The sequence below is a fragment of the Rhizobacter koreensis genome (assembly GCF_013366375.1).
GTDB classification, from domain to species: domain Bacteria; phylum Pseudomonadota; class Gammaproteobacteria; order Burkholderiales; family Burkholderiaceae_C; genus Schlegelella_A; species Schlegelella_A koreensis.
In genome coordinates, this window is record NZ_JABWMJ010000007.1 from 1 (window position 1) to 57671 (window position 57671).

At 69.7% G+C, this 57671-nt stretch carries 47 protein-coding genes, 1 other RNA gene and 1 pseudogene (1 of these 49 running past the window's edge); 26 read left to right on the top strand and 23 right to left on the bottom strand.

Annotated features, from left to right (window positions below; genetic code table 11):
- Positions 1 to 936: 936 nt before the first annotated feature.
- The 5 genes from HQN59_RS14970 to HQN59_RS14990 all read right to left on the bottom strand — a co-directional run bounded on the left by HQN59_RS14970 (position 937) and on the right by HQN59_RS14990 (position 4820).
- Entirely contained in the window at positions 937 to 1095 is a 159-nt protein-coding gene (locus tag HQN59_RS14970; RefSeq protein WP_176069931.1) for a hypothetical protein, read from the bottom strand.
- Positions 1096 to 1459: 364 nt separating this feature from the next.
- A complete protein-coding gene (locus HQN59_RS14975; RefSeq protein ID WP_176069932.1) occupies positions 1460 to 2002 on the bottom strand; it encodes a hypothetical protein in 543 nt (180 codons plus the stop codon).
- Between the two features lie 113 nt (positions 2003 to 2115).
- Complete coding sequence (locus HQN59_RS14980) at positions 2116 to 2568, bottom strand: hypothetical protein (protein WP_176069933.1); 453 nt, start codon at positions 2566 to 2568, stop codon at positions 2116 to 2118.
- Between the two features lie 114 nt (positions 2569 to 2682).
- Positions 2683 to 3906, bottom strand: a complete 1224-nt coding sequence (locus tag HQN59_RS14985; protein ID WP_176069934.1) for a DUF4145 domain-containing protein — start codon at positions 3904 to 3906, stop codon at positions 2683 to 2685.
- Positions 3907 to 4124: 218 nt separating this feature from the next.
- Positions 4125 to 4820, bottom strand: coding sequence for a hypothetical protein (locus HQN59_RS14990; RefSeq protein WP_176069935.1), 696 nt, complete (start codon positions 4818 to 4820; stop codon positions 4125 to 4127).
- Positions 4821 to 5131: 311 nt separating this feature from the next.
- On the opposite strand from HQN59_RS14990, the gene HQN59_RS14995 reads away from it, so the two are divergent.
- Positions 5132 to 6337, top strand: coding sequence for a lipocalin-like domain-containing protein (locus HQN59_RS14995; protein ID WP_246294940.1), 1206 nt, complete (start codon positions 5132 to 5134; stop codon positions 6335 to 6337).
- A 169-nt stretch (positions 6338 to 6506) separates the two neighbouring features.
- Here HQN59_RS14995 and HQN59_RS15000 read toward each other — a convergent pair whose 3' ends face one another.
- From HQN59_RS15000 to HQN59_RS15015, 4 genes are read right to left on the bottom strand one after another with little or no spacing between them, the layout of a single operon-like run.
- Positions 6507 to 8123 (bottom strand): DHA2 family efflux MFS transporter permease subunit, encoded by a 1617-nt coding sequence (locus tag HQN59_RS15000; RefSeq protein WP_176069936.1) that lies wholly within the window; start codon positions 8121 to 8123, stop codon positions 6507 to 6509.
- Positions 8124 to 8132: 9 nt separating this feature from the next.
- Complete coding sequence (locus tag HQN59_RS15005; RefSeq protein WP_176069937.1) at positions 8133 to 9554, bottom strand: HlyD/EmrA/EmrK family protein; 1422 nt, start codon at positions 9552 to 9554, stop codon at positions 8133 to 8135.
- Positions 9551 to 11125 (bottom strand): efflux transporter outer membrane subunit, encoded by a 1575-nt coding sequence (locus HQN59_RS15010; protein WP_176069938.1) that lies wholly within the window; start codon positions 11123 to 11125, stop codon positions 9551 to 9553. The genes HQN59_RS15005 and HQN59_RS15010 overlap by 4 nt, the downstream gene beginning before the upstream one ends.
- Positions 11122 to 11604: a MarR family winged helix-turn-helix transcriptional regulator gene (locus tag HQN59_RS15015; protein ID WP_176069939.1), complete on the bottom strand. Its 483-nt coding sequence runs from the start codon at positions 11602 to 11604 to the stop codon at positions 11122 to 11124. The genes HQN59_RS15010 and HQN59_RS15015 overlap by 4 nt, the downstream gene beginning before the upstream one ends.
- Before the next feature lie 64 nt (positions 11605 to 11668).
- On the opposite strand from HQN59_RS15015, the gene HQN59_RS15020 reads away from it, so the two are divergent.
- Together HQN59_RS15020 and HQN59_RS15025 are read left to right on the top strand one after the other, a co-directional pair.
- A complete protein-coding gene (locus HQN59_RS15020) occupies positions 11669 to 13486 on the top strand; it encodes an ABC transporter transmembrane domain-containing protein (RefSeq protein ID WP_176069940.1) in 1818 nt (605 codons plus the stop codon).
- A 71-nt stretch (positions 13487 to 13557) separates the two neighbouring features.
- Entirely contained in the window at positions 13558 to 14400 is an 843-nt protein-coding gene (locus HQN59_RS15025) for a thymidylate synthase (RefSeq protein WP_176069941.1), read from the top strand.
- 132 nt (positions 14401 to 14532) lie between these two features.
- Here HQN59_RS15025 and HQN59_RS15030 read toward each other — a convergent pair whose 3' ends face one another.
- The 6 genes from HQN59_RS15030 to HQN59_RS15055 form a co-directional block, all read right to left on the bottom strand.
- Positions 14533 to 15177: a PEP-CTERM sorting domain-containing protein gene (locus HQN59_RS15030; RefSeq protein WP_176069942.1), complete on the bottom strand. Its 645-nt coding sequence runs from the start codon at positions 15175 to 15177 to the stop codon at positions 14533 to 14535.
- Positions 15178 to 15294: 117 nt separating this feature from the next.
- Positions 15295 to 16566, bottom strand: coding sequence for a GDSL-type esterase/lipase family protein (locus tag HQN59_RS15035; RefSeq protein WP_176069943.1), 1272 nt, complete (start codon positions 16564 to 16566; stop codon positions 15295 to 15297).
- An 85-nt stretch (positions 16567 to 16651) separates the two neighbouring features.
- On the bottom strand, positions 16652 to 17926 hold the full coding sequence (locus HQN59_RS15040) for an SGNH/GDSL hydrolase family protein (protein WP_176069944.1): 1275 nt from the start codon (positions 17924 to 17926) through the stop codon (positions 16652 to 16654).
- A 179-nt stretch (positions 17927 to 18105) separates the two neighbouring features.
- Complete coding sequence (locus tag HQN59_RS15045; protein WP_176069945.1) at positions 18106 to 19374, bottom strand: GDSL-type esterase/lipase family protein; 1269 nt, start codon at positions 19372 to 19374, stop codon at positions 18106 to 18108.
- 86 nt (positions 19375 to 19460) lie between these two features.
- Positions 19461 to 20750, bottom strand: a complete 1290-nt coding sequence (locus tag HQN59_RS15050) for an SGNH/GDSL hydrolase family protein (RefSeq protein WP_176069946.1) — start codon at positions 20748 to 20750, stop codon at positions 19461 to 19463.
- Between the two features lie 115 nt (positions 20751 to 20865).
- On the bottom strand, positions 20866 to 22518 hold the full coding sequence (locus HQN59_RS15055) for an MFS transporter (protein WP_176069369.1): 1653 nt from the start codon (positions 22516 to 22518) through the stop codon (positions 20866 to 20868).
- Between the two features lie 469 nt (positions 22519 to 22987).
- On the opposite strand from HQN59_RS15055, the gene HQN59_RS15060 reads away from it, so the two are divergent.
- The 5 genes from HQN59_RS15060 (at position 22988) to HQN59_RS15080 (ending at position 29449) form a co-directional block, all read left to right on the top strand.
- Entirely contained in the window at positions 22988 to 24619 is a 1632-nt protein-coding gene (locus HQN59_RS15060; protein ID WP_176069947.1) for a helix-turn-helix domain-containing protein, read from the top strand.
- 37 nt (positions 24620 to 24656) lie between these two features.
- Positions 24657 to 25025, top strand: coding sequence for a response regulator transcription factor (locus HQN59_RS15065; protein WP_176069948.1), 369 nt, complete (start codon positions 24657 to 24659; stop codon positions 25023 to 25025).
- Position 25026: 1 nt separating this feature from the next.
- A complete protein-coding gene (locus HQN59_RS15070; protein WP_176069949.1) occupies positions 25027 to 25290 on the top strand; it encodes a hypothetical protein in 264 nt (87 codons plus the stop codon).
- On the top strand, positions 25290 to 27992 hold the full coding sequence (locus HQN59_RS15075) for a sensor histidine kinase (RefSeq protein WP_176069950.1): 2703 nt from the start codon (positions 25290 to 25292) through the stop codon (positions 27990 to 27992). Before HQN59_RS15070 ends, HQN59_RS15075 begins: the two co-directional genes overlap by 1 nt.
- A gap of 446 nt (positions 27993 to 28438) precedes the next feature.
- Positions 28439 to 29449 (top strand): hypothetical protein, encoded by a 1011-nt coding sequence (locus HQN59_RS15080; protein WP_176069951.1) that lies wholly within the window; start codon positions 28439 to 28441, stop codon positions 29447 to 29449.
- 102 nt (positions 29450 to 29551) lie between these two features.
- Here HQN59_RS15080 and ssrA read toward each other — a convergent pair.
- From ssrA to ompA, 4 genes are all read right to left on the bottom strand, one after another.
- Positions 29552 to 29922: a transfer-messenger RNA gene (ssrA, locus tag HQN59_RS15085) on the bottom strand.
- A gap of 32 nt (positions 29923 to 29954) precedes the next feature.
- A complete protein-coding gene (gene gph, locus HQN59_RS15090) occupies positions 29955 to 30620 on the bottom strand; it encodes a phosphoglycolate phosphatase (protein WP_176069952.1) in 666 nt (221 codons plus the stop codon).
- On the bottom strand, positions 30617 to 31318 hold the full coding sequence (ubiG, locus tag HQN59_RS15095; RefSeq protein ID WP_176069953.1) for a bifunctional 2-polyprenyl-6-hydroxyphenol methylase/3-demethylubiquinol 3-O-methyltransferase UbiG: 702 nt from the start codon (positions 31316 to 31318) through the stop codon (positions 30617 to 30619). The genes gph and ubiG overlap by 4 nt, the downstream gene beginning before the upstream one ends.
- 99 nt (positions 31319 to 31417) lie before the next feature.
- Positions 31418 to 32083 carry an outer membrane protein OmpA gene (gene ompA, locus HQN59_RS15100; protein WP_176070211.1) on the bottom strand — a complete coding sequence of 222 codons (666 nt, stop codon included), beginning with the start codon at positions 32081 to 32083 and terminating at the stop codon, positions 31418 to 31420.
- A gap of 261 nt (positions 32084 to 32344) precedes the next feature.
- On the opposite strand from ompA, the gene gyrA reads away from it, so the two are divergent.
- The 12 genes from gyrA (at position 32345) to HQN59_RS15160 (ending at position 46455) form a co-directional block, all read left to right on the top strand.
- Positions 32345 to 34996, top strand: coding sequence for a DNA gyrase subunit A (gene gyrA / locus HQN59_RS15105; RefSeq protein ID WP_176069954.1), 2652 nt, complete (start codon positions 32345 to 32347; stop codon positions 34994 to 34996).
- Positions 34993 to 35616 (top strand): DUF2059 domain-containing protein, encoded by a 624-nt coding sequence (locus HQN59_RS15110; RefSeq protein WP_176069955.1) that lies wholly within the window; start codon positions 34993 to 34995, stop codon positions 35614 to 35616. Before gyrA ends, HQN59_RS15110 begins: the two co-directional genes overlap by 4 nt.
- A 48-nt stretch (positions 35617 to 35664) precedes the next feature.
- Positions 35665 to 36774, top strand: coding sequence for a prephenate dehydratase (pheA, locus tag HQN59_RS15115; RefSeq protein WP_176069956.1), 1110 nt, complete (start codon positions 35665 to 35667; stop codon positions 36772 to 36774).
- A gap of 63 nt (positions 36775 to 36837) precedes the next feature.
- Positions 36838 to 37722 (top strand): prephenate dehydrogenase, encoded by an 885-nt coding sequence (locus HQN59_RS15120; protein ID WP_176069957.1) that lies wholly within the window; start codon positions 36838 to 36840, stop codon positions 37720 to 37722.
- 71 nt (positions 37723 to 37793) lie between these two features.
- Entirely contained in the window at positions 37794 to 39809 is a 2016-nt protein-coding gene (locus HQN59_RS15125; protein ID WP_176069958.1) for a bifunctional 3-phosphoshikimate 1-carboxyvinyltransferase/cytidylate kinase, read from the top strand.
- A gap of 132 nt (positions 39810 to 39941) precedes the next feature.
- Positions 39942 to 41660, top strand: a complete 1719-nt coding sequence (rpsA, locus tag HQN59_RS15130) for a 30S ribosomal protein S1 (RefSeq protein ID WP_425342732.1) — start codon at positions 39942 to 39944, stop codon at positions 41658 to 41660.
- Positions 41661 to 41737: 77 nt separating this feature from the next.
- Entirely contained in the window at positions 41738 to 42076 is a 339-nt protein-coding gene (locus HQN59_RS15135) for an integration host factor subunit beta (RefSeq protein WP_246294941.1), read from the top strand.
- Positions 42077 to 42446: 370 nt separating this feature from the next.
- Positions 42447 to 42758 carry a LapA family protein gene (locus HQN59_RS15140; protein WP_176069960.1) on the top strand — a complete coding sequence of 104 codons (312 nt, stop codon included), beginning with the start codon at positions 42447 to 42449 and terminating at the stop codon, positions 42756 to 42758.
- A complete protein-coding gene (gene lapB / locus HQN59_RS15145; RefSeq protein ID WP_176069961.1) occupies positions 42748 to 43923 on the top strand; it encodes a lipopolysaccharide assembly protein LapB in 1176 nt (391 codons plus the stop codon). Before HQN59_RS15140 ends, lapB begins: the two co-directional genes overlap by 11 nt.
- Positions 43920 to 44855, top strand: a complete 936-nt coding sequence (gene rfaE1, locus HQN59_RS15150; protein ID WP_176069962.1) for a D-glycero-beta-D-manno-heptose-7-phosphate kinase — start codon at positions 43920 to 43922, stop codon at positions 44853 to 44855. The genes lapB and rfaE1 overlap by 4 nt, the downstream gene beginning before the upstream one ends.
- Positions 44856 to 44870: 15 nt before the next feature.
- Positions 44871 to 45869: an ADP-glyceromanno-heptose 6-epimerase gene (gene rfaD / locus HQN59_RS15155; protein WP_176069963.1), complete on the top strand. Its 999-nt coding sequence runs from the start codon at positions 44871 to 44873 to the stop codon at positions 45867 to 45869.
- 73 nt (positions 45870 to 45942) lie between these two features.
- A complete protein-coding gene (locus HQN59_RS15160; protein ID WP_176069964.1) occupies positions 45943 to 46455 on the top strand; it encodes a ComEA family DNA-binding protein in 513 nt (170 codons plus the stop codon).
- A gap of 57 nt (positions 46456 to 46512) precedes the next feature.
- On the opposite strand, the gene dnaE is transcribed toward HQN59_RS15160, so the two are convergent.
- Entirely contained in the window at positions 46513 to 50013 is a 3501-nt protein-coding gene (gene dnaE, locus HQN59_RS15165) for a DNA polymerase III subunit alpha (protein WP_176069965.1), read from the bottom strand.
- Between the two features lie 41 nt (positions 50014 to 50054).
- Here dnaE and HQN59_RS15170 point away from each other — a divergent pair, with 41 nt between their 5' ends.
- Together HQN59_RS15170 and egtB are read left to right on the top strand one after the other, a co-directional pair.
- Positions 50055 to 50843, top strand: coding sequence for a sulfurtransferase (locus tag HQN59_RS15170; protein WP_176069966.1), 789 nt, complete (start codon positions 50055 to 50057; stop codon positions 50841 to 50843).
- The gene (egtB, locus tag HQN59_RS15175) at positions 50794 to 52137 is read left to right on the top strand and encodes an ergothioneine biosynthesis protein EgtB (RefSeq protein ID WP_176069967.1); all 1344 of its coding nucleotides are present in this window, start codon (positions 50794 to 50796) and stop codon (positions 52135 to 52137) included. Before HQN59_RS15170 ends, egtB begins: the two co-directional genes overlap by 50 nt.
- A gap of 73 nt (positions 52138 to 52210) precedes the next feature.
- Here egtB and HQN59_RS15180 read toward each other — a convergent pair whose 3' ends face one another.
- On the bottom strand, positions 52211 to 52678 hold the full coding sequence (locus tag HQN59_RS15180) for a DoxX family protein (protein ID WP_246294942.1): 468 nt from the start codon (positions 52676 to 52678) through the stop codon (positions 52211 to 52213).
- Between the two features lie 113 nt (positions 52679 to 52791).
- Positions 52792 to 53507 (bottom strand): annotated as a pseudogene (locus tag HQN59_RS15185) (pirin family protein).
- A 110-nt stretch (positions 53508 to 53617) separates the two neighbouring features.
- Here HQN59_RS15185 and HQN59_RS15190 point away from each other — a divergent pair.
- The 4 genes from HQN59_RS15190 to HQN59_RS26835 all read left to right on the top strand — a co-directional run bounded on the left by HQN59_RS15190 (position 53618) and on the right by HQN59_RS26835 (position 56934).
- Positions 53618 to 54634, top strand: a complete 1017-nt coding sequence (locus HQN59_RS15190; RefSeq protein ID WP_176069968.1) for a LysR family transcriptional regulator — start codon at positions 53618 to 53620, stop codon at positions 54632 to 54634.
- A gap of 73 nt (positions 54635 to 54707) precedes the next feature.
- Positions 54708 to 55622, top strand: coding sequence for a tRNA glutamyl-Q(34) synthetase GluQRS (gene gluQRS / locus HQN59_RS15195; protein ID WP_176069969.1), 915 nt, complete (start codon positions 54708 to 54710; stop codon positions 55620 to 55622).
- Positions 55623 to 55697: 75 nt separating this feature from the next.
- Positions 55698 to 56045, top strand: coding sequence for an FKBP-type peptidyl-prolyl cis-trans isomerase (locus tag HQN59_RS15200; protein WP_176069970.1), 348 nt, complete (start codon positions 55698 to 55700; stop codon positions 56043 to 56045).
- A 7-nt stretch (positions 56046 to 56052) separates the two neighbouring features.
- Positions 56053 to 56934: a transglutaminase domain-containing protein gene (locus tag HQN59_RS26835; RefSeq protein ID WP_176069971.1), complete on the top strand. Its 882-nt coding sequence runs from the start codon at positions 56053 to 56055 to the stop codon at positions 56932 to 56934.
- Between the two features lie 147 nt (positions 56935 to 57081).
- Here HQN59_RS26835 and HQN59_RS15210 read toward each other — a convergent pair whose 3' ends face one another.
- Positions 57082 to 57671, bottom strand: the 3' end of a protein-coding gene (locus HQN59_RS15210) for a DEAD/DEAH box helicase (RefSeq protein ID WP_176069972.1). Its footprint extends 853 nt past the window's final position; only the last 590 of its 1443 coding nucleotides appear in the window; its start codon lies beyond the right edge, outside the window; the stop codon is at positions 57082 to 57084.

Here is a 57671-nt window from a genome sequence, read left to right on the forward strand (position 1 = left end):
GCTTGCGCGTCTTCTTGGTCGAGAGATTCAGGCCGAGTCCGAGCTGCTTCATGCTCGCCATCGTCGCGCCGGCGCCGACCTCATGCAAGACGGGTCAGCACGGGGTTATGCAGACCTTCCCTAATGCTCGCCGTAAACACACCTGCAATTAGTGCGCCAGCAAGAGCCGCCGAGATCTGTGGATGGAGACTCCCCACGGCGATAGAGCAAGCCGCAGCCTCTGCTGCGGCTTGTGCTATCGCAGGATGCGCCGTAGAGGCACATACGAAGCCAAGTGCAGTCAGGCGTTTCATCCCGGCAGTATCCATGTGAAGACATCTAACGTTCGACATGAGCGGCGGCCCAAAGGGCGTGAAGCGGCCTTTGCGCCGTCCGCTCGATGGAGGGGTTAGGCCCCGCCCCTTGAAAGCTTAGGTTCATATCGGAAGGACAGTCCGACGCTGCAGGATTGAAACCGCATTACCGAGGTTCGAGTGCAGACTGAAAGTATCTGTTATCGGTTCAATGAGTCTGAACTGGAACCAGCCAAGCAGACGGGGATGCGCGGGCCGTTCTTGCCGATGAAACTCGGGCCCAGCCTTATGAAAGAACAGCATTGCGTATCGACCATCCGGCGGCTCGACGCATGCGACGCAGCTTTGCGGAAGGATGTAGTGTGCTAGGACTCCGAGGCGCCAATCGGGTGGAACCAGGCCTTCGATAAGCGAGCAGCTGTCGAGCTCTCCGACAGTCACAGCGGGCGCCGAACTAAGGGCACCGATCCATGGCGGCCGCGGCGGAGCCGCATGCTCGAATTTCGTGGGTAGAGGGGCGTAGATCATCCATTCGCGTGTGTCAGCCTGCTGCGTCATCGTGAGGCCTATCGTTCGACATGAGCGGCGGCCGCAGGCGGGCGAAGCCTGCCGGAGGACGTCCGGTCGATGGAGTGGTTTGGCGTCATGCGCCCATAACGGCGCCGGCCGCGAAGAGGCCAAGCCATACTGGCAGCAGCGAGCTGCGGAATGCGTGCTCGATGAGGTAGCCGACGTACTTGTTGAACAGCAACCACTGCGGACCGCCAGCGAAAGGTCCGACGAGCGCGAAAGCTACAACCACGGCCAGGAAAGGTAGCGCGATGGCAAGCGCCCAAGCGCCTGCAAAGAGCACCCCGGCCGCTACAGGTCGAGCACGCGAGGGCGCGCGAGCGCGAGCTACCCGGCCGGCGAACGCTTGAGCAACGAACGCACTGACCACAAGGTAGAGAGCAGCGAGCCACGTGTGTGGTGCCGAAAAGGCATACGAGGTTGAGCTCAACGGGGCCATTCCAGGCGTCACGAAAGCTGATGAGGCTGCGAGGACGGAAGCTACTGAGACTACGCGGGCGTGCTCCATGGTGCCTAACGTTCGACATGAGCGGCGGCCGTAGGCAGGCGAAGCCTGCCGGAGGGCGTCCGCTCGATGGAGGGGTTAGGCCACACAGTCAGTCCACCTGTTCATACGGTACGAGGCGCCACAGACGCGGAGGCATGGCAACCATAGGCGGAAGCTCAACTGGCCCATACGATGAGAGAAGTGGCAGGCGCTGGTTCCAAGAGTGCATGTAAAAGGCGACCCGATATTGATTCTCGGTAGGCAGTTCGTTGAAGCTGAAGTCTCCCAGCAAATGCTCGCCGTCTGCGGTGAGAAACTTCTCGCACCAAGCGACTTGCCACCGACCTTCCGGCACCTGTGGATTCGGCTGGATGAATTCGCCTACGCTAAACGAAGCGTCTGGTTGCTCAACAAGTACTTCAACTAGTGCTGCAGACGATAGCTCTTGCTCAAAGTATGCACGCCGCTCGGCAAGTTCATCTTCCGATAGCGCCACGATCTCCGCCTCGCGACCTACCCGCTTCAGGAATGCCTTAGTCTCCGCGGAGAAGTTGATCGGGTTCTGCGACTCGATTTCCCGCTGCACGAACTCCGCGTACTCGACTTCGTTCGCCTTCGGCGAGTAGACGCCAATGACTTGGAGCGAAGGCATATGGGGCCTAACGTCGGAGTTGACCGGCACGCACCGGCAAGGCGGCGCGAGACGTATGCCCCCGCGCACGGCTCGCGGCGCCTTGCCGGTGCGTGTCCGCGTCGAACGACCTGTTAGGCATCAGCGGCACGGGTCGCCTCACTAGTATTTGCGGCCGACGGCTTGGGTGTACGCCGATGTACGGCCGCTTTGTACTTCCGGACTCGGCTTGCCAGTTCGTTCACCAGAGCTGCCCCCTCAGGCGCCATGCGCGCGAGCTTGTCATTGATGCTCTTGAAGTCGGGAGTGTCAGTGATCTCGTGCATCAGATCGTTGCGCTTGTCCTTCCAGCGCTTGATTCGTCCAAGGAGCTCTTTGTGGACGTTCTTGAGACAGTCCTCATCTCGCGGGTGAATCTTCTCCGAGATGTGCTCGAGCTTACGATCCAGGCCGCGAAGGGTCTTCAGAAATGCCTCACCTTGGGTGGGGTACGCGTGGCGGATCACGGAGTTGAACCGATCTTCGACAATCGCGTACTGAATCCAGCACGCCTCCATGTAGTAGCCCGCGGCGTCGGCCTTCTTCATTCGCGCGAGAAGGTCTTTGTACAGATTTGTCTTGGTCATTGGGGTATGTGGTTCTGCTTCAGAGCGCACTGCTACACGATCATGGGCTCGTTCGGACCGCAGCGCACACCGCAATCATGGCGCACCAGCCTTCGAGCTTTCGGGTCGCGGCTTTGCGCGCGCGGCCTTCGCTGCATAGGCCGGGTCGAAAGAAGCAATCGGCTCCAGCCCCAGATCGAACGGCTTGTATCTACCCTTGAACTGGGGCTCACCGGGTAGACGAGCGATATCTCTCCAATAGGCGGGCTCAAGCTTGCCGCCCTCGTCTGTTCGCGGTCTCCTGATGCATCGGGCTACTACTTGCTCACATACACCGTCGAGGAGCGATGTGTTCTTATATCCGCTCGCACAAGCAGAAAGTAAATGGAATAGCGCCGTGAGCGCCGCGGTTGCCTCGTCCAGTTCCGGCTGGGCACCGCGATGGATGAATTCGTTCCGGGCCTTCCGCGCTCGGTTGAGAGCGCGATACGTTTCAGTCTGAATGAGACCTTTTTGAAAGAGAACCTCAATGCGGGCGGAAGTGGTCCAAACCCGATAGTCCTTAAGAAATCCACTACGGTTCGGGATGGCGTCTGCCTGAACCTTAGCCTCGATCTCCATCCGCCACATCCGGCTGATCGCCTGCTCGATCGAAGTCCACAAGCATGTTAGCGCCTCTGCCAGCGATCCGGCGACGTAGTGCGTTACTCCAGCCAGAGCAATCTCAGGGCTTAGAGGTTCACAATGACTCAAGACTGAGCGACCTCTGATGACTGCCTTCTGCAAAGCTGCCAGCGTGATCGTTTTTCGATCGAGAAGAATGATGTTGTCGCTGATGCTGGCGCTTCGGTCCCGGAGAGCTGAGTGCAAGGACGTGTTGCGACTAGCTCCGCTCAACATTCGTATGTATCCGGTCTTGAACAGCCATCCCCTGCAAATGTCTGCGGGTGCCGCCCCTTCCGTGTACACGCCGCCTAGAAGCATCTCTAGAAACACGCGATTGAATATCTTCAGGGCGACTTCCGGCGCGGAGAATTCAGGAAGTGCTGGCATGGCGAGGCTTCCATCGAAGCCTACTAGCATCATGTACGGCGCTACGTTGCCATCAATAAATCCACTCGCGCGATTGAGCTTAAGGTAGTCGTACGTGGAGCGATTGATGTCTTCGAGCGAAGGTCTCCAGTGATCACGTTGGTCCTTCGCAATAAGCTTCAGCGGCGCGCTTACTGCCATGACGAGGGGCATTCCTTCGGGCATTTCCGGATCGACAGACGCTGTCATTGCTTCGTTCCCTGTCCTGTGCACACGGGGCTTGTTCATGGATCGCTCGGGGTGGTCTGATCTTCACCCGAGCACTGGCGGCACGGAAAGGAGAGTTCTTGCTGGGATAGCACGGAGGGGTAAGGATCGCAGTCTTCATGGGGCCTAACATGATCTAGAGCGCAATCGCGCCCCGTAAACAGGTTATCTGGCAGAAGCGATTGCGTATCCATTTACGCCACCGGCTTCTGCACAGACTCAACCGACCCTACGCTGTGTCAATTCGCCGCAAAGCAGTAAAGCAGCCCCGCCCCACCCGTCCCCTTCAGCGCATCCTGGCTGCACCCGCCGCGCGACAAGTGCGACGAGTTCCACGACTTCGCCGGCGCGCTGTCGTCGAGGCCCATGCGGTCGTGGTGGCCGACCATGGCGGCGCCGTCGGGGCCGCTGTGGGTCCAGTTGCGGCAGGTGGAGTCGACGTTGCCGGAGATGAAGGTGCCGTCGGGCTGCGAGCCGGTCAGCACGTCGTGCATGTTGGGCGTGTCGCCGCGGCCGTTGACGGTGGCGCCCTTCTCGGTGAGCGCGGTCTGCTTGTTGATGTTGTTCCCGGCGCCGTGCAGCGCGGCGACGTCGCTGGCGATCAGCTGGCCCTTGGCGTTGTGCCAGGGGCCGCGGCCGATGCGGTCGCGGGCGTTGACGCCGGCGGTGCCGCCCGCGGGTTGCGCGCTGAGATACGCGCGCCAGGTGCGCGAGCCGGCCCCGGCCGAGGCGGCGAGCGTCTGGCAGATGCGGTCGGCGCCGGCCAGGCCGCCGAGGTCGGCACCCTTGCCCGAGCCGGCGCTGGTCACGAAGAACGACATGCCGGGGCCGGAGCCCTGCCCCGGCTGGCTGGGCGTATTGCCACAGGCGGCGATGCCGGCGACGGCGACGACGGCGGCAGCGATGAGGGTCTGGCGCTTGAGGGTGGCTCGCATGAGGGTCTCCTGGGGTCGTGCCGCCGGGCGGCGGCGATGAAGGACGCTGGAGCATAGGCAAAGCCGCCTCGTTGCGCACCGGTGGTCGGCCCTGTGCGGCAGCCGGGCAACGCTGGGTCGATCGCGTTCGAGCGAGGTGAGGCTTCGACGCACGCGAGGCCGGCACGATGGGCGAGCGGCTTGGCAGGCGTACTGGGCGCCGGGCGCGCCCTCGCTGTCCTCGATTTCCATGGCCGTGGGGAAGGCACCCGAGACGGTCGTCCCATGGCCGCCATACCGCAAGCTCGCTCCACCCGTGCGAAGCTCGCGCGATGCATCGCCGACACCTGCTCCGCTCGCTGCTCGCGCTGGCCGGCGTTTCCCCGGCCGCTTCCGCCCTGGAGCCGCGTTCGCTTGTCTTTCCGCGCGACTTCGGGTCGCACCCCGAGACGCGCATCGAGTGGTGGTACATGACCGGCGAGTTGCGCGTGCGTTCGGCCGGCAGCAGCGCCTCCGCTCGCGACACGGGCCGCACGACGGACCGCGGCGACGACGTCACGCGGGCAGCGAACCGAGCGTCAGAGGCCGCACGCCCGTCGGCGGCGCCCGCCAACACGGCATCGGGCCCCGCCGACACCTTCGGCTTCCAGGTCACCTTCTTCCGCTCGGCGACCGGCCTCGCCGCCGCCTCGCCGAGCCGCTTCGCTGCGCGCCAGCTCGTCTTCGCTCACGCCGCGCTCAGCGACCTCGCCGGCCGGCGCCTGCGCCACGACCAGCGCATCGCGCGTGCCGGGTTCGGCGTCGCGAGCGCGGCGGAAGCCGACACGGCGCTGGTGCTCGACGGCTGGCGGCTCAGCCGCGAAGCGGCAGCCCCGGTTGGGCACTACCGGACTCAGCTCCAGAGCGACCTCGCCGGCTTCGCCTTCGACTTCACCGTCACGCCGACGCAGCCGGTGCTGCTGCAGGGCAACGCCGGCTGGTCGCGCAAGGGCGGCCGCGCCGAGCAGGCGAGCTTCTACTACAGCGAGCCGCAGCTCGCGGTCGCCGGCCGCCTGCGCGTCGACGGCCGCACGCTCGACGTCGACGGCCGCGCCTGGCTCGACCACGAGTGGAGCGACTCGCTGCTCGAGGCCGGCGCGGTAGGCTGGGACTGGATCGGCATGAACCTCGACGACGGCAGCGCGCTCACCGCGTTCCGCATCCGCGACGCGCAAGGCGGCACGCGCTGGGCGGGCGGCAGCTTCCGCCGTGCCGGCGGGTCGGTGCAGGACTTCGCGTCGGGCGACGTGCGCTTCGAGCCCGTGCGGCGCTGGACCAGCGCGGCAACGCGCGCGACCTACCCGGTCGAGTGGACCGTCGACACGCCCGCCGGGCGCTTCGCGGTGAAGGCGTTGCTCGACGACCAGGAGCTCGACAGCCGGTCGAGCACCGGCTCGGTCTACTGGGAAGGCCTCAGCGACCTGCTGGACGCGAGCGGCCGGCGCGTCGGGCGCGGCTATCTGGAGATGACGGGGTACGCGGCGCCGCTGGCGCTTTGAGCAGGCGCGACTCGGCGCGATCTCGTGTCGGCACCCCGCTCGCGTTGCCGAGCCCGGCGGCTCTCTCTCGCCAACCACAAGAAAAAAGCCGGCCGGAACAACGCCCCGCCGGCTTCTTCATCTGCAGCGCAACCAGCGGCGCCGAAACACCGCTGCGGTCACGGGGGCGTCAATGCGCTCCGCCCACGTCCCCGCCGCCGCCGAGCGTCGGCTTCGTCATCCACACCAGTCCGAGCAGCACCACGAACAGCCCCGCCGACAGCATGAAGAGGTCGGTCGCGGCCATCGTGAACGCCTGCTGGTCGACGAGGCGGTTGATGGTGCCGAGCGCCTGATCGGTGCTCATGCCGCCCGCGCGCAGCTGGTCGAGCGTCGCCATCGCGGCGGCGTTGCCGCGGTTCACCGACTCGGCAAGCTGCGCGTGGTGCAGCACCGCGCGGTCCTCCCACGCGGTGGTGAAGAGCGAGGTGCCCATCGCGCCGGCGGTGATGCGAACGAAGTTGCTGAGTCCGGCCGCTGCGGGCATCTTTTCCGGGCCGAGGCCCGAGAAGATCACGGCCTGCAGCGGGATGAAGAAGAACGCCATCGCCGCACCCTGCATCAGTGTGGGGATCAGCACGGTGCGGAAGTCGGCCTGCACGTTGAAGCGCGACCGCATCCACAGCACCAGCGCGAAGCCCAGGAACGCCACGGTCGCCAGGCGCCGCGGGTCGATCTTCGAGACGTTCTTGCCGACCCACGGCGAGAGCACGATCGCCAGCAGGCCGACCGGCGCCATCGCCAAGCCCGCCCAGGTGGCGGTGTAGCCCATGTACTGCTGCAGCCAGAGCGGCAGCAGCACCACGTTGCCGAAGAACAGGCCATACGCGACCGAGAGCGCCAGCGTGCCGGCCATGAAGTTGCGACGCCCGAAGAGGCGCAGGTCGACGATGGGGTTCTTCTCGGTGAGCTCCCAGGCCAGGAAGAACAGGAAGCCGACCACCGCGACAACCGCGAGCACGACGATCTGCGTGGAGCCGAACCAGTCGAGCTCCTTGCCCTTGTCGATCATGATCTGCAGCGCGCCGACCCAGAGCACCAGAAGCCCCAGGCCGACGAAATCGAGCGGCAGCTTCTTCGGGCCGGGGTCGCGCTCGCGGTAGATCGACCACGTGATCGCGGCCGCGATCATCCCGACCGGGATGTTGATGTAGAAGATCCACGGCCACGACATGTTGTCGGTGATCCAGCCGCCGAGCAGCGGCCCCATCACCGGCGCCACCAGCACGGTAATCGCCCACATCGCCATCGCACTGCCCGCCTTGGCGCGCGGGTAGCTCGACAGCAGCAGCGTCTGCGAGAGCGGGATCATCGGCCCGGCGACCAGGCCCTGCAGCACGCGGAACGCGATCAGCAGGCCGATGTTGGGCGCCAGGCCGCACAGCCACGACGCCAGCACGAACAGCAGGATGCTCGCGACGAACAGGCGCACCGGTCCGAAGCGCTGGGTCAGCCAGCCGGTGAGCGGCACCGAGATCGCGTTGGCGACCCCGAACGAGGTGATGACCCAGGTGCCCTGCGCAGGGCTCACGCCCATGTCGCCGGCGATCGCCGGAATCGACACGTTCGCGATCGACGAGTCGAGCACGTTCATGAACGTCGCGAGCGACAGCGCGATGGTGCCGAGCACCAGCTGGCTGCCGTGCAGCGGCGGGTACTCGACATGACGCGGCGGCGCGGCGGGCGCCGCAGCGGCCGGCCCCGAACCCTCGCGCGGATCGCCCGCAGCGACAGCAGTCGACGACATGGCGATGGCTTAGCGGTTGGACGCCGGCACGCGCGCCGCGGCGGTCTGCGTGTGGGCAGCAGCCGGGGCGCGGCTGGCGTGCGACGCCGGGTCGGCGTGCGTGGCCCCCTGGTCGCCGGCCGGGCCGCCGTGCGTGGCTGCGTTCGACGGCGCAGCCGTCGCGGGCCGGGCGGCGCGGCCGAGGTTGGCCGCAATGATGCGTTGCACCTCGGCGTCTGCACCGGCGTTGACCTGGTCGAACACCTGCGTGGCCGCCCGCGTGGGCTGGCGCGTCGCGTCCGAGAGGATCGGCCCCTGCACGTTGCTGACGTCGACCTTGGCTTCCATCGAGAGGCCCACGCGCAGCGGGTGCTCGGCGAGCTCCTTCGGGTCGAGCGCGATGCGCACCGGCACGCGCTGCACCACCTTGATCCAGTTGCCGGTGGCGTTCTGCGCCGGCAGCAGCGCAAACGCCGAGCCGGTGCCGGCCCCCAGGCCTTCGATCGTGCCGTGGTAGACCACGCGCTTGCCGTACACGTCGGCTTCGAGCGTCACCGGCTGGCCGATGCGCACGCTGCGCAGCTGGCTTTCCTTGAAGTTGGCGTCGACCCAAAGGTCGCCGAGCGACACCACCGACATCAGCGGCACCCCCGGCTGCACGCGCTGGCCGAGCTGCACGCTGCGCTTGGCGATGTGGCCGTCGACCGGCGCGATCAGGTCGACGCGCGCCAGCGCGAGGTAGGCCTCGCGGACGCGGGCGGCGGCGCGCAGCACGTTCGGGTGATCCTCGACCGCAACGCCTTGCGTGAGCGACTGGTTCGACGCGAGCTGCTCGCGCGCGGCGGTCGCGCCGGCTTCGGCGGCGGCGAGCGCGGTGCGCGCGGCGGCGAGCTGGGCGTTCGCGTGGTTGAACTCCTCGGCACCGACCGCGCCGCTCGCCACCAGCGGGGCGCGACGGTTGACGTCGTCCTGCGCGCGGGCGACGTCGCTGCGGGCCCGCGCCACGTCGGCGACGCGCGCCGAGATCTGCGCGTTGTAGGTGTTGTTGTTCACGTAGAGGATGCGCGCCTCGCGCACCGCCTGGGCCAGCTGCGCCTCGGCCTGCTCAAGCGCGACGTGGGCGTCGGCCGGGTCGAGCTTGACCAGCGTGGTGCCGGCCTTCACGAAGTCGGTCTCGTCGGCGTTGATCGCGACCACCGTGCCGCCGACCTGCGGCGTCAGCTGCACCACGTTGCCCTGCACGTAGGCGTTGTCGGTGCTCTCGTAGTGGTCGAGCACCAGGAGGTAGTAGATGCCGTAGGCGATGCCGGCCAGCAGCACCAGCGCGGTGACGCCGAGCAGCGCTTTCTTCCGCGCCGGGTTGCCGGTGCGCGCCGGGACCGCCGTCGCGGCGGGTGTCGCCGGTGCGTTCGCGGCGCCGGCAGTCGGGGTGGCGTTGTCGTTGGACTTCATCGGGAGACTCCGGCAAGCGTGGTGTTCGGGGTGGCGCTGGCGGTGGCGGGCGCAGCGCGGTCGGCGCGGGCGGTCGCCGGCGCGGGGGCGCGGAAGCCGCCGCCGAGGGCGCGGATCAGCAGCACCTGCGCATCGAGCGCACGCGCATCGAGGTCGGCGCCCTGGCGGCGCTGGTTCAGCACGTTGGTTTCGGCGTTGAGCACGGTGAGATAGGTCGTGAGGCCGGCGCGGAAGCGCTGCGTCGCCGCCGCGTAGGCCGCCTCGGCGGCCGCGGCCGCAGCCGCCTGCTCGCGCTGCTGGCGTTCGATGGCACGCAGCGAGCCGATCTGGTCGGCGACCTCGCGCACCGCATCGACGATCGCGCCGTTGTAGCTCTCGATCGCCGCGTCGACGTCGGCGGCGCGGCCGGCCAGGTTGGCGCGCAGGCGGCGCCCGTCGAAGATCGGCAGGCGGATCGCGGGGCCGGCGCCGTACTGCTCGCTGCCCGAACGCACCAGGCGGTCGAGCCCGAGGCTCGACAGGCCCACGAACGCGGTGAGGTTGACGTTCGGATAGAACTGCGCGCGCGCCGCGGCGACCTCGCGGGTCGACGCCTCCACGCGCCAGCGCGCGGCGGCGATGTCGGCGCGCTGGCCGAGCAGGTCGGCCGGCACCTCGGTCGGGAGCGGGCGCGCGTGCAGCCCGGCAAGGCGCGGCGTCAGGCCGGCAAGCGCCTTCGGCGGCTGCAGCGTCAGCGCGGCGAGCGCGTTGCGCGCCAGGGTGATCTGCTCCTCGACCGCCTCCGCCTGCTGGCGCGTCTCGGGGATCGCGCCTTCGCCGACGCGCAGCTCGACCACGGTGTCGAGGCCCGCCTGGACGCGCTGGCGGATGAGCCCCAGCGTCTGCTCGCGCTGGCCGATCGAGCGCGCGAGCACCTCGCGCTGCTCGAGCATGCGGGCGAGCTGCACGTAGCTGCGCGCGACGTTGGTGGCGAGCAGGTTGCGCGCGGCCTGCGCGTCGGCTTCGGCCGCGCGCTGGCTGCCGAGGGCGGCCTCGAGCGCGGCGCGATGGCGGCCGAAGAAGTCGAGCTCCCACGAGCCGGCGAGCTGCGCGTTGGCGGTCGTCATCATCGAGCCGGCCACCGGCGGCGGGATCATGCCGTTGGCGGTGAAGCGCTGGCGCGTCGCGTCGGCGGTGATCTGGCCCTGCGGGCCCTCCGCCGCTTCGGCACCGGCGACGCCGGCCGCGGCGCGCGCGATGCGCGCTTCGGCCACGCGCAGGTTGGGGCTGCCGGCGAGCGCGCGCTCGATCAGGCTGCTCAGCTGCGGGTCGTCGAACTCACGCCACCAGTCGGCGGCGAGCGGAGCCGCGAGCGGCGCGCCGGTGACGCCGACCTGCGCCGGCTCGATCGCCTGCGCCTTGGGCGCGATGCCGCCGGTGCTGGCGCAGCCGCCGAGCGTCAGCACGACGCTCGACGCGATCGCCACCACCAGCGCCGTCACGGTCGGCGGCGGGGTCCATCTGCGGATCTTGTCGTTGATGTTCACGGTGTTCTCGGGATGCGTCGCGACGACGCGGTTCGGGTCGGTCATGCCGCCGCCTTCAGCGCTTCCGCGTTGGCCAGCATGCGGCGCAGCAGGTTCTTGAGGGTCTGGAACTCGGCCTCGCTGAAGCCCGCCAGGTGCTCGTTGAGCACGCTCGACAGCGCGACCGGCACCTTGTCGGCGGCGGCCTCGCCTTCGGGCGTGAGCACGATGCGGACCACCCGGCGATCGTCGGTCGAGCGCTCGCGGCGGCACAGGCCCTTGGCCTCGAGCCGGTCGAGGAGGCGCGTCATCGCGCCCGGATCGGTCTGCATCTCGCGGGCGAGCTCGGCGACGGTCGACGCCTTCTCGCGGCGCAGCAGGAAGAGCGGGCCCCACTGCGCGTGCGTGAGTCCGCACGGCTCGAGGCGGGCGTCGGTTGCCGCTGCGACCGCGATCAGGACGCGGCGCATCAGGAAGCCGACGCTCTCCTCGGTGCAGTAATCCGTGGCGGCGTAGAAGTCGGCGGGGTTCAAGGGACAAGCCATGACCGCGAATATACTTGCCTAGGCATTGATTGTCAAGGCTTTGTTTGCCGGTACACTCTTCGCCATGTCGAGTTCTTCTCCTGCCGCCGGCCACGCGCCCGCGGTCGCCTCGGCCGCCGAGCCCGCCCGCCGCAACGTGCGGGCGCTGCGCGGGCTCGTGCCGTTCCTGCGGCCGTATCGCGGCCGCATCGCGCTCGCCGGGGTGTTCCTGGTGCTCGCCGCGTTGACCACGCTGGCGTTCCCGATCGCACTCAAGTCGCTGATCGACGAGGGCCTGATTGCCGCCGATCCGGGGGCGCGCGTGCTCGCATTGCGCGGCCACTTCTTCGAGCTGTTCGGCGTCGGCGTCGCGCTCGGCGTGTTCTCGGCGTTGCGCTTCTTCATGGTCACGTGGCTGGGCGAGCGCGTGACCGCCGACCTGCGCGACGCCGTCTACGCGCACGTGGTGCGCCAGAGCCCCGAGTTCTTCGAGACCACGCAGACCGGCGAGGTGCTGTCGCGCCTGACGACCGACACGACGCTGGTGCAGACGGTCGTCGGCTCGAGCCTCTCGATGGGCCTGCGCAACACCGTCATGGGGCTCGGCGCGATGGCGATGCTGATCGTCACCAACCCGCGCGTGATGACGCAGGTGCTCGGCATCCTGGTGCTGGTGGTGCTGCCGTCGCTGTTCTTCGGGCGCCGCGTGCGCAAGCTCTCGCGCGCCAGCCAGGACCGCGTCGCCGACTCGAGCGCCATCGCGGCCGAGGTGCTGAACGCGATTCCCGTGGTGCAGAGCTACGTGCAAGAGGAGCGCGAGGCGACGCGCTTCGCGCGCTCGACCGAGGACGCGTTCGAGACGGCCGTGCGGCGCACCCGCATGCGCTCGATGCTGGTCGCGTTCATCATCAGCGCGACCTTCGGCGCCCTGCTCTGGGGCCTGTACCAGGGCACGCAGGCGGTGATCCGCGGCGACATCACGGCCGGCCACCTGGGCCAGACCGTGGTCTACGTGGTGCTGCTGGTGAGCAGCGTCGCGGTGCTGTCCGAGGTGTACGGCGATCTGTTGCGCGCGGCCGGCGCGACCGAGCGGCTGATGGAACTGCTTCAGCTCCGCTCGCCGATCGTCTCGCCGCCGGTGCCGGTGAAGCCGCAGCCCTCACGCGCCGGTGCCAGCGTGCAGCTGCAGCGGGTGACGTTCCGCTACCCGTCGCGGCCGAACCAACCGACGCTGATCGGGTTCGATCTCGACGTGAAGGCCGGCGAGACCGTCGCGCTCGTCGGCCCGAGCGGTGCCGGCAAAAGCACGGTGTTCCAGCTGCTGCTGCGCTTCTACGACGTTGCGGAAGGCGAGGTGCGGATCGACGGCGTCCCGGTGCGCGACCTCGCGCTCGCCGACCTGCGCCATCGCATCGGCATCGTCCCGCAGGACAGCGTGATCTTCTCGGCCGACGCGCTCGAGAACATCCGCTACGGCAAGCCCGACGCGAGCGACGACGAGGTGATCGCTGCGGCCAAGGCCGCGTTCGCACACGACTTCATCACCGCCCTGCCCGACGGCTACCGCACCTTCCTCGGCGAGCGCGGGGTGCGTCTCTCGGGCGGCCAGCGCCAGCGCATCAGCATCGCGCGGGCGATCCTCAAGAACCCGCCGCTGCTGCTGCTCGACGAGGCGACGAGCGCGCTCGACGCCGAGAGCGAGCGCATGGTGCAGGCCGCGCTCGAGTCGGCGATGAAGGACCGCACCACCCTGGTGATCGCACACCGCCTGTCGACCGTGCAGCGCGCCGACCGCATCGTCGTCATGGAGGCCGGGCAGATCGTCGAGACCGGCACGCACGCGGAGCTCGCCGCATCGGGCGGGCTCTACGCGCGGCTGGCGGCGCTGCAGTTCGACCGCTGAGCCAGGCGACCGCCTGGCTGTGGCAGCCGCCCACGGCCGCCCATAATCGCCGCTTTGCCGAGCCCGCCACCGTGTCCGACCTGCCCGCCCGCCCCGTCCGAACGACGTACGAGGACTTCATGCGCCACGTGCGCGACCACGGGGTGCAGAAGGCCGACCGCACCGGCACCGGCACGCGCAGCGTGTTCGGGCACCAGATGCGCTTCGACCTGAGCGAGGGATTCCCGCTCGTCACGACCAAGAAGGTGCACTTCCGCTCGATCGTCCTCGAGCTGCTGTGGTTCCTGCGGGGCGACAGCAACGTGCGTTGGCTGCAGGAACGCGGCGTGACGATCTGGGACGAGTGGGCCGCGCCCGACGGCGAGCTCGGGCCGGTCTACGGCGTGCAGTGGCGCTCGTGGCCGACGCCGGGCGGCGGTCACGTCGACCAGATCGCGGCCGTCGTCGAGCAGCTCAGGACCAACCCCGACTCGCGCCGCATCCTGGTGAGCGCGTGGAACGTCGCCGACCTGCCGAAGATGGCGCTGCTGCCGTGCCACGCCCTGTTCCAGTTCTACGTCGCGCCGCCGACGGAGCCGGGCGGCCGCGGCAGGCTGAGCTGCCAGCTCTACCAGCGCAGCGCCGACATCTTTCTCGGCGTGCCGTTCAACATCGCGAGCTACGCGCTGCTGACGCACATGCTCGCGCAGCAGTGCGAGCTCGACGTCGGTGACTTCATCTGGACCGGCGGCGACTGCCACATCTACGCCAACCACATGGAGCAGGTCGAGCGCCAGCTCGCGCGCGAGCCGTTCCCGTTCCCCACGCTCGAGATCGCACGCAAGCCCGCGTCGATCTTCGACTGCGAGGAAGCCGACTTCGTGCTCGTCGACTACCAGCACCACGCGGGGATCAAGGCGCCGGTGGCGGTGTAGCCGTCGGTTCCCGCCTTCGCGCTCGGGTCGCGCGACGCTGGCGGCCGCGACGTCGAAGCGGGCAACGCCATGAAAAACGCCGCTGCGGTGCAGCGGCGTCGTCGTCGATGCAGCCCGGCAGGGCTGCCGCACTCAGGCTCGTGGAGCTGCCTTGCGGCGCCGCGTCACCGCGCCGGCCACCCCGACCGCGGCCAGCATCAGCGCGAGCGTGGTCGGCTCCGGAACCTGCGCGATCAGCAGGTCGTTGACCGCGACGAACGAGCCACGGTCGGCGATGCTGACGGTCAGCGACACCAGCGACGCGTTCGAGGTGAAGCCTCGGAACGACGACGCGGTGGCATTGAGGATCGTCTCGACGGCCGTCGCGCCCAGCGCATCAAGCACGCTGATCGTGATGTTCTGGCCCGCGAGGAACATGCCGTCCACGTCGGCACCGAAGAAGTTGCCGCCGATCGCCTTGACGCGGTCGTTGAAGCCGCTGAACGTGATCGAGGCGCCGGAGAAGTTGGTCGACAGCCAGGTGTCGGCCCCGCTCCCGGCGCTGTAGAAGCCGCCTTCACTGGTGGCCGAGAAGCTGTACATGCCCGCATTCACGGTGTAGGGCGACGCGGTGAAGCCGATCGGCAGGCCGTTGAACGACTGGCTCGCGGGTGCGAACTGATTCTGGTTGAACGCTGCAGTGGAGCTGGAGACGACGATCGCCGCGCTCGCGGCGCTGGAGAGGGCCACCAGCGCTGCGGCAGCAGCGACCTTGAGGACGGATGTGTTGAATGACATGGCTGTTTTCCTTTGTTCGTGTGTCGATGAAGGGAACGCTACGGTGCGGCGCCGCCGCGTGCCTCGGGATGTTCCCGTGGCCGCCGCAGCCTCTGCATGGTTAGGCCGCGTCGCGCATCAGTTGAAGAGCGACAGATCGATCGCGTTGCCCATGACCTCGTAGCCCGCGTTGTTGGGGTGCAACTGGTCGCCGCTCTGCAGGTCGTTGCGCATCATCCGCGGGTTGGCCGGGTCGCGGATCACGGCGTCGAAGTCGACGTAGCCATCGGTTTCGCGAGTGGTGCGGATCCAGTTGTTGATGAGGATCCGCCTCGCCTCGACGACGTCGGTGGCGCGCCCGAATGGCGTGATGGTGGCGATGAAGATCTTCATCTGCTGTGCGCGGGCGCGGATCGCGACCTGACGCAGCGCCGAGATGATGTCTTCACCCGAGGTGCCGCCGTTCGCGTCGTTGATGCCGAGCAGCACGATGACGTACTTGGCACCGGTTCGCGCGATCACGTCGGCGTCGAAACGCGCGAGTGCGCTCGGGTTGGTCGAACCCGCGCCGACCGACACGCGGTTGCCGCTGATGCCGACGTTCGCGATGCCGAGGCGGTTGGCCGGCAGCAGGCGTCGCGCGAGCACGTCGGGCCAGCGGCCGTTCGAGTTCGTGACCATGCCGAAGCCTTCGGTGATCGAGTCGCCGAGCGCGACGATGGCGCCGCGGTTGCCCGGTGCGACCACGTCGATCGAGGCCAGGAACTGCCAGATCGTGCGCGTGCCCGCTTGCGGGAACGCCGTCGAGCCGACGAAGTTGCCCTCCTGCGAGAGATAGTTGGTCTGGCGCGCGCCGCTGAACACCGACAGCACGTTGCCCGTCGCCGAGGTGTCACCCGGGATGTACAGGTCGACCGCCATGTCGACCAGGTCGGGCACCGTGAGGTCGACCCAGTCGCTCAGCATCTCGGAGAACGGCGGGATGACGATGCTCGAGCTGCCGCTGAACGTGAGCGGGCGGCTGGTCGAACCATCGATGCCGTTGTCGGTGGTGCGCAGCGCGACCTGCGCGCCACCAATCGTGAGCGGCTGCGGATTCCAGCGGTTCGTCAGTCGCACCCGCACCCGCGTCCCGCCGATGCTGATGTGCGCGATCTGGCGCAGCGTCTGGTTGTTGACGCGGTTGCCGGTGGCCGGGTTCGCCGACACGATCGGCGCGCTCCAGGTGGCGACGGTGTCGACCTCGCTGCCATCCCGCAGCTGAGCCGCAGCGCCCATCGGCAACGCGATTGCCAGCGCTGCGACGCACGCGGTCGCGCCCTGCACGAGCCGGCGCCGCAACACGTCGAAGCCGAACAGGCCCCACGTCTGGCCGGGCTGCCCGGAACCTTTGCTTCCAGTGAATTTCATTCGAGTCTCCTAATCGGGTGTGGATCGCGGCGGGTGACCTGGTCACTCATCGGCCGGCGATCGCCGTGATTCGATCGATCGAGGTTCAGAACAGACGCGGGCGCGGCCGGATCAGCTGCGCGAGGTCGACCGCGTTGGCCATCGCCTGGTAGCCCAGGCTGTTCGGGTGCAGCGTGTCGCCGCTGTCGAACTCGGCGCGCATCACGCGCGGGTTGGCAGGGTCGCGGGTGGCCAGATCGAAGTCGATCACCGCGTCGTACATGCCGCTGTTGCGGATCCAGTCGTTGACGACGACGCGCTGCGCCTCGCGGGCTTCGGGCGCCGCGCCGTACGGCGTGAGCGTCGCGCCGAGGATGCGCTTGCGCTTGGCGTGCGCGCGCGTGATCAGCTGACGGTGCCCCTCGATGATCCGGTCGGCGGTCGCGCCGCCGCTGATGTCGTTGATGCCCTCGAGCACGATGATCGTGTAGGCGCCGGTCTGCGACAGCACGTCGCGATCGAAGCGCGCGAGCGCCGGATCGCCGGTGCCGCCGGTGAGCACGCGGTTGCCGCCGATGCCGAGGTTGACGACGCCCATCGGCGCGCTCGCCGTCGCCGCGAGCAGGCGACGTGCGAGGTAGTCGGGGTAGCGCGTGTTGGTGTTGGGCGTCGACTGGCTGCCGTCGGTGATCGAGTCGCCGAAGCACACCACCGAACCGGGCGAGCGTGCGTTGGACACGTCGACGCCGGTCAGGAAGTACCACGCCGTGCGCGACGTGGTGGCCGTGAACGACCCCGCGCCGAGTTGGTTGCCCTCGCCGAGGTACGACAGCACCTGCGTGGCCGGGCGCGCGTTGTGCAGCGTCACCGGCGAGGTGCCCGACGAGGTGTTGGACGCGATGTAGACGTCGATCGTGAGGTCGCCCTCGTTCGGCACGTTCCACGAGATCCAGTCGCTGTAGAGCTCGCCGAACGCCGGGATGTTGAACGTCGGCCGTCCATTGAACAGCAGCTGGCGCGCCGAGCCGGCGGCGATCTGGTCGGCACTGCCGGTGAGCGCGACGGAAGCACCGCTGATGAGAAGCGGCGTCGTTCCGTAGCGGTTCGACAGCTTCACGCGCAGCGAGTCGCCGCCGACGCTCAGGTGCACCTGCTGGCGAATGGTCTGGTTGTTGATCTGGTTCGCGGCAGCGGGCGCCGCCGAGACCGGGGCCGTCGACCAGCTTGCCGACGAGTTGAGGTCCTGGCGCGAGATCGCGGCCGCTTCGTTCGACCAGCCGAGACCCGCGGCCACCGCCGGCACGCCGACGACGAACGCGCGGCGATCCAGCTTGATGCCGGCACGGTCCGTCGGCTGGGTGGGCAAGACTTTCGATTTCATCGTGCGTTCTCCTCGTGGCAGTGAGCGGGCATCGAGTCACGGAATTTCCGTCTCATCGGTTGTCTCCTTGGTGTTGTGGTGGCACGAAAACGGCCCGCCTCGACGGGCGGGCCCAAAGGGAAGTCACTCGCTCGGTGTCGCCGTCCTTCGTCGTGGTGCGCGCGCCTCGGATGCGCGGGTCACTTGAAGAGGTCGAGCGGAATGGCGTTGCCCATCACGGCATAGCCCGCGTCGTTCGGATGCAGCTGGTCGCCGATCTGCAACGAGGCGATCATCAGTCGGGGGTTCGCGGGGTCACGGATCACCGCGTCGAAGTCGATGAAGCCATCGTGCTCGCGGGTGGTCCGGATCCAGCTGTTGACCGTCTGCCGGCGCGACTCGACCGAGTCGGATCCCCGCCCGTTCGGCGTGATGGTGCCGACGTAGATCTTCAGCTGTTGCAGGCGAGCCCGCGCCACGACCTGCTGCAGAGACGCGATCACGTCCTCGGCGGACGTTCCGCCGTTGATGTCGTTGATGCCCAGGAGAAGGATCACGTGCGTCGCGCCGGTCTGCGCGATCACATCGGCGTCCATCCGCGCGAGCGCGCTCGGGTTGGTCGCGCCGCCACCGAAGGCGACCCGGTTGCCGCCGATGCCGACGTCGGCCACTCCGAGTCGCATCGTGGGCAGGAGGCGCCGCGCGAGCACGTCGGGCCAGCGCGAGTTGGTGTTGGCACTCGATCCGAAGCCTTCGGTGATCGAGTCGCCGAACGCCACGATGGCACCGCGTCGCCCCGGCGCGTCGACGTCGATCGCGGCAAGGAAGTTCCAGATCGTGCGCGTCGAGGCTTGGGGGAACGCCGTCGAGCCGACGAAGTTGCCGGTCTGCGAAACGTAGTTGGTCTGCTGTGCCGTCGTGCGCACCGTGAGCACCGTGCCGGTGGCCGAGGTATCACCCGGCAGGTACAGGTCGACCGCGACGTCGCCGAGGTCGGGCACGTCGAGCGTGACCCAGTCGCTGACCATCTCGGCGAACGGCGGGATCGTGACCGACGCGCTGCCGGCGAACGCGAGCGGCCGGCTGCTCGCCGGGTCGATGCCGTTGCCGGTGGTGCGCAGCGCGATCTGCGCAGCGCCGACCTCGAGCGGCAGCGGGTTCCAGCGGTTCGACAGCTTGATGCGCACCCGCGAGCCGCCGATGCTCAGGTGCGCGATCTCGCGCAAGGTCTGGTTGTTGACGCGATTTCCGGCCGACGGGTTGGCCGCGAACATCGGAACGCCCCAGCTGACGACGGCGTTCGGATCGCCGATCGGCGCCTGCGCGTGGCCGAGGGTGGGCAGCGCCACGAGCGACGCTCCCGCGAGCAGTACGAAGGCCTGCATCAGACCGCGCCGCGCGCCGTCGAGACGACGGCGCCCCTGCCCGGCGCAGGTCCGCATCGCTGCCTTCAATGCCGTGAAGTTCATGAATGTCTCCTGTCTTCGTGAGCCGCCGGCGCACAGCGCTGCGGCGGCCCGATCTGGTTCTTGTAGGGGGTACGACGGGCCGCGCGTCAGAGCAGGCGCGGTCGCGGTCCGGCAAACAGGCTCAGCGGAACGGCATTGGCCATCGCGGCGTAGCCGGCGCTGTTGGGGTGCAGCGTGTCGCCGCTGTCGTACATCGCGAGCATGACGCGCGGGTTTGCCGGATCGCGCACCGCGGCGTCGAAGTCGATGACCGCGTCGTACTCGCCGCTGCTGCGGATCCACGCGTTGACCGCCTGACGTTCGGCCTCGCGCGCTTCCGGCGCGTTGCCGTACGGCGTGAGTGTCGCGCCGTAGATCTTCTTGCCCTTCGAGTGCGCGCGGCGGATCAGCTGCCGATGGCCGTCGATGATCCGCGGCGCCGTGGCGCCGCCGCTGATATCGTTGATGCCTTCGAGGACGACGATGTTGTAGACGCCGGTCTGCGCGAGCACGTCCCGATCGAAGCGCGCCAGTGCGCTGTCGCCGGTGCCGGTGGCGAGCACGCGGTTGCCGCCGATGCCGAGGTTGACGACACCCATCGGTGCCGACGGGCTCGCGGCCAGCAGCCGTTGCGCGAGGTAGTCGGGGTAGCGCGCGTTGGCGCCGATCGTCGACCAGCTGCCGTCGGTGATCGAATCGCCGAAGCAGCACACCGAGCCCGGCGAGCGGCTGTTCGAGACGTCGACACCCGTGAGGAAGTACCAGGCCGTGCGGCTCGCGACGGTGGGGAACGTCGGCGTGCCCGCCACGTTGCCGTTGGCCAGGTACGAGAGCACCTGCCCTGCCGGGCGCGCGTTGTGCAGCGTCAGCGGCGACGTGCCCGACGACGTGTTCGACGCGATGTAGACGTCGATCACCAGATCGCTCTGGCTGGGCACGTTCCAGCCGATCCAGTCGCTGTACAGCTCGCCGAAGGCGGGAATGGTGAAGAAGGTCCGACCATTGAACGTGAGGGTGCGGGCCGACCCGGCCTGCGCGTTCTCGTTGCCGGCGGAGACGCCGATCGTCGCCGCGCTGACGACCAGCGTGCTCGTGCCGTAGCGGTTGGACAGCTTGACCCGAAGCGAGTCGCCGCCGACGCTCAGGTGGACGACCTGGCGGATGGTCTGGTTGTTGATCTGGTTGTCGGCGGCTGGAGCCGCCGACACCGGTGCGGCGGCCCAGCTCGCACTGGCGTTGAGATCCTGCCGCGAGATCGCGAACGCCGACGGCGCCAGCGCAAGACCCGCCGCGGCGGCCGGCACGCCGACCATGAACGAGCGTCGGCCCAGCCTTCCGCCGGAGCCTGCGCTCGGGTCGCCCGCCTCCGGTCGCGTCGGAACGGATTCCAGCTTCATCGTGTCGTCTCCTGTCGTTGTTGTGTGGCCCGGCAGCCCATCGTCGTGGCTGCGCGAGGCGCCCTCGTTCGAACGCACCCTCCGGACGGGCGGGTGCGGTGCGCGGTGGCGAGCCTCAGTCGTTCGCGTAGATGTCGACGTCCTTGGTCTCGCGGATGAAGAGCGTGCCGATGATGAAGGTCATCACCGCGATCACGATCGGGTACCACAGGCCGTTGTACATGTTGCCCGTGGAGGCGACGATCGCGAACGTCGTCGTCGGCAGGAGCCCGCCGAACCAGCCGTTGCCCACGTGGTACGGCAGGCTCATCGACGTGTAGCGGATGCGCGTGGGGAAGAGCTCCACCAGCGCCGCGGCGATCGGGCCATAGACCATCGTCACGTAGATGACGAGGATCCACAGGATCGCGACGATCTTCCACCACTGCCCGCCCATGAACTCGATCGGCTTGGCCTTGGCCGGGTAGCCCGCGGCGCTGAGCGCGCTGCCGATCTCCTTCTTGAACGCGGCGATCTTGGCGGTGCTGTCGGCGTCGAACTTCTGGTTGACGACGTTGGCCGCCGGCGGCGTGATGGTGGTGTTGCCGATCGTGACGGTCGCGGGCGTGCCGGCCGGCGCGTCGGCGTTGTCGTAGCTGACCGAGCTTTGCGCGAGGAAGCGCTTGGCGATGTCGCACGAGGTGCGGAAGTCGATCTCGCGCGCGATCGGGCTGCCCTGGAACGAGCACTGGCTCGGGTCGGCGTGGACGACGACCTTGTTGTTGGCCTGCGCGGCGGCAAGCTCGGGGTTGGCCGCCTGCGTGAGCGCGCCGAACAGCGGGAAGTAGGTCAGCGCCGCAATCAGGCAGCCGGCCATGATGATGGGCTTTCTGCCGATGCGGTCGGACAAGGCGCCGAACACGATGAAGAACGGCGTGCCGAGCAGGAGCGCCGCGCCGATCATGAGCTGCGCGGTGGTGGCCTCGACCTTGAGCTGCGCGGTGAGGAAAAAGAGCGCGTAGAACTGGCCCGTGTACCAGACGACGCCCTGGCCGGCGGTGAGGCCCAGCAGGGCCAGCAGCACGATCTTGCCGTTCTTCCAGTTGGCGAACGACTCCGACAGCGGCGCCTTCGAGGTCTTGCCCTCGGACTTCATCTTGGCGAACGCCGGCGACTCGTTGAGCTTGAGCCGGATCCACACCGAGATGCCCAGCAGCACGATGGAGATCAGGAACGGGATGCGCCAGCCCCAGGCGTTGAAGGCCTCGTCGCCGACCATGGCCTTGACGGCGATGATGACGATGAGCGAGAGGAACAGGCCCATCGTCGCGGTGGTCTGGATCCACGAGGTGTACGCGCCGCGCTTGCCGTGCGGGGCGTGCTCGGCCACGTAGGTCGCCGCACCGCCGTACTCACCGCCGAGCGCCAGGCCCTGCACCAGGCGCAGCGCCACGAGGATGATCGGCGCGGCCGCGCCGATGGCGGCGTAGTTGGGCAGGATGCCGACGATGAAGGTCGACAGGCCCATCAAGAGGATGGTGACGAGGAAGGTGTACTTGCGGCCGATCATGTCGCCCAGGCGCCCGAACACGATGGCCCCGAACGGTCGCACCAGAAAGCCCGCCGCGAACGCCATCAGCGAGGCGATGAACGCGGCCGTGGGATCGAGCGCGGCGAAGAACTGCCGGCCGATGATCGCCGCCAGCGACCCGTACAGGTAGAAGTCGTACCACTCGAACACGGTCCCCAGACTCGACGCGAAGATGACCTTCTTCTCTTCGCTGGTCATGGGTCGTGGGACCTGTTGGTTGGCGGGAATCGCGGCTGCGACCATCGGCGGGCTCCTACGGTGGAAGTGGAATGGCGTGAGTGCCGGGGGACGCGCTCACCCCCGGGATGGCGCCGAGAATTGCATACGCCGGTCGCTTCCTGAATCCGGACTTAACGCTCCGGCAACGTTCTTGTAAAAAGGCCCACTCGACGCGCGCCGGCTTTGACAGCGATTGACATTGCAGTGCAGCAAGTCACCATCACGCCCGACACGCCACCGGTTGAACACCGCAGGGCTGGGGCCCGAAACAGCCGACGCAGCGGTCGTGGCCGCAGTACGCGATGTCCTGCAGCCGCATCGGCTCGCGAGAGCCGACAACCGGGGCATACACGGTTCGACCGATCGCACGCGTTCTTGTAAAAGCCGACACTCGCGAATCGATCCTTTGACAGGATTGACATTGCGCCGCAACACGAAGGACGCCTGCTTGGCTCGCACCCTGATCGGCTCACGCATCCGCGACCGTCGCAAGGCGCTCGGCACGACCCAGCTCGCACTGGCGCAGCAGGTCGGCATCTCGCCGTCGTACCTGAACCTGATCGAGAGCAACCGGCGCAACATCGGCGGCACGCTGCTGCGCCGCATCGCCGACGAACTTGGCCTCGGGGTCGACGACTTCGACGGCGCCGTCGAGCGGCGGCTCGTCGACGAGTTGGCCGAGGTCGCGGCGGCGCTCCAGGGCGGCCCGGCTCGCCCGGAGCCCGAGAGCTCCGCGCGCCTGGCAGCCGAGCATCCGCTCTGGGCGCAGACGCTGGTGTCGCTGCACCGCGCCTGCCTCGACCGCGACCAGACCATCGCGAGCCTCTCGGACCGGCTCAATCAGGACCCGTTCCTCGGCGAGGCGGTCCACCAGATGCTCAGCAAGGTGACCGCGATCCGCTCGGCCTGCGAGATCCTCGAAGGCGACGACGCACTGCAGCCCGGCCAGCGCGAGCGGTTCCTCTCGATCGTCAGCCAGGACAGCCGGCGCCTCGCGGACGTGGCGAGCTCGCTCGCCGCGTTCTTCGACAAGGCGCGCATGCGCTCGCGCTCGATCACGCCGGTCGAGGAGGTCGACGACCTGATCGGCGAGAGCGAGAACCACTTTCCCTCGCTCGAGGACGCCGCCGAACGGGTGCGCGCCTCGTGGCCCGCGGGCAGCGACGACGTCGAGCACGCGCTCACCGCCTACCTGCTGCGCGCGCACGGCGTGCACGTGCGACGGGTGCCGGCGAGCGTCGGCGCCGGCACGAGCGCGACGCAGCGAGTCGCTCCGCACTTCGACCCCGATGCCCACACGCTCGAGCTGCCCGAGCTCGCCGCCGGGCCGACACGCCGCTTCGCGCTCGCCCGCCTCGCGGCCAGCCTCGCCTGCTTCGCCGAGGTCGCGCAGATCGTCGAGACCTCCGATCTGCTGCATGCGCCGGCGGCTCGCCGCAAGGCGCGCGCCGCGCTGATCGCCTACGTCGCCGGCGCCATCCTGATGCCGTACGAGGCGTTCCGCGCCGAGGCCGTCGCCAGCCGCTACGACGTCGGTCACCTGTGCCGGCGCTTTCGCGTCAGCTTGGAGCAGGCGGCGCACCGCCTCACCACCCTGCGTCGCGCCGGCGCCGAAGGCGTGCGCTTCGGTTTCATCCGCGCCGACGCATCGGGGCACCTCAGCAAGCGCCTCGCCCTGCCGGACCTCGCGATGCCGCGCTACAGCTTCGCGTGCCCGCTCTGGGCGCTGCACGAGGCGTTCCAGACGCCCGGTCAGCTCAAGCGTCAGCTGGTCGAGTTCCCCAACGGCACGCGCTATGTCTTCTTCGCCCAGACGGTCGAGAAGGCGCGCGAGTCGCCGCACGGGCCGCGCCGGCTGATGGCCCTCATGCTGGCGTGCAACGTGTTGCACGCGCCGGCCATTGCCTATGCCGATGGGCTCGATCTCTCGTCGGCGGCGCCGGCGGTGCCGGTGGGTCAGACCTGCCGCATGTGCGTGCGGCGGGGCTGCGCGTGGCGCCAGGAGGCGCCGATCATCGAGGACGCGAGCGAGCCCGCGCACCGGGAAGATTCCGATTACGGCGCGCTCCATCCGCTCTAGGCTCCGCCCTTCGCCCACCCTCACGAACGCCGATCCCATGACCGCACGCGTGCTCATCGCCGAGGACGAAGAGAACATCGCGGAGTCGCTCAGCTTCATCCTGCGCCGCGACGGCTTCGAGGTCGATGGCGTGAGCGACGGCGCGAGCGCGCTCAACCGCGTGCGCGGTGGCCGCTTCGACCTCCTCATGCTCGACGTGATGCTGCCGGCCATGAACGGCTTCGAGGTGCTGAAGAACCTGCGCGCCGACGCCGCGCTGCGCGACCTGCCGGTGGTGGTGGTGAGCGCCAAGGCACAGGCGCAAGACCGCGAGCTCGCCGCCTCGTTCGGCGTGCAGGCCTACGTGACCAAGCCGTTCTCGAACCGCGAGGTGGTCGACCTGGTACGGCGCCTCACCGCGCGCTGAGGTGGACCCGGGCGCGCCGTCGCCGCGCGCACGCCAGCGCGCGGCGCTCGCGCCGGTGTTCGGCGCCTTCCTGCTGCTGCCGCCGTTCGTGTGGCTGTTCGCCGGCTACCGCACCGTCTTCGGCGTGCCGCTGATCGTCGCCTACCTGTTCGGGGTGTGGCTCGCGCTGATCGCGCTCACCTGGTGGCTGACGCGCCAGGTCGGCGCGGATGCCCCGGCGCACGCCGAACCCGCCACCGAGACGGCGCCACCGCCGGAGCCCTGATGCTGTCGACCAACGTCGTCATCGTCGTCGCGCTGGCGTACGTCGCATTCCTGTTCGCCGTCGCCTTCATCGGCGACCGGCGCGCGCGCCAGGGCCGGCCGGGGTGGCTGCAGTCGCCGCTGACCTACACGCTTTCGATCTCCGTCTACTGCACCTCCTGGACCTACTACGGCGCGGTCGGGTCCGCCGCCCGCAGCGGCATGGAATTCGTCGCGATCTACCTGGGGCCGACGCTGGTCTTCGTCGGCTGGTGGGTGCTGCTGCGCAAGCTCGTGCGCATCGGGCAGATCCACCGCATCACCTCGATCGCCGACATGATCTCGTCGCGCTACGGCAAGAGCGCGAGCCTCGCGGCGCTGGTCACGGTGATCGCGATCGCGGCGTCGACGCCGTACATCGCGCTGCAGCTGCAGGCGGTCGCGACGAGCTTCCAGGTGGTCAGCGGTTCGGGCAGCGACGCGGTGAGCGGCGTCTCGAGTGCACGCCCCAACTTCCAGCTCGCGTTCCTGATCGCCGCCGGGATGGCGTTCTTCACGATCGTGTTCGGCACCCGCAACGTCGACGCCAACGAGCGCCATCACGGCGTCGTCGCGGCGATCGCGGTCGAGGCCGTGGTCAAGCTGGTCGCGATGATGGTCGTGGGCCTGCTGGTGGTGTTCGGCATCTCGGGCGGTCCGATCGACGCGTTCGCGTACATGCCCGACGGCATGCTGCGCGGCCCGCAAGGCTTCGGCTCGCAGTGGGCGACCCAGCTGTTCCTTGCCGCGACCGCCGTGATCTGCCTGCCGCGCCAGTTCCAGGTGACGGTGGTCGAGATCACCGACGAGCGGCACCTGCGCACCGCGGCGTGGCTGTTCCCGCTCTACCTGCTCCTGATCAGCCTCTTCGTGCTGCCGATCGCGATCGCCGGGGTGAACCATCTGCCGCCCGACGCCAACCCCGACATGTTCATGCTCACGCTGCCGATGTGGGCCGGGCGCAGCGAGATCGCGCTGCTCGCGTTCCTCGGCGGCTTCTCCGCGGCGACCTCGATGGTGATCGTCGCCTCGATCGCGCTCTCGACGATGGTGTCGAACCACATCATCCTGCCGGTCGCGCTGCGCCTCCCGTGGGTCTCGCTCAACGCCAGCGACGACGTGCGGCACCTGCTGCTGACCAGCCGCCGGGTCAGCATCTGCGTGATCCTGCTGCTGGCGTTCCTGTATTTCCGCCTGAGCGCGCGTTTCAACCCGCTGGCATCGATCGGCCTCACCGCGTTCGCCGGCGCGGCGCAGCTGCTGCCGTGTCTCGTCGGCGGCCTGTTCTGGCGCCAGGCGACGGCGCGCGGTGCGGTGGTCGGCCTCGCCGCCGGCGCGCTGATCTGGGCCTACACGCTGCTGCTGCCGGGCTTCCAGGGCGAGTTCCTGCTCTCGCGCAGCGACATCGCCGGAGGCGTGTTCGGGCAGTCGTGGCTGCGCCCGCAGGCGCTGTTCGGGCTCACGGGCCTCGACCCGCTGGTGCACGCGGCGTTCTGGAGCCTCTCGATCAACACAGTGTTGTTCGTCGCCGTGTCGCTGTGGCGCGAGGCCAAGCCGCTCGAGCAGCTGCAGAGCATGCTGTTCATCGACGTCTTCAAGAGCCGATCGGCCGACACCTCGCGCGTGGTCAGCCGCTCGGCCGCGACCGACGACCTCAACCTCCTGGCGCAACGCCTGATCGGCCACGACGCGGCACGCCAGCTGTTCGGCCCCGGGTCCGGCGGGAGCGAGGCGCAGCGCCCGGTCGCCGACAACGCGCTGATCACCGAGCTCGAGCGCAAGCTCGCCGGCAGCGTCGGCGCCGCGTCGGCACGCGCGATGGTGTCGCAGGTGGTGACCGGCGAGACCATCAGTCTCACGGAGCTGCTGCGCATCGCCGACGAGACGCAGCGCGTGCGCACCTACAGCCTGCAGCTCGAGGAGCAGTCGCGCCGGCTCGCCGCCACCGCTGCCGAGCTGCGGTCGGCGAACGAGCGCCTGACGCGACTCGACAGCCAGAAGGACGACTTCCTCAGCCAGATCAGCCACGAGGTGCGCACGCCGATGAGCTCGATTCGCGCGTTCTCCGAAATACTGATGGAGACGCTCGAGATGGACCGCCAGCAGTCCGAGCGCTACCTGCAGATCATCCACGAGGAGAGCATCCGCATGACGCGCCTGCTCGACGGCATCCTCGACCTCAGCGTGCTCGAGGGCGGCGACGCGCCGTGGGCGCTGACGCCGACCGACCCGGAACTCGCGCTCGAAAACGCCATGCGCATCTGCCACGGACTCGCGCCGCACGGCCGCACCCGCCTGATCAGCGGCGAGCGCGCCGCCGGCATCCGCCTGCTTGCCGACGGCGATCGCCTCATCCAGGTCTTCATCAACCTGATCGCCAACGGCATCAAGTACAACGACAGCGCCGAACCGTTCGTGCGCGTCAGCAGCGCGGTGCGCGGCGACCTCTACGAGGTGCTGGTCGACGACAACGGCCCCGGCATCCACGGCGAGGAGCGCGAGCGCGTGTTCTCGAAGTTCTCGCGCGGCTGGCACCAGCGGCGCTCGGCCGCGCAGGGCGCCGGTCTCGGCCTCGCGATCAGCTGGCAGATCATGCGGCGCCTCGGCGGCACCCTCGAGCTCCTGCCCGACCGCGGCACCGGCGCATGTTTCCGCGTCCAGCTGCGCCGGATTGCCCCGGCTTGACGCCGCCGGCCCGACCGTGCTTGGCCGGTCGGCCGTGCAATCCGGCACGAGCGGAGCCCGGCGGCGCTGCGCTCGCGAGTATCTCTGGCCACCTGGAGGAGCCAGCGCCGAGTATCTGCGGCTTGTGTTCCGAGCCGACTATTTTGACGGGCGATATTCACCGGACCGCTTCGATGAGGGCTCGTGAGTATCTCGGGAGAGTATTGCCAGACTTGCGGCTGAGCGGGGTCGGCGTCTGCGGTGCGGCAGAGCCGCCGCGGGCAGAGGGTCCCGGCGTTCGGCGCGCGTGGCCAGACGCGGCTCGAGGTTGAGCGACGCTCGAGCGGACGACGGCGCGCGCCCGGTCGTCGATGGTGGCTGGAGACGGCGGGTGGCGACCCGCCGCAATCGCATGCAGCGCCCCGCGCAATGCCTGCGGCTCCGCCGGCGCCGGCGGCGGAGCCGCGATGCCCGAGCGTGGGCTGCAGCCCACGACGCGCGCCGCCGGTCGTATGGGACGTGAAAAGCAACCGCTCGAGAGTGAGTCGCCGCCGCCGAGTCGCTGGTTCGCACCTACCCTCCGCGTGCCCCTCACTAGGAACAAACCCTTGGACGTCTATTCCTGGCTCCACGTCGGCATCGCCACTGCCGCCGTGGTCACCACCGGCGCCATCGCCGGCTGGCTTGCTCATACGCGCCGCTCGACCCGCGCTGCCGTCGCGGCTCGCGCCCGCGCCACCGCGAGCCGGGTCGAGACGGCGCGCGCCACACCCGCTAGAGCCGAGGCCCTGCCGACGCGCGCGGTCGGAGAGCACGCCGACGAATCCACCACCCGGCCTGCAGCGCTGGACGAGATCGCGGGACCGGTGCGCGTCCTCAGCCGACCGGCTGGTGCAGCCGTCGTTCAGGGTGATGGGTCTGCCCACGTCCAGCCGACGCGCCGGATCGACCCGCTTGCAGACGGACGGCGCTCCGAACCGCCCCGCGCCGCCGCGTCGACGCCCGGCGAACCACGCACCCGATCGGCGCCATCGGGGGGCGACGGGCAAACCGCGCGGCCGGCGTCGATCGGCCCTTCAACGCGGGCGCACGCCACCGCCGCGGTTCTGGAAGCCGCAGCCAAGGCCCGCATGGAGGGCTTCGAGGCCGAGCACCGCGCTGTGCAGGTGGTGGCACGCGCGGCCGAGCGCCCGCCCGAAACGGACGGCACGGCGGCGTCGCGCGCCGCGCGCAGCCAGGGGGTGCGCGCGGCCGAGGCCCGCGCGCGCGCCGAGCGCGAGTCGATGGTGACCTCGATGAATCCGCGGGCCTTCACCGAGCAGATCGCCGAGTACCGCGCCGAGCTGCAGCGCCGGGTCGCGCAGGAGGAGGCGCGGGTCGAGGCGATGCAAGCCGAGGCGCGGCGGCAGTGGGCCGAGCGCACCGCGACGCACGGGCACCGCATGCGCAGCGATGCGGCCGCTGCTGTACCCGGATGAGAAGCGGCCTGACGGCGTCGACCTGAACAGGCTCGGCCGGCGAACAGCAGCCGCCGGGACCGGCCCAAAAAAAGCGCCGCTTCGCGCGGCGCTTTTCATATCTGGTGGAGCTGGGGGGAATCGAACCCCCGTCCGAAAGCCTTTCTCAGGCAGGTCTACACGCTTAGCTGGCTGGTTTGGCTTTAAGGGTTCAGGTCGCGCAGCAGCACGCTACCGTCACCCCGAGTCACTTGATCTAGCCGGCTACCGAATGACGCGGCAGCAAGCGATCCCATGTGTATGACCTCGCAGTCTTCCGGTTACCCGTCAGACCCAGCCCATGGGCCAACTGTTGCGAGGCTCACCGGTGTTAAGCGGCGAGAGCGTACGTTTGATCGTTCGCAGTTACTTTGTTTCCAGTGGATTTACGAGCGAACTGGTGCTCGGCGTGCACTGTCCCGAGTCCGAACCTTCGTCGAAACCAGGTCAGCCCCAGAGCGCGCATCTTAAGCCAGCCGGCCCGATTTCAAGAGCTGCGCAGAGCGTCCTCGAGATCGGCGGGGCATTCGATCACGCCGTCGGCGCCCCAGGCCTCGATCGGCTCGCCGTCGCCGAGGTAGCCCCAGGCCGCCACGACGGTCCGCATGCCGGCCGCGCGCCCGGCCTGCACGTCGCGCAGGTCGTCGCCGACGTAGCAGCACGCCTCGGGCGCGATGCCAAGCCGGCGCGCCGCTTCGAGCAGCGGCGCCGGGTGCGGCTTCGAATGGGGCGTGGTGTCGCCGCAGACCAGCACACGCGTCAACGCGTCGAGACCGAGCGCGGCGACCAGCGGCGCGGCGAAGCGAGTCGCCTTGTTGGTGACGATGCCGCACGCGATGCCCTGCTCGCGCAGCGCCGCCAGCAAGGCTTCCACGCCCTCGAAGACGCGCGTTTCGGCCGTGAGGCGCGCCTCGTAGCGATCGAGGAACTCGTCGCGCAGGGCGGCAAAGTCGGGGTGGGCAGGGCCGATCCCGAGGGCGACCCCGAGCATGCCGCGCGCGCCCGAGCCGACCATCCGCCGCAGACGCTCGTACGGCAGCGGCGGCAGGTCGCGCACCGCGCGCATGTCGTTGGCCGCCCCCGCCAGGTCGGGCGCGCTGTCGACCAGCGTGCCGTCCAGATCGAACAGCGCCGCGCGCCGGGCGCCGCTCATGCGCGCCGGCGGCACGCGAACAGGTAGTTCACGCTGGTGTCGTTCGAGAGGCGGTAGCGCCGCGTCAGCGGGTTGTAGTTCATGCCCCTGGTCTCGACCACGTCGAGATCGGCGGTGCGGCACCAGGCCGCCAGCTCGCTCGGCCGGATGAACTTGGCGTACTCGTGGGTGCCCTTGGGCAGCAGCTGCAGCAGGTGCTCGGCGCCGAGGATCGCGTAGACGAACGCCTTCGGGTTGCGGTGGATCGTCGAGAAGAAGACCCACCCGCCGGGGCGCACGAGCTGGCCGGCTGCGGCGACGACCGAGCCTGGCTCGGGCACGTGCTCGAGCATCTCCATGCAGGTGACGACATCGAACGCCGCCGGGCTCTCCGCGGCGAGCGCCTCGACCGCGACTTCGCGGTAGCGGATGCGCGGCGTCTCGGTCTCGATCGCGTGCAGCTGGGCCACCCGCAGTGCCTTGGTTGCCAGATCGATGCCGAGCACGTCGGCGCCGCGGCGGGCCATCGAATCGGAAAGGATGCCGCCGCCGCAGCCGACGTCGAGCACCGCCTTCCCGGCAAGCCCCGCGTGACGGTCGATCCAGTCGAGGCGCAGCGGGTTGATCTCGTGCAACGGCCTGAACTGGCTCTCCGGGTCCCACCACTGATGGGCGAGCTCACTGAACTTGGCGAGTTCCTGCGGGTCGGCGTTGGTCATCGGCCAATGGTAGTCGGGCTGGAAAAGACGAAACCCCGCCGGAGCGGGGTTTCGGGCTGCGCCGGCGGCTCGAGAGCCGGCCGGCGTCGGAGCGGTCGATCAGCGGTTGCGGGTGCCGACCACTTCGATTTCCACGCGACGGTTCTTCGCGCGGCCTTCGGCGGTGCGGTTGTCGGCGACCGGCTGCTTCTCGCCCTTGCCTTCGGTGTAGACGCGGTTGCGCTCGACACCCTTGCTGACGAGGTACGACTTCACGGCTTCGGCACGACGCACCGACAGGCGCTGGTTGTAGGCGTCGGTACCGATCGAGTCGGTGTGGCCGACCGCGATCACGACCTCGAGGTTCAGGCCGCTCATCTTGCTGACCAGATCGTCGAGCTTGGCGCGGCCTTCGGGCTTGAGCACCGACTTGTCGAAGTCGAAGAAGGCATCGGCGGCGAAGGTCACCTTCTCGCTGGTGGCAGCGGCGGCGGCAGGCGCGGGGGCCGGCGCGGGCGCGGGGGCCGGAGCCGGGGCCGGAGCAGCGCGCGGAGCGGGAGCCGGGGCCGGAGCGGGAGCCGGAGCGCTCGGGGCGCCATCGCAGCCGGGCAGCGCGGTCGCGGGGGTCCACACGCCATCACGCCAGCACAGCTCGTTGGTGCCGTTCTTCCACGGCAGGCCCGTACCGCTGACCCAGTTGTCGACCGTCTGCGCGAAAGCGCCCGACATGGAAGATGCCAGAGCAGCGGTTGCAAAAAGCGACGCCACCTTATTCAGTTTCTTCATGATTCTCCTCTCGAGGGAAGGCGCAGTAATGTTCTGCTGAAAACGTCCGAACCTAAATCGGAAAGTACCGGCCACTCCCATGGAATGGGTGTTGACCACCGACCCGACCCATTGTGCCACTAGGGCTGCGATTGAACCGGGTTTTGGCCCGGTGCGGTATGCCTGCCGAAGCCTGTGTTGCGTAGCTGCTACAAGCACCGCCACCTACAATCCGCGGTTGCGCACGCCTTCAGCAACCCCTGTTCCCGCTTCGGCCCATCGATGACCCAGTTCGCCAAGGAAACGCTGCCGATCAGCCTCGAAGACGAGATGCGACGGTCGTATCTCGACTACGCGATGAGCGTGATCGTCGGCCGCGCGCTGCCCGACGCGCGCGACGGGCTCAAGCCGGTCCACCGGCGCGCGCTGTTCGCGATGTCGGAGCTCAACAACGACTGGAACCGGCCGTACAAGAAGTCGGCCCGCATCGTCGGCGACGTCATCGGCAAGTACCACCCGCACGGCGACCAGTCGGTCTACGACACGATCGTGCGGATGGCGCAGGACTTCTCGATGCGCCACATGCTGGTCGATGGCCAGGGCAACTTCGGTTCGGTCGACGGCGACAACGCCGCGGCGATGCGCTACACCGAGATCCGGCTCGCCAAGATCGCGCACGAGATGCTCGCCGATCTCGACAAGGAGACGGTCGACTTCGGGCCCAACTACGACGGCAGCGAGCGCGAGCCGCTGGTGCTGCCGACGCGGCTGCCGAACCTGCTGGTCAACGGCTCGGGCGGCATCGCGGTCGGCATGGCGACCAACATCCCGCCGCACAACCTGAACGAGGTGGTCGACGCCTGCCAGCACCTGCTGCAGAACCCGGACGCGACGGTCGACGACCTCATGGAGATCATCCCGGCGCCCGACTTTCCGACGGCCGGGATCATCCACGGCATCGCGGGCATCCGCGAGGGCTATCGCACCGGGCGCGGCCGCGTCGTGATGCGCGCCAGCTGCCACTTCGAGGACATCGACCGCGGCCAGCGGCAGGCGATCATCGTCGACGAGATCCCCTACCAGGTCAACAAGAAGAACCTGCTCGAGCGCATGGCCGAGCTCGTGCAGGAAAAGCGCATCGAAGGCATCAGCCACATCCAGGACGAGTCCGACAAGTCCGGAATGCGCATCGTCATCGAGCTCAAGCGCGGTGAGGTGCCCGAGGTGGTGCTGAACAACCTGTACAAGCAGACCCAGCTGCAGGACACGTTCGGCATCAACATGGTCGCGCTGATCGACGGTCAGCCGCGCCTGTGCAACCTGAAGGACCTGATCGAGGTCTTCCTCGAACATCGGCGCGAGGTGGTCACCCGCCGCACGGTGTTCGAGCTGCGCAAGGCGCGCGAGCGCGGCCACGTGCTCGAGGGCCTCGCGGTCGCCCTCGCCAACATCGACGAGTTCATCGCGACGATCAAGGCCTCGCCCACGCCGCCGGTCGCCAAGACCGCGCTGATGAGCAAGAGCTGGGACTCGTCGCTGGTGCGCGAGATGCTCGAGCGTGTCGGCGCCGACACCCCCGGCGGCCTCGCCGCGTACCGCCCGCAGGGGCTGCCCAAGGCGTTCGGGATCCAACCTGACGGCCGCTATCGCCTCTCGGACGACCAGGCCGGCGAGATCCTGCAGATGCGCTTGCAGCGCCTCACCGGCCTGGAGCAGGACAAGATTCTCGGCGAGTACCGCGACGTGATGGCCAACATCGCCGACCTGCTCGACATCCTTGCCAAGCCGGCCCGCGTGACGGCCATCATCGGCGACGAGCTGGCGGCGATCAGGCAGGAGTTCGGGCAGACCAAGGTCGGCGCGCGGCGCAGCCGGGTCGAGGCCAATGCGACCGACCTCGGCACCGAGGACCTGATCACGCCGACCGACATGGTCGTGACGCTCTCGCACACCGGCTACATCAAGAGCCAGGCGCTTTCGGAGTACCGCGCGCAGAAGCGTGGCGGGCGCGGCAAGCTCGCGACGCAGACCAAGGAAGACGACTGGGTCGACCAGCTCTTCATCGCCAACACGCACGACTACATCCTCTGCTTCACCAACCGCGGCCGGGTGTACTGGCTCAAGGTGTGGGAGGTGCCGCAGGGCTCGCGCAACTCGCGCGGGCGGCCGATCGTCAACATGTTCCCGCTGCAGCCCGGCGAGAAGGTCAACGTGGTGCTGCCGCTGACCGGGGGCTTTCGCAGCTTCCCGGCGGATCACTTCGTCTTCATGGCGACCGCCCAGGGCGTCGTCAAGAAGACCAGCCTCGACGAGTTCAGCAACCCGCGCAAGGCCGGGATCATCGCGGTCGACCTCGACGAGGGCGACTACCTGATCGGCGCCGCGCTCACCGACGGCAAGCACGACGTCATGCTGTTCAGCGACGGCGGCAAGGCGGTGCGCTTCAGCGAGGAAGACGTGCGCCCGCTCGGCCGCAACACGCGCGGCGTGCGCGGCATGTCGCTCGACGAGGGCCAGTCGGTGATCGCGATGCTGGTCGCCGAGGACGAGTCGCAGAGCGTGCTCACCGCCACGGAGAACGGCTTCGGCAAGCGCACGCCGATCGTCGAGTACACCCGCCACGGGCGCGGGACCAAGGGCATGATCGCGATCCAGCAAACCGAGCGCAACGGCAAGGTGGTCGCCGCGACGCTGGTCCGCGCCGCCGACGAGATCATGCTGATCACCGACCGCGGCGTGCTCGTGCGCACCCGCGTCGCCGAGATCCGCGAGATGAGCCGCGCCACGCAAGGCGTGACCCTGATCGCCCTCGACGGCGCATCGAAGTTGATCGGACTGCAGCGCATCGTCGAGAACGATGCGAACGGCGACGTCAACCCTGAAACCGAAGGCGACCCGGAAGGACCGGCCCCCGCCGAGGAGAACCCTGAATGAAGCGAATTCTCAGCGCGGCGATCGTCGCGTCGGCCGCCATCGGCGCTCACGCGCAGACCTCGACGACATCGCCGGCCAAGAAGGAGCTCGTGCAGAAGCTGATCCAGCTGCAGCAGCCCGACATCGAGGGCGTCGCGCGCGGCCTCGTCGAGCGGCCGGCCGGCCAGATGATGCAGGAGGTCAGCATGGTGCTCCAGCGCCAGATTCCCGCCGAGAAGCGCGAGGCCGTCGGCAAGACGGTCGAGACCGAGATCCGCAAGTTCGTCGACGAGACCGTGCCGCTGGTGCGCGAGCGCGCGATGAAGCTCGCGCCCTCGACCATCGGCGCGGTCTACGAGGAGAAGTTCACCGAGGACGAGCTGAAGCAGCTGATCGCCTGGGTGTCGTCGCCTCTCAACAAGAAGTACGTCCAGCTCGCCCCGGAAATCCGCAACGGCTTCGTGCAGAAGCTGGTCGCCGAGTCGCAGCCAGCGGTCGAGCCGAAGGTGGTCGCGCTCGACGCGCGCATCCGCACCGCGCTCGGCCTGCCGCCGCCTGCCGCGCAGGGCGCCTCGGGCCCGCGTCCGGCCGCGCCGGCGCCGACGGCGGCACCCGCCGCGTCGCGGCCGAAGGGCCGCTGATGGGGGTTGCACGCGTCGACCACGCGCACTCCGCAGAGGCGTCCGTTCATGGCTGAGCCGTCCGCTCCGCTCGACGAAGCGGGCCTGCTGGCGCTGCGCACGCGCATCGACGCCGTCGACCGTGAACTGCTCGCGCTGCTGAACCGGCGCGCGGGGCTTGCGATGGAAGTCGGCGCGCTGAAGAAGCGGGAGGGCTCGCCGACGTTTCGCCCCGAGCGCGAGGCGGCCGTGATCGACGCGCTCAAGCGCGACAGCGCCGGCCCGCTGCCGGCGACCGCGATCGCGCCGATCTGGCGCGAGATCATGTCGGCGTGCCGCGCCCTCGAGACGCCGACCCGCGTGGCGTACCTCGGCCCCGCCGGCACCTTCAGCGAGCTCGCGGTGCTCGGCTTTTTCGGCTCCTCGATCGTCAAGGTACCCTGCCCGAGCATCGACGAGGTGTTCCGCTCGACGAGTGCCGGCGCTGCCGACTTCGGGCTGGTGCCGATCGAGAACTCGACCGAGGGCGTGATCGCGCGTTCGCTCGACCTGCTGCTCGCGACGCCGCTGGTAATCGTCGGCGAGACCAGCCTGCTGGTGCAGCATCACCTGCTGCGTCGCATCGACAGCCGCGCCGGCATCACGGCGGTGGTCGCGCATCCGCAGGCGCTCGCGCAGTGCCACGGCTGGCTGAGCGCCAACCTGCCGGGGGTCGAACGCCGCGCGGTGTCGAGCAACGCCGAGGGCGCACGCCTGGCTGCGGAAGACGACACGCTGGCGGCGCTCGCCGGCGACCGTGCCGCCTCCGAGTACGGGCTGCACGTGCTGGCGCCGGCGATCCAGGACGAGCCGCACAACCGCACGCGCTTCGCGGTCGTCACCGACCCGACGCGGCAGACCCTGCCCAGGCCGAGCGGCCACGACTGCACCAGCCTGGTCGTTTCGGTAACCAACCGACCGGGCGCCGTGCACGACATGCTGGTGCCGCTGAAGGCGCACGGCGTCTCGATGAGCCGCTTCGAGTCGCGTCCCGCGCGCTCCGGCCAGTGGGAGTACTTCTTCTTCATCGACCTCGAAGGCCATCCCGACGACCCGCGCGTCGCCGTGGCGCTCGACGAGCTGCGCGCCGCCTGCTCGTTCTTCAAGGTGCTCGGCAGCTATCCGGTCGACGTGCACTGACGTGACGAGCACGGCCCGTCCCTCCAGCGCCGCCGGCACGATCGGCGCAGCCGCAAGCGACTGATGTTCACGCAGCTCGGCATCATCGGCTGCGGCCTCATGGGCGGTTCGTTCGCGCTCGCCGCCAAGCGCGCCGGGATCGTCAAGCGCGTGGTCGGCTACAGCAAGTCGCCGTCGACGACCGAACAGGCCAAGCGCCTGGGCATCATCGACGCGAGCGCCGAGTCGGCGCTGCGCGCGGTGGCGGGCTCGGACCTGATCCTGATCGCGGTGCCGGTGTCGGCGATCGAGGCGACCTTCAAGGCGATTCGCCAGCTCATCGAGCCGGGTGCGCTCGTCATGGACGTCGGCTCGACCAAGCGCGACGTCGTCGACGCCGCCCGCCGCGTGCTGAAGGACCGCATCACCTCGTTCGTGCCCGCGCACCCGATCGCCGGCAAGGAAGTCTCCGGCATCGCCAGCGCCGACGCGACCCTCTACCAGGGGCGCCAGGTGATCCTGACGCCGCTCCAGAAAACGCCCGCCGAGCTGGTGCAGAAGGCGACCGACGCGTGGGCGGCGGTCGGCTCGAACGTGCTGCGGATGACGCCCGAGAACCACGACGCGGCGTTCGCGGCGGTGAGCCACCTGCCGCACATCCTCGCGTTCGCGTACTTCAACTCGGTGGCGCGGCAGCCGGCCGGGCGCGACTTCCTCTCGCTCGCCGGGCCCGGCTTTCGCGACTTCACGCGCATCGCCGCCAGCAACCCCGAGATCTGGTGCGACATCCTGATGGCCAACCGCGAGGAGATCCTCAAGCAGACCCAGGCGTTCCGCCACACGCTCGACGCGATGGAACACGTCATCCGGACCGGCAACGCCGATGCCCTCGAAGCGCTGATCCGCAGCGCCTCCGACGCGCGCGCGGGCTGGCAGATGAACGCCGGGACGCCCGGCAGCGCACGCTGACGCGCGGGCGGCCGCGCTCGCCCGATCCGCACCGACCCGCGAGCGCACGCCGCTCCCCCAGCCGCACATCGATGTACACGACCCGCTTCCTCGACGTCCCGCCGCTCGACAGCGTCGCCGGCACGGTGCGCCTGCCGGGGTCGAAGAGCATCTCGAACCGGGTCCTGCTGCTCGCCGGCCTGTGCGAGGGCGAGACCGTCATCGACGGCCTGCTCGCCTCGGACGACACCGAGGTGATGCTGCAGGCGCTGGCGGCGCTCGGCTGCACCGTCGAGCGCAGCGGCGAGGCGGTCTGCATCCGGGGCATCGGCGGCGAGCTGCCGGTGCGGGAGGCCGACCTCTTCCTCGGCAACGCCGGCACCGCGATGCGTCCGCTCACCGCGGCGCTGGCGGTGCTCGCCGCGGTGCACGGCGGCGCCTTCCGCCTGCACGGCGTCGCCCGCATGCACGAGCGGCCGATCGGCGACCTCGTCGACGCGCTGCGCGCGATCGGCTGCCGCATCGACTACGAAGCCGCGCCGGGCTATCCGCCGCTGCGCATCGGCGCCGCGCCGTCGGGCCTGCACGCGCTTGACGCGATCCGCGTGCGCGGCGACGTGTCGAGCCAGTTCCTCACCGCCCTGCTGCTCGCGCTGCCGCTCGCGACCGCCGGCGGCAGCTCGGCCCGCATCAGCGTCGACGGCGAGCTGATCTCGAAGCCGTACGTCGGCATGACGCTGCAGCTGCTCGAGCGCTTCGGCATCGCCGTCGAGCGCGACGGCTGGCAGCGCTTCACCATCCCCGCGAACAGCCAATACCGCTCGCCGCGCACGCTGCGCGTCGAGGGCGACGCGTCGTCGGCGTCGTATTTCATCGGTGCCGCCGCGATCGCCGCCGGCGGCCAGCCGCTGCGCATCGAGGGCGTCGGGCTCGACTCGATGCAGGGCGACATCCGCTTCGTCGACGCCGCGCGTGCGATGGGCGCGCAGGTCGACGGCGGCGCCGGCTGGCTCGAGGTGCGCCGCGGCACACTGCCGCTGCGCCCGATCGACCTCGACTGCAAGCACCTCCCCGACGCGGCGATGACGCTTGCGGTGCTCGCCCTGTTCGCCGAAGGCACCAGCCGGCTCACCGGCATTGCGAGCTGGCGCGTCAAGGAGACCGACCGCATCGCGGCGATGGCGACCGAGCTGCGCCGCATCGGGGCGGCGGTCGAGACCACCGACGACAGCATCGCGATCACGCCGCCCGCCGAATGGCGCGCCGGCGCGATCAAGACCTACGACGACCACCGCGTCGCGATGTGCTTCGCGCTCGCGGCCTTCAGCCGCTGTGCCGGCGCGGCGCCGGCGCTTCCGGTGCGCATCCTCGACCCGCGCTGCGTCGGCAAAACCTTCCCCGACTTCTTCGAGGCGCTGTTCGGCGTCGCGGCCGCGCGGCCCGACGACATTCCGGTGCTCACGATCGACGGCCCGACCGCGTCCGGCAAGGGCACGCTCGCCAGCGCCGTGGCGGCCCGGCTCGGCTATCACCTGCTCGACTCCGGCGCGGTCTACCGGGCGGCGGCGCTCGCGGCGTCGCGCGCCGGCGTCGACCGGGACGACGAGCCGGCGCTCGCCGACCTCGCGGCGCGCCTCGACCTCCGCTTCGGCGCCGACGGCGTCTGGCTGGGTGGCGACGAGGTCGGCGAGTCGCTGCGCCTCGAGGCGATCGGCAGCCTCGCGTCGCGCATCTCGGCGTGGCCGCGGGTGCGCCGTGCGCTGCTCGACATCCAGCTCGCGTTCCACCGCCTGCCGGGGCTGGTCGCCGACGGGCGCGACATGGGGACGGTGGTGTTCCCGGTAGCGCGCCTGAAGGTGTTCCTGACGGCGAGCGCGGCCCAGCGCGCCGAGCGCCGCTACCGCCAATTGATTTCGCGTGGCATATCGGCTAATATCGACAGTCTTCGCGCCGACCTCGAGGCACGCGATGCACGCGATCAGTCGCGCAGCGTCTCTCCCTCCCGACCGGCTCCGGACGCCCTCTTGCTCGACAACTCGGCCCTTTCGATCGAAGACTCGGTCGAGCAGGTGCTGGCAGCCTGGCAAGCGCGCACGCCGTTCGGCTGACCACCCGTCGGCCGGCAGTGCCGGCGAAGATACCCGCCCGTCGCCTACCCTCAGTGCCGCCTGGCACGCCGAGGCGACGGAACGCAACCCCTAACAACTGCGGCAACCCTGCTGCAGCGGAAATACCCAATGATGGAATCTCAAGTCGCCGGTGCCGAAGGCATGGAATCGTTCGCGGCCATGTTCGAGGACTCGCTGAAGAAGGCGGAAATGCGCAGCGGCGAGGTCATCACGGCCGAAGTGGTGCGCGTCGAGCACAGCTTCGTCGTCGTGAACGCCGGCCTCAAGTCCGAAGCCTACGTGCCGATCGACGAGTTCAAGAACGACCAGGGTGAGATCGAGGTCCAGCCCGGCGACTTCGTTTCGGTCGCGATCGACGCGGTCGAGAACGGCTACGGCGACACCATCCTCTCGCGCGACAAGGCCAAGCGCCTCGCGTCGTGGATGTCGCTCGAGAACTCGCTCGAGTCGGGCGAATTCGTCACCGGCACGGTGAACGGCAAGGTCAAGGGCGGCCTCACCGTCCTCGTCAACGGCATCCGCGCCTTCCTCCCGGGCTCCCTGCTGGACACGCGTCCGGTCAAGGACATGAGCCCGTTCGAGGGCAAGACGATGGAGTTCAAGGTCATCAAGCTCGACCGCAAGCGCAACAACGTCGTGTTGTCGCGCCGCGCCGTCGTCGAGGCGTCGATGGGCGAGGAACGCGCCAAGCTGCTCGCCACCCTGTCGGAAGGCGCGATCGTCCACGGCGTCGTCAAGAACATCACCGAATACGGTGCGTTCGTCGACCTCGGCGGCATCGACGGCCTGCTCCACATCACCGACATGGCATGGCGCCGCGTGCGTCACCCGAGCGAAGTGGTCCAGGTCGGCCAGGAGCTCGACGCCAAGGTGCTGAAGTTCGACGCCGAGAAGAACCGCGTCTCGCTCGGCATCAAGCAGCTCGGCGACGACCCGTGGCACGGCGTCTCGCGCCGCTACCCCCAGGGCACGCGCCTGTTCGGGAAGGTCACCAACATCGCCGACTACGGTGCGTTCGTCGAGATCGAGCCGGGCATCGAAGGCCTGGTGCACGTCTCGGAAATGGACTGGACCAACAAGAACGTCGCCCCGAGCAAGATCGTGTCGCTCGGCGACGAGGTCGAGGTCATGGTGCTCGAGATCGACGAGGACAAGCGCCGCATCAGCCTGGGCATGAAGCAGTGCAAGGCCAACCCGTGGGAGGAGTTCTCCGCCACGGTGCAGCGCGGCGACCGCGTCAAGGGCCCCGTCAAGTCGATCACCGACTTCGGCGTCTTCGTCGGCCTCGCGGCCGGCATCGACGGCCTGGTGCACCTCTCGGACCTCTCGTGGAACGAACCCGGCGAAGTTGCGGTCCGCAACTACAAGAAGGGCCAGGAGGTCGAGGCGATCGTTCTGGCGGTCGACGTCGACCGCGAGCGCATCTCGCTCGGCATCAAGCAGCTCGACTCGGATCCGTTCACCAGCTACACCTCGGTCAACGACCGCGGCATGGTGGTCAACGGCAAGGTCAAGACGGTCGACGCGCGTGGCGCCGAGATCCAGCTGAACGACGACGTGACGGGCTACCTGCGCGCCTCGGAGATCAGCCGCGACCGCGTCGAGGACGCCCGCAACGTGCTGAAGGAAGGCGATGAAGTCTCGGCCCTGATCATCAACGTCGACCGCAAGGCGCGTTCGATCCAGCTCTCGATCAAGGCCAAGGACAACGTCGACAACCAGGAAGCGATGCAGCGTCTGGCGCAGTCGTCCGAGCGTGAGAACGCCGGCACGACGAGCCTGGGCGCCCTGCTGCGCGCCAAGCTCGACAACCAGAACCAGAACGGCTGACGCCGACGGCGCGCCACGGCGGCGCGCTGCGTGGTTCCTCGGGACCGCGCGGCGCACGCCCGGCGCGCCACGACGCCATGACGCGTTCCGATCTGGTGATCCGGCTGGCCGAGCGCTTCGGCCAGCTCACCCATCGCGATACCGAGTTCGCGGTCAAGACGATCATCGACGCGATGTCGGCCGCGCTCGCGCGCGGTCACCGCATCGAGATCCGCGGCTTCGGCAGCTTCTCGATCAACCGGCGGCCGCCGCGCGTCGGGCGCAACCCGCGTTCCGGCGAGCAGGTCGCGATTCCCGAGAAGCTGGTCCCGCACTTCAAGCCTGGGAAGGCGTTGCGGGAAGCCGTGGAGGCGCTGCCTCCCGAAGTGCTGCGGCACGCCGCCAAGGGCGCTGCTGCCGACGACGTCGGTTCCTGACGCACGTCGCGCCCGACGGCGCGATCCAGTCATTCCAGACGCGCCGCAAGGCGCGTTTTTCATTCGGGGCCTCGCCTCGCAGGCTGCGGCTTTTGTCCGTGGCTTCGCGTCGCAGAGGGCGCTCGCATCCGTCACGCCCGCACGGAGACACGACCTTGCCCAGGCTCAACGTCTGCGCCTTCTCCCAGCGCGGCGCCGCGCGAAGCGTGGCTCGCCTCGATCGGTGTACGGCCACGCCGCCGCGCTCCCCGAGTGGAAGCCAGGGCCAGCGACGATTCGACCCTTCGCCCGCTCCGCCGGATGGCCGCTTCACCGCCGACCCTGCGCGGCCAAGGGTGGCTCGCTCGGGCCGTCCCTAGAATCGCCGCCGATGCGAACCCTCGTCTGGCTGTTCCGCGCCGCCGTGTTCTTCACGTTGTTCGCGTTCGCGCTCAACAACAACGAGCCGGCGCGCATCGTCTGGTTCTTCGGCTACGAGTGGCGCGCGCCGATGGTCTTCATCGTCCTGGTCGCATTCGCACTCGGCTGCGCGTTCGGCGTGTTCGCGATGGTGCCGAGCTGGTGGCGGCAACGCCGCGTCGCACGCATCGCCGGCGCCGCGACCGCGACGCCGGCCGACGCGGCCGTGGCCGCGCCGACGCCGCCGCCGGAGCCGATGCTGCCGCCGCGCGATGGACTTTGACCTGCAGTGGCTGCTCTGGAGCGTGCCGCTGGCGTTCGCGCTCGGCTGGGTCGCGTCGCGCTGGGACTTCCGCCAGTGGCGCCGCGACGTCACCGAGACGCCCAAGGTCTACTACAAGGGCCTCAACTTCCTGCTCAACGAGCAGCACGACAAGGCGATCGACGCCTTCATCGAAGCCGTCCAGCAGGACCCCGACACGTCGGACCTGCATTTCGCGCTCGGCAACCTGTTCCGCCGGCGCGGCGAGCATGAGCGCGCGGTCCGCGTGCATGAATACCTGCTGAACCGCGCCGACCTGCCGAAGGCCGAGCGCGAGCGCGCCCGTCACGAGCTCGCGCAGGACTTCATGAAGGCCGGCCTGCTCGACCGCGCCGAGGCGGCCTACCAGGCGCTCGCCGGCACGGCCTTTGACACCGAGTCGCGCCTCGCGCTGCTCTCGCTGCACGAGCGTTCGCGCGCGTGGCAGGCGGCCATCGGCGTGGCGCGCGAGCTCGAGCAGCGCGGCGCCGGGTCGTTCGCCAGCCGCATCTCGCACTTCTTCTGCGAGCTCGCGGTCGAGGCCGACGCCGCGCATCAGCCGGACGACGCCGAGGCGCACCTGCGCGACGCGCGCGCGGCAGCGCCGCAGGCGCCGCGCCCGCTGGTCCTGACCGGCCAGCGCGCTGCCGCCGCCGGCGAGCACGAGCGCGCGCTGCGAGCGTGGGGCGCACTGCTGTCGGCGCAGTCGGCCTGGTTCAACCTCGTCGCCCACGAGTACGCAGCGAGCGCCGAGGCGCTCGGCCGCGCACCGGCGGCCCTCGAGCAGCTCGCCGGCGCCTACCGGCAGAACGCGTCGCTCGAGCTGCTCGACGCGATCACGCGGCTCGATCCCGACCCGGCGTCGCGCCGCGCACGGCTCATCGAGCACCTGCGTCAGCACCCGACGCTCGCCGCGGCGCTGGCCCTCCTCGCGTCGGCGCGCGACGCCGACCGCGAGCCCGAGTCGCCGAGCAGCGACGCCGCGGCGATCCAGGCGCTGCGCGTCGCGCTGCGCCGGGCCGCGCGGCCGCTCCATCGCTACCGTTGCGCCGCCTGCGGGTTTGAGGCGGAACACTATTTCTGGCAATGCCCGGGCTGCCTGGGCTGGGACACGTATCCGCCGCGGCGGCTGGAGGACTTTCGATGACGACGGCTCCGACTCGCGAGCGCCTCGCCGCGGCACGCGTGCTGGTCGTCGGCGACGCGATGCTCGACCGCTACTGGTTCGGCGCGGTCGACCGCATCTCGCCCGAGGCACCGGTGCCGGTGGTGCGCATCGACCGGGAGGAAGAACGCCTCGGCGGCGCGGCCAACGTCGCGCTGAACGTGAAGACGCTGGGCGCGGCGGCGACGCTCCTTACCGTGGTCGGCATCGACGAGCCGGCGCGCCTGCTACGCGACCTCCTGGAGCGCCAGGGCGTCGACGCGCTGCTCGGCACCGACCCGCAGCTCTACACCATCGTCAAGCTGCGCGTGATCGGCCGCGCCCAGCAGCTGATCCGGGTCGACTTCGAGAATCAGCCCGACCACGAGGTGCTGGCGAGCATGGTCGCCGACTTCGAGCGCGCCCTCCCCGAGCACGATGCGGTGCTGTTCTCGGACTACGGCAAGGGCGGCCTCACGCACATCCCGCGCATGATCGAGACCGCGCGCGCGCTCGGCAAGCCGGTGCTGGTCGACCCCAAGGGCGGCGACTGGTCGCGCTACGCCCACGCCACCGTGATCACGCCGAACCGCGCCGAGCTCGCGCAGGTGATCGGCGGCTGGAGCAGCCCCCGGCAACTCGAGGAGCGCGTCGCCGCACTGCGCGCCGAGCACGCGATCGACGCGATCGTGCTGACGCGCTCCGAGGAAGGCATGTCGCTGTTCGACGCCGCCGGCCACATGCACGCGCCGGCGCTCGCACGCGAGGTGTTCGACGTCACCGGTGCCGGCGACACCGTGATCGCGACGCTCGCCGCGATGCTCGCCTGCGGCCTCGACCTCGGCGCTGCGATGCCGATCGCCAACCGCGCCGCCAGCATCGTGGTCGGCAAGTTCGGCACCGCGACGGCGACCTACGACGAACTGTTCGCCTGACATGAAGGAGCCGCGATGAAAGTCGTCGTCACCGGCGCCGCCGGCATGATCGGCAGCAACCTGGTCCACGGACTCAACGCGATCGGCATCGACGACGTCATCGCGGTCGACGAGCTCACCGACGGCACCAAGTACCGCAACCTGCTCGGCGCGCGCATCAGCGACTACTTCGACCGCAGCGAGTTCTACACGCGCTTCCGGCACGGCGATTTCGGCCGCGTCGACGTCGTGCTGCACCAGGGCGCGTGCTCGGACACCATGGTCCACGACGGGCGCTACATGCTCGACGTGAACTACCGCTGCTCGAAGGACCTGCTCGACGCCTGCCAGGCACGCGGCACGCGGCTGCTCTACGCGTCGTCGGCGGCCACCTACGGCGGCAGCGCGGCGTTCCGCGAGGAGCCCGAGTTCGAGCGCCCGCTCAACGTCTACGGCTGGTCGAAGCTGCTGTTCGACAACGTGGTGCGGCGCATGCTCGACGCGTCGACCGCGCAGGTCGCGGGCTTTCGCTACTTCAACGTCTACGGTCCGCGCGAGCAGCACAAGGGCCGTATGGCGTCGGTCGCGTATCACCACGCGCAGCAGCTCAGGGAGACCGGCCGCGTGAAGCTGTTCGGCGAGTACGGCGGCTACGGCCCGGGCGAGCAGTCGCGCGACTTCGTGTTCGTCGACGACGTGGTCGCCGTGAATCTGTGGTTCCTCGAACATCCGGACGTGTCCGGCATCTTCAATCTCGGCACCGGGCGCGCGCAGCCGTTCAACGACGTCGCGGTCGCGGTGATCAACGCCACCGCGGCGGCACGCGGCGAGGCGCCGCGCCCGCTCGACGGCATGGTGCGCGACGGCGCGATCGAGTACATCGAGTTCCCGGCCGCGCTCGTCGGCAAGTACCAGTGTTTCACCCAAGCCGATCTCGCGCGCCTGCGCGCGGCCGGCTGCGACCACGAGTTCGCCGACGTCGCGAGCGGCGTCGCACGCTACATGGAGTGGCTGCGCACGAGCGACGCGGGCTGAACGGTCAACCCCGCCGGCCGCCCGGCGTTAGGCCCAGGGACGCCATCATCCCCACTCGCCCGAAAGGACATCGATGTTCAAGAAGCTCCTCATCAGCCTCCTCGCCCTCGTCGCGGCGAGCGCGTTCGCGCTCGAGGTCAACACCGCCTCGCAGGCCCAGCTCGAATCGATCAAGGGCATCGGTCCGACCATTTCATCCTCGATCCTCGCCGAGCGCAAGAAGGGCCACTTCAAGAGCTGGAGCGACCTCGTGTCGCGCGTCCGGGGCGTCGGCGAAGCGAGCGCGGCCGGCTTCTCTGCGGCCGGCCTCACCGTCAACGGCACCACCTACACGCAGGCCGCAGCGACCAGCAGCGACGCCTCGGTGCCGCAGAAGGCCGCGGCCGGGACCGCCCGCGCCGCGTCGGCGACGGCGACCGGCGTCCGCACCGCCGCGTCGGCCACCGCGAGCGGCGTGCAGCGCGCCGCCTCGGCTACCGCGAGCGGGGTGCAACGGGCGGCGTCGGCGACGGCGACCGGCGTGCAGCGGGCCGCGTCGGCCGCCGCCAGCGGCGTGCACCGCGCCGCGTCGGCGGTCACGCGCTGACGCGCTGAGGAACGCTGCGCGCGGTGGCGCGCAGCGTTGCGCGCCGCCAGCGGACCGTCAGTCGTAGACGACGCTGGCGCGCCCTTTCGACGCGGCAGCGCGCCAGCGCGCCAGGGCGGCGTCGGTGGGATAGAAGCGCGCCGCGTCGCCGAGGTCGAGCTCGCCGCTCGCGAACTCGCGCTGCAACGCGAGGCGGATCGGAAGGCCCGCCGAGCGATCGCCGTACTCCGTGCTGACGCGCCGGGTCGGGAACTCGCGCAGCATCTCGGCGACCGGCGGCACGCTGCCGTTGACCTCGACCCGCAGGTACTTGCCGAAGCGGCAGCGGGCTTCGGCGAGGTCCCACACCTGCTGCACGTTCAGGCGCACGCCGCCCGAGAAGCGGTCGGGCTGGACCTTGCCCTGGATGATGACGAGCTCGTCCTCCTTCAGCAGGTCGCGGCAGGCGTTGATCAGGTCCTCGCTCGCGACCGCCTCGATGGTGTCGCTCATGTCGTCGAGCTTGAAGATCGCGGCACGGCCTCGCTGTCCGTTGACGACGCGCAGGTCGGTCACGATGCCGGCGAGCAGCTGCGGCTCGCGGCTGTCGATCAGGTCGGCGATCGCGACCCGCGCGAAGCGCCGCACCTCGTCGGCGTTCTGCTCGAAAAGGTGCCCCGAGAGATAGAGGCCGAGCGCCGCCTTCTCGAGCATCAGGCGCTCGCGCACCTCCCACGGCGCGGCGGCCACGAGCTCGGGCTCCTGCGTGCTCGCGGCGTGCGCGTCGGGCTCGAAGTCGAACAAGCCCCCCTGATCGGCGTGCGCTGCCTGCGAGTCCGCGAACTCGAGCGCGAGGCCGACGCTCGCCAGCACGCTCGCGCGGTTCGGATGCAGCGCATCGAACGCGCCGGACTTCACGAGCGCCTCGATCACGCGCTTGTTGATGCGCTGGCGATCGACGCGCGCGCAGAAGTCGAAGATGCTCTTGAACGGCCCGTCGGCGCGCGCCGCGAGGATCGCCTCGATGGCCGACTGCCCCGTGCCCTTGATCGCGCCGAGGCCGTAGCGCACGCGCTTCCTGTCGATCGGCTCGAAGCGGTAGCTGCCGAGGTTGACGTCGGGCGAGTCGACCGTGATGCCGAAGGTGCGCGCGTCGGCGATCAGCACCTTGAGCTTGTCGGTGTCGTCGAGCTCGACCGTCATGTTGGCCGCGAAGAACTCGGCCGTGTAGTGCACCTTGACCCACGCAGTCTGGTACGCGAGCAGCGAGTACGCGGCGGCGTGCGACTTGTTGAAGCCGTAGCCCGCGAACTTCTCCATCAGGTCGAACACCTCGTCGGCCACCGCGAGGTCGATGCCCTTCTCGGCCGCGCCCTTGCGGAAGATCTCGCGGTGCTTGGCCATCTCCTCGGGCTTCTTCTTGCCCATGGCGCGGCGCAGCAGGTCGGCGCCGCCGAGCGAGTAGCCGCCGAGCACCTGCGCGGCCTGCATCACCTGCTCCTGGTAGACCATGATCCCGTAGGTCTCGCCGAGCACGCCTTCGAGCAGCGGGTGCGGGTAGCGCACCTCCTCCTTGCCGTGCTTGCGCGCGCAAAAGCTCGGGATGTTCTCCATCGGCCCCGGCCGGAACATTGCGTTGAGAGCGATCAGGTCCTCGAGCCGGCTCGGCTTGGCGTCGCGCAGCATGCGCCGCATGCCGCCGGATTCGAATTGGAACACCGACTCGGTGCGCCCTTCGGTGAAGAGCCGGTAGACCGCGCGGTCGTCGAGCGGCAGCGTCTCGTACGAGAAGTCCTTCTGGTCCGGGTGGTTGCGGACGATGAAGGTCTTCGCGAGCTCGAGGATGGTCAGTGTCGCGAGGCCCAGGAAGTCGAACTTGACGAGGCCGATCGCCTCGACGTCGTCCTTGTCGAACTGGCTCACGGCGCTGTCGCTGCCGGGCTGCATGTAGAGCGGGCAGAAGTCCGTGATCTTGCCCGGCGCGATCAGCACGCCGCCGGCGTGCATGCCGACGTTGCGCACGATGCCCTCGACCCGCTCGGCCAGTGCGAGCAGCTCGGCGACCTCGACCTCGTCGCGCTCGCGCTGCTCGATCTCGGGCGCCTCGCGGCGCGCGTAGATCACGCTGTTGTCCGGCGGCTCCGGCGGGCGGCGCAGCGTGACCGTCTTGCCGGGCGGCGCCGGCACCAGGCGTGCGACCGAGTCGACGTGGCCGTAGCTCATGCCGAGCACGCGGCCGATGTCGCGCAGCGCGGCCTTGGCCGCCATCGTTCCGAAGGTCGCGATCTGGCTCACCGCGTCGCGCCCGTAGCGCTGCTTCACGTACTCGATGACGCGGTCGCGGTTGGCCTGGCAGAAGTCGATGTCGAAGTCGGGCATCGACACCCGCTCGGGATTCAGGAAGCGCTCGAACAGCAGGTTGTATTGCAGCGGGTCGAGGTCGGTGATGTTGAGCGCGTAGGCGACCAGCGAGCCGGCGCCCGAGCCGCGCCCCGGGCCCACCGGGCAGCCGTTGCCGCGCGCCCAGTTGATGAAGTCGGCGACGATCAGGAAATAGCCCGGAAAGCCCATCTTGAGGATGGTCGCGATCTCGAACTCGAGCCGCTCGACGTAGCGCGGCCGCTCGGCGTCGCGCACCGCACGGTCGGGGTAGCGCTGGGCGAGCCGCACCTCGAGGCCCTGGTGCGAGGCATGGCCGAAGTAGTCGGCCATCGGCATGCGGGCGCCGTCGACCAGCGGGGTCTCGAAATCCGGCAGCTGGGGCTTGCCGAGCACCAGCGTCAGGTTGCAGCGCCTCGCGATCTCGACGCTGTTGCGCAGCGCGCCGGGCAGGTCTTCGAACAGGGCCTCCATCTGGCCTTGCGACTTGAAGTACTGCTCGCGCGTGAAGCGCTTGATGCGGCGCGGGTTCGCGAGCGTGTCGCCGTCGGCCACGCAGACGCGCGCCTCGTGCGCCTCGTGGTCGTCGGGCGTGAGGTACTGGACCGGGTGCGTCGCGACCACCGGCAGCCTGAGCGCGACACCGAGCTCGACCGCGCCGCGCAGCTGCGCCTCGGCCGACGCCGCACCGGTGCGCTGCACCTCGAGGTAGAAGCGGCCCGGAAAGCACGCGGCCAGGCGGCGCGCGATCGTCTCGGCGCGTGCGGCGTCGCGCGCCAGCAGGGCCTGGCCGACGGCGCCGAGCTCCGCGCCCGAAAGCGCGATCAGCCCGCCGGCGAACTCGTCGAGCCAGGCCCAGGCGACCCAGGGCTGGCCGCGCGAGCCGTTCTCGAGCCATGCCTTCGACAGAAGCTGGCAGAGGTTGAGGTAGCCGGTGCGGTTCTGGGCCAGCAGAAGGAGCCGGCTCGCCGTCTTCTCGCCGGGTTCGGGCTCGAGCCAGACCTCGGCGCCGATGATCGGCTTGACGCCGGCCTTGCGGGCCGTGCCGTAGAACTTGACCGCGCCGAAGAGGTTGGCGAGATCGGTGATCGCGAGCGCGCCCTGGTTGTCGGCGGCCGCCGCGGCGACGGCATCGTCGACCCTGAGCGTGCCGTCGACGACCGAATATTCGGTGTGGGTACGCAGGTGAACGAAGGGCATTGGCGGGATTTTACGAAAGCGGGGTTTCGTAAAATCCGTCGGTGACGCGAACCCTCAACGCCAGTGCGTACCGCTTCGTCGAGCTCGACGACGTCGCCGGCTGGCGCACCACCATCGAAGCCGAGGCGCGCCGGCGCGGCCTCAAGGGCACCGTCCTGCTGGCCCCAGAAGGCATCAACCTCTCGCTTGCCGGTGCGCCCGACGCGCTGAGCGGCTTCATGACCTGGCTCGGCGCGCACCCGCCGTTCGCGGGCCTCGCCGCCACCGAAACCGAGTCGGACCGGGTGCCGTTCCGGCGCCTTGGGGTCAAGGTCAAGCGCGAGATCATCCGCATGAATCGCGGCTCGATCGCGCCCCAGCGCGGCCGCGCGCCGGCGGTCGACGCCGCCACGCTCGGGCGCTGGCTCGACGCGGGCCTCGACGACGCCGGGCACCCGATCGCGATCCTCGACACCCGCAACGCCTTCGAGGTCGACGCAGGCCGCATCAAGGGCGCGCTCGACTGGCGCCTGGGCCGCTTCAGCGAGTTCCCCGAGGCGCTGGCGGCGAACCGAGCGGCGCTCCGCGGCAAGACCGTGGTCGCCTACTGCACCGGCGGCATCCGCTGCGAAAAGGCCGCGCTCGAGATGGTGAGCGCGGGCCTCGACCGCGTCTACCAGCTCGAGGGTGGCATCCTTGCGCTGTTGCGCGCGAGCGGCAGCACCCACTACGACGGCCACTGCGTCGTCTTCGACGAACGAGGCGCCGTCGACACGGCACTGCGCCCCCGAGGAGCCTCCGATGAGCACCCCAGCGTCACGACTCGAGAGATCGCGGGCCAGCCTGCCTGACGCACGCCCGAGCGGGCCCGCCGCTGCCGAACGGCTGGCGCGGCGCTTTCGCGCGGTGCGCGACCGCACCGTTGCGCTGGCGGCACCGCTTTCCCCCGAAGACGCGCAGGTGCAGTCGATGCCTGACGCGAGCCCAGCCAAGTGGCACCTGGCGCACGTCACCTGGTTCTTCGAGACCTTCATCCTCGAGCGCTTCGAGCCGGACTTCGCGCCGCACGACGCGGCGTTCCGCGTCCTCTTCAACAGCTACTACCACGGGGTCGGCGCGCAGCACCCGCGCGCGCAGCGTGGCCTCGTGACCCGGCCCACGCTCGACGCGGTGCTCGCCTACCGGCGCGACGTCGACGCACGCATGCAGGCACTGCTGGCAGGATCGCTGCCGCCCGACGCCGCATCGGCGGTCGAGGCGCTCGTCACGCTCGGGCTCGAACACGAGCAGCAGCACCAGGAGCTGCTGCTCACCGACATCAAGCACGCGTTCAGCCTCAACCCGCTGGCGCCGGCGTACGCGCAGCGCTGGCCGATCGCGCAGGTGCAACCGGCGCCGCTCGCCTGGTTCGGCTTACCCGGCGGCCTGGTCGGCATCGGACACGATCCGGGGCTCGACGGCGCCTTCGCGTTCGACAACGAGGCGCCGCGCCACCGCGTGTGGCTCGAGCCGTACGAGCTGGCGTCGCGGCCGGCCACCAACGGCGACTTCGCCGCCTTCATCGACGACGGCGGTTACCGCCGGCCCGAGCTCTGGCTGTCGATGGGCTGGGACTGGGTGCAGGCTGGCGCGCGCGCGGCGCCGCTCTACTGGCGTCGCGACGGCGCGCGCTGGCTCAGCCACACGCTGCACGGCGTGGTCGAGATCGACCCGCACACGCCGGTCTGCCACCTCAGCTACTTCGAGGCCGACGCCTATGCGCGCTGGGCCGGCGCGCGGCTGCCGACGGAGGCCGAGTGGGAGCACGCGGCACGCCGGCTCGCCGGCGGCGTGCGCGGCAACTTCGCCGATCGGGGCGCGTACCACCCGCTGCCGCCCGCCGTGACTGGCGATACCCAGCCGGTGCAGATGTTCGGCGATGTCTGGGAGTGGACCGGCTCGGCCTACCTGCCCTACCCCGGATACCGGCCGGCACCCGGTGCCGTCGGCGAGTACAACGGCAAGTTCATGTGCAACCAGTTCGTGCTGCGCGGCGGGTCGTGCGCGACCCCCGAAGGCCACGTGCGTGCGAGCTACCGCAACTTCTTTCCGCCCGACGCGCAGTGGCAGTTCAGCGGGGTGCGGCTGGCGCGCGACGTCGGCTGAGGCCGGCGGCGCCGCCGCCCGCAGCCCGTGCCGCGGTGACGGCGCTGGAGCCGCCGTCACGCCGCCCTGAGCATCAGGCCGCGCGCCGGCGCGCGTCGAGGCTGAAGCGACCCGGTCCCGACGCCGCGAGAACCAGCAGGCCGCCGATCACCGCGATGTTCTTCAGGAACATCAGCTTCTGGATCATCTGCTGCTCGGCCGGCATGGCCCAGAAGTTGTGGAAGAAGAGGCTCGCGACGAGCGTGAACACGGCCAGCGCGAGCGCCGACGTGCGCGTGAAGAGGCCGAACACGATGGCGAGGCCGGCGCCGACCTCGACCACGATCGCGACCAGCGCCGCGACTTGCGGCATGGGCAGACCTTTCGACGCGATGTAGCCGGCGGTGCCGTCGAAGCCGCCGATCTTGCCGAAGCCCGACATCACGAACATCGCGACCAGCAGGATTCGTCCGACCAGCGCGAGCGTGTCGTTCAGCGAGGAGCCGCCGGCGGCGTAGGAAGCGGCGGAGCGGTTGGCGATCGAAGGGTTCATCGAGTTCATGGCACGGTGGCTTGGTTGAGGGAAATCGTGTCGGCCGCCAACGCTGGCGCGGCCGGGTCGGTGCGCTCAGGCGTTGCACGGCGCGCGCCTGCAGCCGAGGCTGCAGGCGCTGCTCAGTGACTCGCCAGATCGAACAGCAGGATCTCGGCGTTGTCGGCCTCTTCGATCGTCAGCGTCGGCTCACCCTCGATCTTGAGGGCATCGCCGGCGCCGAGCGCCTGGCCGTTGACGCGCGCCTTGCCGCGCACGACGTGCACGTAGGCCTTGCGCGCGGGGTCGAGTGCGCGCTCGGTGCGCTCGTCGGCGTCGAAGAGGCCGCTGTAGATCGCCGCGTCGGCGTGGATGGTCACCGAGCCGTCGCGGCCGTCGGGCGAGGCGATGAGGCGCAGCCGCCCGCGCTTGTCGGCCTCGTCGAAGTGCTTCTGCTCGTAGCCGGGCGCGATGCCACGCTCGGTGGGCTGGATCCAGATCTGCAGGAAGTGCGTCGTCGCGTTGGCGGCGTGGTTGAACTCGCTGTGCGTCACCCCGCGCCCGGCGCTCATGCGCTGCACGTCGCCGGGACGGATCACGCCCGGCTGGCCGTTGGGGCCGCCGTTGCCGAGGCTGTCCTTGTGCGCGAGCTCGCCCGCGAGGACGTAGCTCACGATCTCCATGTCGCGTGCGCGCCGAAGCCGCTGCCCGGCGCGATGCGATCCTCGTTGATCACGCGCAGGTTGCCGAAGCCCATCTCCTTCGGATCGAAGTAGTCGGCGAACGAGAAGCTGTGGAAGCTCTTGAGCCAGCCGTGATCGGCGTAGCCGCGGTCGGAAGCGGAACGAAGCGTGACCATGAGAACTCCTGAAGTCGCGATGGCCTCACTGTAGGAGCCGCGAGGTGCCGTGCCGTCGAGGCGACGTGAAGCAAGCGTTCAAATAAGATGAACGCCGTCCCAGGATCCCGATGTCTGCCGGTCGTAACGTCCTCACCCCCGAAGCGCTCACGATGATGGACGTCATCGCGCGCACCGGCAGCTTCGCCGCGGCCGCACGCGCGCTCGGCAAGGTGCCGTCGTCGCTGACCTACAGCGTGCGCCAGCTCGAGGACGCGCTCGACGTGCTGCTGTTCGACCGCCGCTCGGGCCAGGCCCGGCTCACCGCGGCCGGCCAGGAACTGCTCGACGAAGGGCGGCGCCTGCTCGAGCAGATCGACGCGGTTGCCAACCGGGTGCGCCGGGTCGCGACCGGCTGGGAGACGCAGCTCGGCATCGCGCTCGACGGCATCCTCTCGCGGCCGACGGTGCTCGAGCTCTGCGAGGCTTTTTACGCGGCGTGCGCGTCGCTCTCGGGCGGCGCGAGCGGCGCCGGGACCCACTCGACGCGACTCAAGCTGCGCACCGAGGTGCTCGCCGGCACCTGGGAGGCGCTCGTCACCGGGCAAGTCGACCTCGCGATCGGCGTCGGCAGCGATCGCCTGCTGCCGCCCGGCATCCGCCTGAAAGAGCTCGGCAGCGTGCGGTTCGTGTTCGCAGTCGCGCCGCACCACCCGCTCGCCGCCGCGAGCGAACCGATCAGCGACGCCGAGCTCGCGCGCCACCGCGCCGTCGCGGTCGCCGATTCGGCGCAGCGTCTGACGCCGCTCACCGTCAACCTGCTCCCGGAACAGGACGTGCTCACCGTCAGCAGCATGCAGGTCAAGATCGACGCTCAGCTGCGCGGCCTCGGTTGCGGCTTCGTTCCCGAGCCGCTCGCGCGCGTCCACATCGACGCCGGCCGGCTGGTGGCCAAACCGGTGCAGCGCGCGCTGCGTCCGGTGGCGATGGGCTACGCCTGGCGCGCGCCCGAAACCGCCGGCCCGGAAGGCGACCACGCCGGCCTCGGACTCGCGCTGCGCTGGTGGCTCGAGCAGCTCGAGAGCCCGACCACGCGGCGGGCGTTGCTCGAGCGCCACGGCAACCCGGCGGCGCTGGGGCTGGCGTGAGCGGGGCGGTGCCGCGACGCGTGCATCGGCGGCGGCACGCCGCGCCGATCGCCTGCCGACTCTGGGCCGCGGCATGGTGATCGGCCGCTTCGCGCCGTCGCCTACCGGGCCGCTGCACGCCGGCTCGCTGGTCGCCGCCCTCGCCTCGTGGCTCGACGCGCGCGCCGCCGGCGGCCGCTGGCTGGTCCGCATCGAGGACGTCGACCCGCCGCGCGAGATGAAGGGTGCCGCCGAGCTGATCCTGCAGCAGCTCGACCGCTGCGGCCTGCGTCCGGACGAGCCGCCGCTCTACCAGTCGACGCGGGGCGATCACTACCAGGCGGCGCTGGACCGCCTCGTCGAGCAGGGTTGGGCTTATCCGTGCGGCTGCTCGCGCAGCGATGTCGCGGCCGCGCTCACGGCGCGCGGCGAAGCGATCGCCCGCCCCGTCGGCGAGCTCGTCTACCCGAACACCTGCCGTGGCGGGCTCGGCGGCAAGCCGGCACGGTCGTTCCGGCTTCGGGTCGCGCCGACGCCCGGGCCGACGAGCGGCCCCGCATGCGACCCCGTGCCGGTCGCCTGGCACGATCGCCGCCTCGGACCGCAGTGCCAGGACGTCGCGGCTTTCGTCGGCGACTTCGTGCTCCGGCGCGCCGACGGCTTCTGGGCCTACCAGCTCGCGGTCGTGGTCGACGATGCCGCGCAGGGCATCACCGACGTGGTGCGCGGCGAGGACCTCGCCGACAACACGGCACGTCAGATCTTCCTGCAGCGGCGGCTCGGCCTTGCCACCCCGCGCTACCTGCACACGCCGCTCGTCCGCAACCCCGACGGCAGCAAGCTCTCGAAGCAGACCGGCGCCGCCGCCGTCGACCTCGCCGACCCGCTGGCGGCGCTCCGTTCGGCGGGAGCGCGGCTCGGCATCGACGTTCCCGGCACCACGCTTGCCGAGTGGCTCGAGCGAGCGACGGCCGCGTGGCGCGTGCAGTGGCTCGCGCCGATGGCCTGACGCCAAGCCGGGCGCTCGCCTCGGGCGGCGCGCTGCCCTGTCATCATCACGGGTTCCGCACTTCCCACGACAACCATGCAAACGCTCGATTCAGGACTGCAATACGAAGACACCGTGCAGGGCAGCGGCGCGGTCGCGAGCGCCGGCCACAGCGTCGCGGTGCACTACACCGGCTGGCTCTACAACGACGGCGTCAAGGGCGCCAAGTTCGATTCGAGCAAGGACCGCGGCGAGCCGTTCGAGTTCGACCTTGGCGCCGGCATGGTGATCCGCGGCTGGGACGAAGGCGTGCAGGGCATGCAGGTCGGCGGCACGCGCATCCTCGTCATCCCGCCGGCGCTCGGCTACGGCGCACGGGGTGCCGGCCGCGTCATCCCGCCGAACGCGACGCTGATGTTCGAGGTCGAGCTGCTCGACGCCTGAGACGCCCGTGCCGATCCGCTACGACATCACGCACACGACGGTCTACCGCTACAAGCAGCCGGTGACCTTCGGCGAACATCGCGTGATGTTCCGGCCGCGCGACAGCCACGACCTGCGCGTGCTGGCGACCGACCTCGAGGTGAGCCCGCACGCGACGATCCGGCTGATTCAGGACCCGCTGTCGAACTCGGTCGCGCTCGTCCAGCCGACCGAGCCGGCCGACCGCCTCGAGATCGTCTGCACGTTCGCGATCGAGCACGCGCACAGCCTCAACCTCGAGCTGCCGCTCAGCCCGAGCGCGGAGCTCTATCCGTTCGCCTATGCGCTCAGCGAGCGCCTCGACCTCGAGCACTACCTGCGCCCGAACCACGAGGACCCCGACGGCGAGCTCACCGCCTGGGCGCGCCAGTTCATCCGCCAGGACGGACCCACGCACACCCGCGAGCTGCTGATCGAGATGAATCAGCACATCCGCGACCACTTCAAGTACGTCGCGCGCGACGAGGAAGGCACGCAGACGCCCAACGAGACGCTCGAGCTCGGCAGCGGCTCGTGCCGCGACTACGCCCTGCTCATGATGGAGGCGGCGCGCCGCCTCGGCTATGCGACGCGGTTCGTTTCGGGCTACATCTACGACCCCGCGCTCGATGGCGCCGCCGCATCGGGCACGGTCGGCTCGGGGCAGACCCACGCCTGGCTGCAGGTCTACCTGCCCGGGGCCGGCTGGGTGCCCTTCGACCCCACCAACAACCTGCTCGGCAGCAGCCAGCTGATCCGCGTCGGGGTCGCTCGCGACCCCGCGCAGGCGGCCCCGATCTCGGGCTGCTGGTACGGCGAGAGCGACGACTACATCGGGATGGAAGTCAGCGTCGAGGTGACGCAGCGCTGAGGCCGCGCCGGCGGCACGTGCGCGCCGGCTTTCGAGCGCGGCAGCTGAGGAGCCGTACCGGCTCCACAAAGACAAACGGGGGACCGGCCTCTCGACCGATCCCCCGTTCACGCCGGCCTCAGAGCCGGCGTTGCTGACGCTGCTCGCTCAGCGGCCGTAGCCGTCCGAGCGGGCGCGCGGCGCCTTGAAGCCGCCCTTGTCGCCGAAGGCCTTGCGCGGCGCCTTGGCGAAGCCTTCGCTGCGGCCGGCCGGGGCACGGTCGAACGGGCTGCGCGCATCGCGCGCCGGCGCAGCGCCGTCGCGCGTGGCGAACGGCTTCGAGGCAAAACCACGGCCCGGCGCCTTGCCGAACGACGGCCGACCGCCACCCGGACGACGGTCGTCGAAGCGACCTTCGGCACGCGGCGGGAACATCTTCGGCTCGGGCGACTTCGGCTCGAGGCCGACGATCGTCTTGGCCGGGATCGACTGGGTCGTGAACTGCTGGATGCGGCGGATCATCCCGGCGTCCATGCGCTCGGCCAGCGTCACCGCCAGGCCGTTGCGACCGGCGCGGCCGGTGCGGCCAATGCGGTGCACGTAGTCCTCGGCCTTCATCGGCAGCCCGTAGTTGATCACGTGGCTGATCGTCGGCACGTCGATGCCGCGCGCCGCGACGTCGGTCGCCACCAGCACCTTGAGCTGCCGCGAGCGCAGGCCCTGCAGCACGCGGTTGCGACGACCCTGCGGCATGCCGC

Bases quoted from the DNA above. Each gene is read 5' to 3' on its own strand.
- HQN59_RS14975 (WP_176069932.1), bottom strand. From the start codon at position 2,002: ATGCCTTCGCTCCAAGTCATTGGCGTCTACTCGCCGAAGGCGAACGAA.
- HQN59_RS14980 (WP_176069933.1), bottom strand. From the start codon at position 2,568: ATGAAGAAGGCCGACGCCGCGGGCTACTACATGGAGGCGTGCTGGATT.
- HQN59_RS14985 (WP_176069934.1), bottom strand. From the start codon at position 3,906: ATGAACAAGCCCCGTGTGCACAGGACAGGGAACGAAGCAATGACAGCG.
- HQN59_RS14990 (WP_176069935.1), bottom strand. From the start codon at position 4,820: ATGCGAGCCACCCTCAAGCGCCAGACCCTCATCGCTGCCGCCGTCGTC.
- HQN59_RS14995 (WP_246294940.1), top strand. From the start codon at position 5,132: ATGCATCGCCGACACCTGCTCCGCTCGCTGCTCGCGCTGGCCGGCGTT.
- HQN59_RS15000 (WP_176069936.1), bottom strand. From the start codon at position 8,123: ATGTCGTCGACTGCTGTCGCTGCGGGCGATCCGCGCGAGGGTTCGGGG.
- HQN59_RS15005 (WP_176069937.1), bottom strand. From the start codon at position 9,554: ATGAAGTCCAACGACAACGCCACCCCGACTGCCGGCGCCGCGAACGCA.
- HQN59_RS15010 (WP_176069938.1), bottom strand. From the start codon at position 11,125: ATGACCGACCCGAACCGCGTCGTCGCGACGCATCCCGAGAACACCGTG.
- HQN59_RS15015 (WP_176069939.1), bottom strand. From the start codon at position 11,604: ATGGCTTGTCCCTTGAACCCCGCCGACTTCTACGCCGCCACGGATTAC.
- HQN59_RS15020 (WP_176069940.1), top strand. From the start codon at position 11,669: ATGTCGAGTTCTTCTCCTGCCGCCGGCCACGCGCCCGCGGTCGCCTCG.
- HQN59_RS15030 (WP_176069942.1), bottom strand. From the start codon at position 15,177: ATGTCATTCAACACATCCGTCCTCAAGGTCGCTGCTGCCGCAGCGCTG.
- HQN59_RS15035 (WP_176069943.1), bottom strand. From the start codon at position 16,566: ATGAAATTCACTGGAAGCAAAGGTTCCGGGCAGCCCGGCCAGACGTGG.
- HQN59_RS15040 (WP_176069944.1), bottom strand. From the start codon at position 17,926: ATGAAATCGAAAGTCTTGCCCACCCAGCCGACGGACCGTGCCGGCATC.
- HQN59_RS15045 (WP_176069945.1), bottom strand. From the start codon at position 19,374: ATGAACTTCACGGCATTGAAGGCAGCGATGCGGACCTGCGCCGGGCAG.
- HQN59_RS15050 (WP_176069946.1), bottom strand. From the start codon at position 20,750: ATGAAGCTGGAATCCGTTCCGACGCGACCGGAGGCGGGCGACCCGAGC.
- HQN59_RS15055 (WP_176069369.1), bottom strand. From the start codon at position 22,518: ATGACCAGCGAAGAGAAGAAGGTCATCTTCGCGTCGAGTCTGGGGACC.
- HQN59_RS15065 (WP_176069948.1), top strand. From the start codon at position 24,657: ATGACCGCACGCGTGCTCATCGCCGAGGACGAAGAGAACATCGCGGAG.
- HQN59_RS15075 (WP_176069950.1), top strand. From the start codon at position 25,290: ATGCTGTCGACCAACGTCGTCATCGTCGTCGCGCTGGCGTACGTCGCA.
- HQN59_RS15080 (WP_176069951.1), top strand. From the start codon at position 28,439: ATGCCCGAGCGTGGGCTGCAGCCCACGACGCGCGCCGCCGGTCGTATG.
- gph (WP_176069952.1), bottom strand. From the start codon at position 30,620: ATGAGCGGCGCCCGGCGCGCGGCGCTGTTCGATCTGGACGGCACGCTG.
- ubiG (WP_176069953.1), bottom strand. From the start codon at position 31,318: ATGACCAACGCCGACCCGCAGGAACTCGCCAAGTTCAGTGAGCTCGCC.
- ompA (WP_176070211.1), bottom strand. From the start codon at position 32,083: ATGAAGAAACTGAATAAGGTGGCGTCGCTTTTTGCAACCGCTGCTCTG.
- gyrA (WP_176069954.1), top strand. From the start codon at position 32,345: ATGACCCAGTTCGCCAAGGAAACGCTGCCGATCAGCCTCGAAGACGAG.
- HQN59_RS15110 (WP_176069955.1), top strand. From the start codon at position 34,993: ATGAAGCGAATTCTCAGCGCGGCGATCGTCGCGTCGGCCGCCATCGGC.
- pheA (WP_176069956.1), top strand. From the start codon at position 35,665: ATGGCTGAGCCGTCCGCTCCGCTCGACGAAGCGGGCCTGCTGGCGCTG.
- HQN59_RS15120 (WP_176069957.1), top strand. From the start codon at position 36,838: ATGTTCACGCAGCTCGGCATCATCGGCTGCGGCCTCATGGGCGGTTCG.
- HQN59_RS15125 (WP_176069958.1), top strand. From the start codon at position 37,794: ATGTACACGACCCGCTTCCTCGACGTCCCGCCGCTCGACAGCGTCGCC.
- rpsA (WP_425342732.1), top strand. From the start codon at position 39,942: ATGGAATCTCAAGTCGCCGGTGCCGAAGGCATGGAATCGTTCGCGGCC.
- HQN59_RS15135 (WP_246294941.1), top strand. From the start codon at position 41,738: ATGACGCGTTCCGATCTGGTGATCCGGCTGGCCGAGCGCTTCGGCCAG.
- HQN59_RS15140 (WP_176069960.1), top strand. From the start codon at position 42,447: ATGCGAACCCTCGTCTGGCTGTTCCGCGCCGCCGTGTTCTTCACGTTG.
- lapB (WP_176069961.1), top strand. From the start codon at position 42,748: ATGGACTTTGACCTGCAGTGGCTGCTCTGGAGCGTGCCGCTGGCGTTC.
- rfaE1 (WP_176069962.1), top strand. From the start codon at position 43,920: ATGACGACGGCTCCGACTCGCGAGCGCCTCGCCGCGGCACGCGTGCTG.
- rfaD (WP_176069963.1), top strand. From the start codon at position 44,871: ATGAAAGTCGTCGTCACCGGCGCCGCCGGCATGATCGGCAGCAACCTG.
- HQN59_RS15160 (WP_176069964.1), top strand. From the start codon at position 45,943: ATGTTCAAGAAGCTCCTCATCAGCCTCCTCGCCCTCGTCGCGGCGAGC.
- dnaE (WP_176069965.1), bottom strand. From the start codon at position 50,013: ATGCCCTTCGTTCACCTGCGTACCCACACCGAATATTCGGTCGTCGAC.
- egtB (WP_176069967.1), top strand. From the start codon at position 50,794: ATGAGCACCCCAGCGTCACGACTCGAGAGATCGCGGGCCAGCCTGCCT.
- HQN59_RS15180 (WP_246294942.1), bottom strand. From the start codon at position 52,678: ATGAACTCGATGAACCCTTCGATCGCCAACCGCTCCGCCGCTTCCTAC.
- HQN59_RS15190 (WP_176069968.1), top strand. From the start codon at position 53,618: ATGTCTGCCGGTCGTAACGTCCTCACCCCCGAAGCGCTCACGATGATG.
- gluQRS (WP_176069969.1), top strand. From the start codon at position 54,708: ATGGTGATCGGCCGCTTCGCGCCGTCGCCTACCGGGCCGCTGCACGCC.
- HQN59_RS15200 (WP_176069970.1), top strand. From the start codon at position 55,698: ATGCAAACGCTCGATTCAGGACTGCAATACGAAGACACCGTGCAGGGC.